The following is a 54135-nucleotide window of genomic DNA, read 5'->3' on the forward strand; positions in this document are numbered from 1 at the left end:
TCGACCGCCATGGTGGTCTCGAGAATCGTCATGTCGCCCTCGCCGCGCGCAATGAAGCCGGCGCGCCGCGCCACCTCGCACAGATCGCCGTGGGCGTCCTCGTCGCCGAGGAAGAAGAACAGCGTATGGCGCGGCGTCACGCCGCTGTCGCCCTGTTCGGCCAGCGCCGCACGCACCATGGCGTCGCGTTCGTCATGACTGATGTCCGAGGCGTGCACGGGGCGAGGGGATCCTTGGTTCTTTGCGCGCGCGTAGCCGCCGCAGGGCGTCGCCATGCGGAGCTTGCGTCGGGTTGTCGGTTAAGCGGCCCGTTTAGAGAGGGAGGGGCAGGGGGGCAAGAGCTTATGCGTCGCCTATCGCCGCAATCCAGTCGGGCAGTTCGCTGATGCGCGAGAGCGAGACATAGCGCGGCTCGTTCACCGGGGCGTCGGCCAGTTCGTGGGCCCAGGTGACGTGGTAGGGGATGTGGACGCCGAAGGCGCCGGCGGCGATGGCGGGCAGGACGTCGGACTTCATCGAATTGCCGGCCATGACGGCTTCGGCCGGGCCCGTGCCATGGCGGGCGAAGACGCGCTCGTACGTGGCCCGGTCCTTTTCCGAGACGATCTCGACCGCCGCGAACCGGTCGCCCAGGCCCGAGGCGGCCAGCTTGCGTTCCTGATCCAAGAGGTCGCCCTTGGTGATCAGGACCAGGCGGTAGCGTTCGGCCAGTTCGGCGACAACCTCGTCCACGCCGGGCAGGGTCTCGACCGGATGGGCCAGCATTTCGCGGCCGGCGGCCAGGATTTCGCGCACCACCTCGGGCGGGGCGCCGCCGTCGCACAGCTCCATGGCCGTCTCGATCATCGACAGGGTGAAGCCCTTCACGCCGTAGCCGTAGAGGCGCAGATTGCGCTGTTCGGTCTCGGCCAGGCGCGCCTCGATCGTGGCGGCGTCGCCGTGGTCGTCCAGCAGGTCGACGAAGCGGGCGTGGGTCAGACGAAAGATCGTCTCATTGTGCCAGAGGGTGTCGTCGGCATCGAGGCCGACCGTGGTGATGCTCATGACGCGCCCCTATCATGAGCCGCGTCGGCATGGGAGATGAAGATGAGCGGATCGGCGGTGGTGATCGGCGCCTCGGGCGGGATCGGGCGGGCCCTGACGCAGCGTCTGGTCGCCGAGGGCGGGTTCGAGGCCGTCTGGGCCGTGTCCCGTTCGGCGGCGGCGGTTCCCGGCGCCCAGGCCCTGGCGGCCGATCTGGAGGACGAGGACAGTCTGGCCCAGGCGGCGGCGCGGATCGCGCAAGGCGCCGCGCCGACCCTGGTGCTGGTCGCGACCGGCGTCCTGCACGACGGTTTCCAGCCCGAGCGGTCCCTGCGTCAGCTTGAGGCCGAGCATCTGCTCAGGGACTATCGGATCAATACGGTCGGGCCGGCGCTTGTGGCCAAACATTTCCTGCCCCTGCTGCCGCGCGACCGGCGGGCGGTGTTCACGGCCCTGTCGGCGCGGGTCGGTTCGATCGGGGACAATCGGCTGGGCGGCTGGTACGCCTATCGCGCGTCCAAGGCGGCGCTGAACATGATCCTGCGCAATCTGGCGATCGAGACGGCGCGGACCCACCCCCTGGCGGTGGTCGCCGGGCTTCATCCCGGCACGGTGGACACGGGGCTGAGCGCGCCGTTTCAGAAGGGGGTGGGGGAGGGACGGCTGTTCAGCCCGGATCATTCGGCCGAACGGCTGCTGGCGGTGGCGGCGGGGTTGACGCCGGGGGACAGCGGCGGGGTCTTCGCCTGGGACGGGGCGCGGATTCCGGAATGAGGACGGCCGAAGGCCGGGCCGTCAGCTCAGCAGCATTTGAAGCCGCCGGCGCCGCCGAAACGGCGCTGCTCGTGCAGGCGGAAGAAGGCGATCTTGTCCAGAGGCGGCTGGTCGGGGTGGGTCGCGGTCGCATGCCGGACATAGGCCTCATAGTCCGGCTGGCCGATCATGGCGCCGGCCGTGCGCCGGACGCCGCGACCCCACCGCAGGGCGGCGTCGCGGCACAGGCAGAGCAGATCGTCCTGAACGTCAGGCACGGGCGACGTCCGCCGCATCGTCGGCCGGGGTCAGATCGTGCGCCTCGGGATATTCGCGCACGGTCGGCCGGCTGTTCAGATAGGCCTTGCGGCAGGCCAGGACGCCATAGATCACCATGGTGACGACCACGAACAGGAAGCCCGCCGTCAGGGCGGAGTTGACGTAGTCGTTGACGATGATCCGGTGCATGTCGCCCGCCGCCTTGGCCGGGGCCAGCAGTTCGCCGGCGCCCAGGGCGTCCTGGTATTTGCGGGCGTGGGCCAAAAAGCCGATGCGGACGTCCGGGTGGAACAGCTTCTGGAAGCCGGCCGTCAGGGTGCAGATCAGCAGCCAGGTCGCCGGGACGACCATGACCCAGGCGAACTTCTCGCGCTTCATCTTGAACAGGACGACCGTGCCCAGGATCAGGGCGACGGCGGCCAGCATCTGATTGGCGATGCCGAACAGGGGCCACAGGCTGTTGATGCCCCCCAGCGGATCGACGACGCCGGTGTAGAGGAAATAGCCCCACAGGCCGACCGTAAGCGCCGTGGCGACGACGTTGGCGCCCCAGGACTTGGTCTCGCGCATCCTGGGCACGGCGACGCCCAGCAGGTCCTGGATCATGAAGCGGCAGACGCGGGTGCCGGCGTCGACCGTGGTCAGGATGAACAGGGCCTCGAACAGGATGGCGAAATGGTACCAGAAGGCCATCATGGCCTTGCCGCCGATCACGCCCGACAGGATGTGGGCCATGCCGACCGCCAGGGTGGGGGCGCCGCCCGCGCGCGACAGGATCGAATGCTCGCCCACGTCCCGGGCCAGTTGCTCCAACTCGCCGGGGGTGATGTGGAAGCCCCACTGGGCCACGGCGGCGGCGGCCGAGGCCGCGTCCTTGCCGATGACGGCGCCCGGGCTGTTCATGGCGAAATAGACCGCCGGGTCCAGAACCGTGGCGGCGATCAGGGCCATGACGGCGACGAAGCTTTCGCACAGCATGGCGCCGTAGCCGATCATCGGGATCTGGGCTTCGTTCTCCAGCAGCTTGGGCGTGGTGCCCGACGAGATCAGGGCGTGGAAGCCCGAAACCGCGCCGCAGGCGATGGTGATGAACAGGAAGGGGAAGAGGGCGCCGGCGAAGACCGGGCCGGTGCCGTCGATGAAGGGGGTGATCGCGGGCATCTGCAGGTGCGGACGCACGATCAGTATGCCGATGGCCAGGGCGACGATGGCTCCGATCTTCAGGAAGGTCGACAGATAGTCGCGCGGCGCCAGCAGCAGCCAGACCGGGATGACCGAGGCGATGAAGCCGTAGACCATCATCAGTATGGCCAGGGTCGGACCCGTCAGGGTGAAGGCCGGACCCCAGAACGGGTCAGCCGCCACATGGCCGCCGCCGATGATGGCCAGGATCAGCAGGACCACGCCGATGACCGACACCTCGCCCACGCGGCCCGGCCGCAGGAAGCGGGTGTAAAGGCCCATGAAGACGGCGATGGGGATGGTGGCGGCGACGGTGAAGGTTCCCCACGGGCTCTCGGCCAGGGCCTTGACCACCACCAGGGCCAGGACGGCCAGGATGATGACCATGATCATCAGCACGCCCACCTGGGCGATGATGCCGGGGATATTGCCCATTTCGGTGCGGATCATGTCGCCCAGGGACTTGCCGTCGCGCCGGGTGGACATGAACAGGACCATCATGTCCTGCACCGCTCCCGCCAGCACGGCGCCGACCAGGATCCACAGCACGCCCGGCAGATAGCCCATCTGGGCGGCCAGCACCGGCCCGACCAGAGGCCCCGCGCCGGCGATGGCGGCGAAGTGGTGGCCGAACAGGACGTTTCGGGGCGTCGGCACATAATCCAGGCCGTCGTCGCGCCGCACCGCCGGGGTCGGGCGCGAGGGCTGCAACTGCATGACCTTGTTGGCCAGGTAGCGACTGTAGAAGCGGTAGGCGATCGCATAGGTGCAGACGGCGGCGACCACCATCCAGACCGCGCTGACGCTTTCGCCCTGGTGCAGGGCGATGACGCCCAACGAGACGGCCCCCAGGATCGCGATGACCCCAAATATCAGAGGGGTTCCAAGTTTGCCCACGACCTACTCCTACTCGACCGGACGACTGACGATTTCGCGTCCTGTTTGCACGATAGGCCCGCCGAAGGCCAATCGACTAAAGTCGTAGACGGGGCCCGGCGTTCCGGCGCGCGATCCGTTCGCGCGGCTTCGAAACTTGGATACACGCCCCCCCGTGCAATCCGCCAAATCTATTGCTAAGCGCATCGGATGATCGCTCGCCTTCGCCCCGTCCCGTTCGACCTCGGTCCCGTCCATTTCGTCGGCATCGGCGGCATAGGCATGAGCGGCATCGCCGAGATCATGCTGAAGATTGGTTATTCGGTTCAGGGCTCTGACGCCAAGGCCAGCGCCAATACTGAACGGCTGGAGAAGCTGGGGGCCCGGATCTTCATCGGTCACGACGCGGCCCATGTCGGCGAGGGCGTCTCGGCCGTGGTCTATTCGACGGCGGTCAAGGCCGACAATCCCGAGATGAAGGCCGCGCGCGAGCGTCGCATCCCCCTGGTGCGCCGGGCCGAGATGCTGGCCGAGCTGATGCGGCTGCAGTTCTCCATCGCGGTCGGGGGCACCCACGGCAAGACCACGACGACCTCCATGGTCGCGGCCCTGCTGGACGCGGCCGGTCTGGACCCGACGGTGGTCAACGGCGGCATCATCAACGCCTACGGCACCAACGCCAAGGTCGGCGACGGCGACTGGATCGTGGTCGAGGCGGACGAGAGCGACGGCAGCTTCCTGCGCCTGAAATCGACGGTCGCCATCGTGACCAATATCGACCCGGAACACCTGGACCACTACGGCGACTTCGACGCGGTGCGGAAGGCCTTCGTCGATTTCGTCGAAAACATCCCCTTCTACGGTTTCGCCGCCGTCTGCCTGGATCATCCCGAGGTGCAGAAACTGGTCGCCTCGATCGATAACCGGCGGCTGGTGACCTATGGGACCAATCCCCAGGCCATGGTGCGGGCCGAGGGTTGCCAGATGGGGCCGGACGGCGCCCGGTTCGACGTGGTGATCCAGAACGGCGAAACGCACCGGATCGACAATCTGCATCTGCCGATGGCGGGCTGGCACAATGTCTCCAACGCCCTGGCCGCCATCGCCGTGGCGCGCGAGCTGGACGTATCCGACGAGGCGATCCGCGAGGGCCTGGCCGGGTTCGGCGGCGTCAAGCGTCGCTTCACCACGACGGGCGTGGTGAACGGGGTGCGGATCGTCGATGACTATGGCCACCACCCGGTCGAAATCGCCGCCGTGCTGAAGGCGGCGCGTCAGGTTAGCGAGGGCCGGGTCATCGCCGTGGTCCAGCCGCACCGCTACACCCGTCTGCGCGACCTGATGGACGACTTCTCGACCAGTTTCTCCGACGCCGACAGCGTGATCGTCGCCGACGTCTATCCGGCCGGCGAACAGCCGATCGAGGGGGTGGACAAACACGCCCTGACCGACGGAATCCGTCGCTACGGCCACCGCCATGTCCAGGCGCTGGAGAACGCCGCCGTCCTGCCGCGCCTGATCAAGGAAGAGGCCCGGTCGGGCGACGTGGTCGTGCTGCTGGGCGCCGGCGACATCACCAGCTGGGCCTATGGCCTGCCGGCGCAGCTGGAGGCGCTGGGCTGACGCCCGGCTTGTCCGGCGGGGCCTGGAAAGTATATACTTCGGCGTGACGGTATATCCCTGGAGGATGCCATGGCCCTTTATGTGAAGGATCCCGAAGTCGATCGGATGGCTGAACGCCTCAGCTGCATCGCAGGGATCAGCAAGACGGAGGCGGTGCGCCGCGCGCTGCGTCGCGAGTTGGAGCAGGTTGAGACGCCGTCGGACTTCGTGGAACGCGGCCTCGCCTTCGTCCGGGCGCTGGAGGCGCGAGCGCCAAGAGAGCGAGGAGAGCCGATCGACAAGGCCTGGATCGACAGCCTCTATGAGCGGGATTGATGTTCGTCGACGCCTCGGCGTTGACCGCCATCCTGACCGGCGAGTCCGACGCGCGAGATCTTTTTGAGCGTCTACAGCGCGGCTCGCCTCGCCTGACCTCTCCAATGGCGGTTTGGGAGACGGTCATAGCGGTGGCGCGTCGCAGGAATATGGAAGTCCATGACGCCGAGGGCGCCGTGGAAGCCTTCCTCACCGACTTCAATATCGAGGTGGTCGCCATCCCGGCCGAGGCGCGGCGCGAGGCGATCCGCGCTCACGCCCGGTACGGCAAGGGCCGTCACCCGGCGGCATTGAACTTCGGCGACTGTTTCGCCTATGCCTGCGCCCGCCACGCGCGATCGCCCCTGCTGTACAAGGGCGACGACTTTTCCCGGACCGACATCGAAGCCGCATGACCGAGATCCCCCTTCCCCCTGTTCGCGGCAAGCTGCTGCGGGATGAGCCGCTCGGCCCCTACACCTGGTTCCGCGTCGGCGGCGCGGCCGAGGCCCTGTTCATTCCGGCCGACGCCGAGGACCTGGCTGATTTTCTCAAGGCGCTGGATCCGGCCGTGCCGGTGACGGTTCTGGGCGTGGGGTCCAACGTCATCGTCCGCGACGGCGGGGTCGAGGGGGTGGTCATCCGCCTGGCCGGTCGCCCCTGGGCGCAGATCACGACGGACGGCGACACGATCACGGCCGGCGCCGGCGCCCTGGATTCCATGGTGGCCAAGGCCGGCGCCAAGGCGGGAATCGCCGGGCTGGAATTCTACGCCGGCATTCCGGGCACGGTCGGCGGCGCCCTGACCATGAACGCAGGCTGCTACGGGGCAGAGACCAAGGATGTGCTGGTCTCGGCCTGGGGGCTGAACCGCAAGGGCGAGCGGGTCGACTACGCCCTGGCCGACTTCGGCTACACCTATCGCCATTCGCAGGCGCCGGCCGAGATCCTCTGGGTCGAGGCCGTCTATCGTGGAACGCCGGACGCGCCCGAGGCGGTGCAGGCCCGGATCGACGAGATCACCAGCCGCCGCGAAACCACCCAGCCGATCCGCGAAAAGACCGGGGGATCGACCTTCAAGAACCCGCCCGGTCACTCGTCCTGGAAGCTGGTGGACGAGGCGGGCTGGCGCGGCAAGCTGCACGTGGAGACCGGGGGAGGGGCCATGTTCAGCGAGCTGCACTCCAACTTCATGATCAACCCCGGCGAGGCGACGGCGGCCGACATCGAGGGCCTGGGCGAGGCGGTGCGGGTCGATGTCCTGAAGAAGACCGGCGTTCAGCTGGAGTGGGAGATCAAGCGGATCGGGCGTCGCCTCTGATCACCGGCGTTTGACGCACAAATTTCACCTCGCGCGGGCGACAAGGTTGACGGCCTGTTAAACATCTCGGCCGCAATCGGAGAGCCCATGACCCGCGCATTCGAAGACCTTCATGTCGCCGTCCTGATGGGCGGTCTGTCCGCCGAGCGGGAGGTGTCCCTGACCTCCGGCGAACAGTGCGCCCAGGCGCTGGAGCGGCAGGGGGTGCGCGTCAGCCGCGTGGACGCCGGGCGCGACCTTGCCAATGTCCTGTCGGGCCTGATCAAGCCGGACGTGGTGCTGAACTGCCTGCACGGCGCCTGGGGCGAGGACGGCTGCGTCCAGGGCGTGCTGGAGACCCTGCGGATTCCCTATACCCATTCCGGCGTCCTGGCCTCGGCCCTGGCGATGGACAAGAACAAGTCCAAGGCCGTGCTGAGGGCGGCGGGGATCAAGGTTCCGGGCGGCGGCCTGTACGACCGGCATGAGGTGGCGGCGCGTCATGTGATCGAGCCCCCCTATGTGGTCAAGCCCAACGCCGAGGGCTCGTCCGTCGGCGTCTATCTGGTGCGCGAGGGCGCCAATCGGCCGGTCGCCGAGGTGGGCGAGCCCGGCTGGGCCTATGGCGAACAGGTGATGGTCGAGCCCTATATCGCCGGCAAGGAGCTGGCCGTCGCCGTGATCGGCTATGCGGACGGGCCGCGCGCCCTGACCGTGACCGACATCACCCCGACCAAGGGCTTCTATGACTATGAGGCCAAATATGCGCCGGGCGGTTCGGTTCACGTCCTGCCCGCCGTCCTGCCGCCCGCCGTTTTCGAGGCCGCGCTGCGCCAGGCCGAGGCGGCGCATGTCGCCATGGGTTGCAAAGGCGTGTCCAGAAGCGACTTCCGTTATGACGATGTTAAGGACGATCTGGTTCTGCTGGAGGTCAACACTCAGCCGGGCATGACGCCGACCTCGCTCGTCCCCGAGCAGGCCGCCGATGTCGGAATGAGCTACGAAGACCTGGTTCGGTGGATGGTGGAGGACGCCTCATGCCCGCGGTAGTTCGCGGCGGTCGGCGACAGAGTGCGGTTTCCTCGCGTGGCGCAGCCCCCAAGAAGGGAGGGCGTTCGCGCGGCGGGGCGCCCAAGCCTGCGTCCGCCATTCCCGGCAAGATGGCCGCCATCGGCCGGATCGACGTCTCTCCCCGCACCGTCATGATCGCGCTCAGCGCCGGCGCCCTGCTGGTGGTCGGGGTTCTGGCGACCGGCGCGCGCGCCGAGCGGATCGGCCAGTCCCTTTCCCGCGGGATCGACGGGGTGACGGCCGGCATGGGCCTGTCGCTGAAGCGGGTCCACATCACCGGCGCCTCGGCCGAGGCCGAGCCGGCCATTCAGCAGGCCCTGGGTCTTTATTCAGGCCAGCCGATCACCAGTCTGGATCTGGACGCCATTCGCGACCGGGTGCAGGGCGTGGGCTGGGTCAAGTCCGCGCGCGTCGTGCGCCTGTTGCCCGACACCCTGATCATCGAGGTCAAGGAGCACGACCGCCTCGCCGTCTGGCAGGAGGCCGGTCAGATCAAGGTCATCGACACACGGGGCCAGGTGATCAAGGGCGCCGACGCCCGTCGCTATCCCACCCTGCCGCTGGTCGTGGGCAAGGGCGCCGATCTGGCCGCCGCCGAAATCCTGCCTCTGCTGGCCCAGCGGCCGCGCCTGATGAGCCGGGTGGATGCGGTGGTGCGGGTGGACGAACGCCGCTGGGATCTGCGCCTGAAGGACGGCAGCCTGATCCAGCTGCCGGCCACGGAACAGGAGGCGGCCCTGATCCGCCTCGATGCGCTGGATCAGCGCGAACGCCTGCTCGACCTGGGCTTCGCCCGGGTCGATCTGAGAACGCCGGACGAAATTGCGGTGCGCCCCGCCGCCGACGCTTAACAGGGACCAGTGGAGAGTATGGCGGGAATGCAGCGTGGATCGGCGAACGACCAGGGCCGGGTGATGGACCCCCGCGCCGGCCGCGCGCCGGTGATCGCCGCCCTGGACATCGGTCAGTCCAAGGTCTCGTGCTTCATCATGAAGCCGGACGGCGTGCGCCACGCCGACCGCACCATCCGCGTCGCCGGCGCCAGCCACGTCCAGTCCAAGGGCGTCAGGGGCGGCGCCATCATCAATATGGACGAGGCGGCCCAGGCCATCGGCCATGCCGTCGAACGGGCCGAACGCGCGGCCCAGAGCCCGGTCTCCGGCGTCGTCGTGACGACCGCCATCGGCCAGATGGCCAGCCACCGCGTCCAGGCCCGGGTGTCCCTGGGCGCCAATCCCGTCGGCGACGCCGATCTGGCCCGCGCCATCGGCATGGCCCTGGCCCAGATCCGTCTGCCCAACCGTCGGCCCATCCACGTCCTGCCCATCGCCTGGTCAGTGGACGGGGCGCGCGGCGTCCACGATCCGCGCGCGATGCGCGGCGGGTCGCTGGGGCTGGATCTTCTGGTCGTCTCCATGGCCGAGAATGTGTTCACGACCCTGAGCCACTGTCTGGAGCTGGCCCATCTGGACCTTCAGGGCGTGGCCGCCGCGCCCGTCGTGTCGTCGCTGGCCGCCCTGGAAGAAGACGAGATGGACCTGGGGGCCGTCTGTATCGACATGGGCGGCGGCTCGACCAGCGCCGCCGTCTGGGGCGGACGGTCCCTGCTGCATGTGGAGAGCCTGAACGTCGGCGGGGACCATGTGACGTCCGACATCGCGCGGGGCCTGTCCACGTCCAAGGCGGGCGCCGAGCGGCTGAAGACCCTGCACGGTTCGGCCATGGCCAGCGCCAATGAGGACCGCGAAATGCTGGAGGCGCCGCCGCGCGGCGAAGACGCCTCGGCCGGCCCGGTCATTGTGCCGCGCGCCATGCTGAAGACGGTGATCGCCCCGCGCGTGGAAGAGACGCTGGAACTGCTGCGCGACCGGCTGAAGGCGGCAGGGGTCGGCCTTGAGCCCGGCGCCGGCCTGGTCCTGACCGGCGGCGCCAGCCAGCTGAACGGCGTGCGGGAACTGGCCGTGCGCGTCTTCGACCGCCCGGTCCGCCTTGGAAAACCCCAACGGGCGCCACATTTGGCCGACGCGGCGTCAGGACCGGCCTTCTGCGCCACCGCCGGGGTGCTGTTGCGGGCGGCCTATGGCCCCCGCGAAGCGGTGTCCGCCAGAAAGCTGATGGCGCGGCAAATCACGGCTGCGGATGCGCCCAAGGTGCATCGCGGCAATGTGGTGGGCCGTGTGGCGGGGTGGCTGCGGGATAATTTGTAGATCGTAGGTCTGCGGAATGAGGCCATATTGTCGCATTCTCGCTGCAATCCCGCCATGACGTATTGCCGCGCTGATACAATTCCGTAAACGTCCTCGAAACAGTGCCGCCCGTGGGGGGCGGACATGCTGCCTCGGGGCTATTTATGCGACACAAACCATACTTGTTGGGCACTTCGGTTTTGGCTGGAGTCCTAATCGTAGCCTCGGCTGCGGTGGCTCAAACGGCTCCGCAGACGCCCGCTGATGACGGCGCGACCAGCGAAGTCGAAGAGATTGTCGTCACCGGGAGCCGCATTCGCCGCCCCCAATACGAGGGAACCATCCCTGGCGCCCAAGTCGATCGTCAGGCGATCGAAGATCGCGGCTTCACCAACGCAATCCAGATTCTGAACGACATTCCGCTCGTCGGCCCGCCCGTTTCCGCGGTGTCGACCGGCACGGCTCAACCGGCCAACCTTGGCGCGCAGTATGTGGACCTTCTGGATATCGGGTCTTCGCGCACCCTGACGCTGGTCAACGGCCGTCGAATGGTTTCGAACAACGGCGGCACCATCTTCGTGGCGGGCAACGAACCTGGCAATCAGGTGGATGCGGGGACGATTCCTGCGGCCCTTATCGACCGCGTTGATGTTCTGACTGTGGGCGGCGCTGCCGCCTATGGCTCGGACGCCATCGCCGGCGTGGTCAACTATATCCTGCGTGACGACTTTGAAGGTCTGGACGTCCGCACTTCGATCCGTGGTTATGAAGGCGGGCAGGGTGAAACCTACTCCTTCGGCGTCACCACCGGCCGAAACTTCTTGGACAATAAGCTCAACGTCACCGTCGCGGCCGACATCTCCGAGACTGATGCGCTGTACTCAAAGGATTTCGACTTCCTGGGTAGAAACTCGGGCCTGTTCACCCAGCCCTATGGCGTGCGCAACCCCGCCTATACTCTGGGCGTGAGGCCATCGACGGCTCTAGGGGTCTTCCTTCCGGCCAATGCGGACGGGCTCTTCCCCAGCGTCTTCATTGACAGCTTCCGCTCGCACACGGCGCTGCCCGGCGGAACGATTTTCCGTGCGAACCCCGTGCGGACGCTGCAGCCCGGAGCGACGGCGCAAGTCTACGAAAATCCCTCCGCCGGCGGCGGCTTCAACAGCAACACGTCTCTGGGCTCGTTGGATGCGGCCGGATATTATTCCGGGAGCTATTTCCCTTCGGTCCCGAGCCTTTGTAATGCCGGCGCCTTCTCGGCGGCCCAAGCCCAGGCGGCGGCGGCCTCGAACGCCAGGATCTGTAACTTTGCTCCAGCCTCACTGCCGGGGACCACGGCGGCGCAACAGAATGCAAATGCGGCGCGGGTTTTCGCGGCGTATGGCGTGACGCCTCCCGCCGGCGCCACCCAGTCCGATTTGAACCGACTGGCGCTGGACATTTTGCAATCGCGGCTGCCGACGGCGCGGGAATACTTCCTTGCGAATCCCAACCTCAATCCGAATCTCTTCATCGGATCGTTCATTCAAGGTTATCCGGGCGTAGCCAGCGGCAACCCGCTGCTGCCGATCATCGCTCAGCCGCTGCGCTTCGACGCCAACGGCAATGTGGTGCAGTTCGCAGTTGGAGACCTGAGCTCGACCTCGCCGGGCAGCTTCGGCAGCGCCCCCGGCAGCAATCCTGATCTCTACAACGCATCCGACCGTAACGTTCAGCGCTTCAAGCAGCAGCGCTCGATCTTCAACGTCAACGCACGTTACGACATCACCGACAACATCACCTTCTTCACCGAAAACCTGTATTCGGAAATCACCAGCATCAACCCGGTGAACCAGCAGTCCGCCTTCAATTCTGTCGGCTCTGCGGGTATTGAGAACGGCGGTATCATTGTCAGTGTCAACAACCCCTTCCTGACGGCGCAAAATCGCGCTGATCTGGCCGCGCGTGGGATAACCTCTACTTTCGCTCTCTCCACCGATTTCTACGACATCTTCGGTGAAAACAACGAGGCGCGCGGCAAGTCGAAGACCTGGCGCTCGGTCAACGGCCTGCGGGGCGATTTCCGCGCCTTCAACCGCAACTTCAACTGGGACTTCGCCTATTCGACCGGCGGATCGGACTTCCGTTACGAAACCAAGTTCATCAAGGATGTGGAGTTCCTGCTCGCCATCGACGCCGTTGATGTCGGGGGCGTGACGCGGTGCCGCAGCCAAACGGCTCTCGGCGCCGGCATCGTCGGCACCAGCCCTCCCGGTCTGACCAACAACGTTGTGCGCGTCCCCTACGCCGTCAACGCCAATCCGACCGTGCCGGTCGTGGGCGATGTGCCCCAGGATCAGAACTATCAGCCGGTCGTGACCCAAGCCCAGGTCGATGCTTGCCAGCCGCTGAACCTCTTTGGCGTCGGCCGCTCCTCGCAAGCTGCGCGCGACTACATTCTGGCGGATACCTTCATCACCAATGAAGCCCGTCAGGATTACTTCCAAGGCACCTTCGGTGGTGAGATCATCCAACTGCCCGCCGGCGCCTTGGCGTTCGCAGTCTCGGGCGAGCATCGCAATGAAAGCCTCGTCTATAGCGGCGATACGCTCGGCCAGCTTGGGCGGTCACGTTCCGCGCCGACCGCATTGACGGACGCCGAGATCAAGACGACCGAATACGGCGTCGAGTTGAACGTGCCCTTCGTCAGCCCGGACATGAATATTCCCTTCATTCACCGACTGGATGTGAACCCCGCATGGCGCTGGGTGAAGCAGGAGGGGTCGGCCGCCGCGTTCCGTAACGCCAACGGCGTGTTGAATTCGCCGAAGTATGACGGTGACGTTCAGGACATCTATTCGATCGCCGTCAGCTATGCGCCCATTCAAGACATCACGTTCCGCGGCAACATTTCCCGCTCCGTGCGTCAGCCGGGCATTGTCGACCTGTTCCTCGGCAGCCAGCCGGCGTTCCTGAACAACTCGACCGACGTCTGCGGATCGACGAACATCGACTCGGGCCCGAACCCTGCAAAGCGCCGCGCGAACTGTGAAGCTCTGGTTCGGCAGCTCAACCCGGTTTCGAACGTCTATCAGAACGGCGTGATCGATCCGACCCTGTCGGACGCGGACAATACGGCGCGGGTCAAGAACTTCCTGTCTACCTTCGCGTCGGGCGTGCCGTCGTTCCAAACGATCGTCGCGGGCGAGCCGGGGCTGCAGCCGGAAATCGGCAACAGCTACACCTGGGGCTTCGTCGCTCAGCCACGCTTCATCCCGGGCCTGGTGTTCTCGGCTGACTATGTGAAGATAACCGTCAAGGGCCTGATCTCCAACCTGTTCGCCACGACCGCCAACCAGTTCTGCATGGACAGCAACACCTATCCGGACACGCGCCCTGACGTGAATGGTCTGGATCTGTGCCCCTATGTCGTTCGTGACTCGCAGTTCACGATCACGAACGGCTCCATCTCCGGCTTCTGGAACCAGGGTGGTATTCGCGTCCAATCTTTGAACCTTAACGCCGCCTACAACTTCGAGATCGGTGATCTGCTCGGCAACGGCCAGACCGATTTCGGCCGTATGGGTCTTCGTGCGTCGGCCTATCACCTGATCAAGTATCAGAGCTCGCCGAACGGTGAGTTCGACGGCACGACGACCTATTCTCAGGGCACTCTCGCTCGTCCGGATTGGGAGGTGCAACTGGGCGCCAACTACACCAAGGGCGATCTGCGCATGTCATGGACCGGCAACTGGCAAGATACGACCAAGGTGTATGCCGGTAACGGCACGCTGTTCCCGACGATCGACCAAGCGACCGTTCGGCAGTATCGTTCCTACTGGATCCATTCCGCCACGGTCGCCTATGACGTGACGAAGGAGGCGCGGGTCCAGCTGACGGTCGATAACCTGTTCGACACCGTCTATCCGGGCACCCAGTACGAGATCGGCGGGCAGCCGCAGAGCCTCGGCCGCACCTTCCTGGGGCAGTTGATCTATCGCTTCTGATCTAACGCCAGGAACCTCGACACGAGGGGTCAGCTTCGGCTGGCCCCTTTTGTTTTGAGCGTTGCCGCAATTGGGGCGTTGATCCAATCCCGACTCACATTATCGCCGTAACCATCTCTTAACCCTCGTGGGTGCAATCCTTAACGCGCTCATAACCAAGGTGATTCGGCGGGGTGTTCGCCTTGGGACGAGGGGCAGGGTCGGAAGGTCGGAAAACAGAATGTCGCTCTCATTGGTCAAGCCGCAACACACTGAACTGAAGCCCCGCATCGTCGTGTTCGGCGTCGGCGGAGCCGGCGGCAACGCCGTGAACAATATGATCGACGCCGGCCTGGAAGGGGTCGAGTTCGTCGTGGCCAACACCGACGCGCAGCACCTCAGCTTCGCCAAGACGGATCGCCGCATCCAGCTGGGCGAGACCATCACCCAAGGCCTGGGCGCCGGCGCCCACCCCGAGGTCGGCATGAATGCCGCCGAGGAATCCGCCGATGAAATTCATCAGCACCTCGAAGGCGCCCATATGGTGTTCATCACCTGCGGCATGGGCGGCGGCACCGGCACGGGCGCGGCGCCCGTCATCGCCAAATGCGCGCGCGATCGCGGCATTCTGACGGTCGGCGTGGTGACCAAGCCCTTCACCTTCGAGGGCCGCCACCGGATGCGCCTGGCCGATGCGGGCGTCGCCGAGCTGCAACGCTATGTCGACACCCTGATCGTCATTCCGAACCAGAACCTGTTCCGCGTCGCCAACGAGCGCACCACCTTCGCCGACGCCTTCGGCATGGCCGACCAGGTTCTGCACTCGGGCGTGCGCTCGATCACCGATCTGATGATCCTGCCGGGCCTGATCAATCTGGACTTCGCCGACGTGCGCGCCGTCATGTCCGAAATGGGCAAGGCGATGATGGGCACCGGCGAGGCGTCCGGCGACGATCGCGCCCTGATGGCCGCCCAGAACGCCATCGCCAATCCGCTGCTGGACGAGACCAGCCTGAAGGGCGCCAAGGCCGTGCTGGTGAACATCACCGGCGGTCTGGACATGACCCTGCTGGAAGTCGACGAGGCCGCCAACGCCATTTCCGCCGAGGTGGACGGCGACGCCAACATCATCTTCGGGGCCGCCTTCGATCCTGCCCTGGACGGCAAGATCCGCGTCTCGGTGGTGGCCACCGGCATGGACGAGGGCGTGGTGCAGCGCGCCGAGCCCTCGGCGCCGACGGCCCCCCTGGCCGATCACAGCGCCCGCCGCTCGGCCGGCGGCCTGTACGGCGCCCAAACGTCGCGCGCTGCGCCGGAGCCGGCCCGGGACGCCTATCGCGAGCCCGTTCGTGCGGAACGGGCGCCCGAGCCGCGCGTCGAGGCCCGGCCCGAACCCCGTATCGAAGCCGCCCCCGTCGTCCCCAGCTTTCAGGCCCCGGCTGCGGCCGAACCCCGTCCCGAACCGGTGATCCGCGTCGCTGAACCGGCGCCGCGCACCCTGGAGCCGATCGTCGATCCGTGGGTCGAGGAGTATGAGACGCGCGCCCCGGCGGCCTCCGCCCAGCCGAGCCGCGCCCCGGTCGAACCCCAGGGGGATCTCTACGCCGCGCGTTCGCCCGAGCCGACCGCCGACGACTATGACGACCGCGACCATCGCCGCAGCGGCTGGAGCCTGTTCGGTCGGGGCAAGCGCGCCCAGCCGCAGCCCGAGCCGGTCTACAGCCGCACCCAACCCCAGATGCGCCAGTCGGCCCAGCCGCAGTCGACGCCGGAGCCGGAAGCGGGCCAGGCCGACGACGATCTGGAGATTCCCTCTTTTCTCCGCCGTCTCGCCAACTGACCGCCGGAAAAACTGACGACGACGCCCCGAAGCCCGGCTTCGGGGCGTTTTTCGTTCCGTCCGTATCAGAACGAAACAATCCGAAACCCGACTTTCATTTTCCTGTTGCCGGCCAGCCGTTAGACCGGGCCTGTGCCGCAGTCCGTCCCCATGGGCTGTGGCGGTAACGAAGCGAGTTTGCCTTTGCCGGTCCGGAACGACCATCAGGAACGCACCCTCATCGCGCCGGCGATCATCGCCGGCGTGGGCGTGCACACGGGCCGCCGGGTGCGGCTGGCGGTGCGGCCTGCGCCTGCGGGGACGGGGATCGTCTTCGTGCGCACGGACGTCGCCGACCGCGACAACCGTATCCCCGTGTCGGGCGAGGCGGTCGTGGACGCCCGGCTGAACACCATGATCGAGAATGCGGCGGGCGTGCGCCTGTCGACCATCGAACATCTAATGGCGGCCTTCTGTGCGCTCGGCGTATCGAACGCCGTGGTCGAGGTGGACGGTCCGGAGTTGCCGATCCTGGACGGGTCGGCGCTGGAGTTCGTGCGGCTGCTGGACCGGGCCGGCTTCCGGCCCCAGGCGCTGCCGCAGCGCTATATCGAGATCCTGGAGACGGTTCATGTCGTCGAGGGCGACAAACACGCCGCCCTTCTGCCGTGCGACCGCTATGAGATGCGGTTCGAGATCGACTTCCCCTCGGCCGCCATCGGCAATCAGGTGATCGACTTCGTCGTGGACGAGGCGACCTTCCGCAAGGAGATCATGGCCTGCCGCACCTTCGGCTTCGCCCATGAGGTCGAGGCCCTGCGTCAGGCGGGTCTGGCCCGCGGCGGTTCGCTGGAGAACGCCGTGGTTATCGACGGCGACCAGATTCTGAACCCCGGCGGCCTGCGCATGGAACGCGAGTTCGTGCGGCACAAGGCGCTGGACGCCATCGGCGACCTTTACGTCCTGGGCGCGCCCCTGCTGGGCCGATACGAGGGCTACAAGGCCGGCCACGCGGTGAACAACAAGCTGGTCCGCGCCCTGCTGGCTGCGCCGCATGCGTGGCGGGAAGTGACGCGCGTGCCGGAATTGGCGCAGGCGGGGTGATACGCTTTCGCCCTCCCCGGACGGGGAGGGAGAGGGTGAGCGGATTATAAGTCAGACCCCGATCACGCTGATCAACCGCCCGAAATCCGGCTCTCCGCGTTGGAACGCCCTGCGGTTGGAATAGAAGCGCTCCGGGTCGGCGCAGGTGTCGTGGCCGGTCCAGACGGCCTGGCCGACCCTGGCCTGTTGCAGACGCCACAGAACGAAACCCGGCAGGTCGAACAGCCGCTTGTCGTCCGCCGCGCCGGGCTTGAAGAAGCGTTCGCTGCCGGGGTCGTGGTGGACGAACCGCTCCTGGAAATCGACGCCGACCTCATAGCTGGGCTGGGCGATGCAGGGGCCGACGACGGCCAGGATGCGGCGCGGCGAGGCGCCCAGGGCCTCCATGGCCGAGACGGCGGAATGAACCACCCCGCCCAGGGCGCCCTTCCAGCCGGCGTGGACGGCGGCGACGATCCGGGTCTCAGGGTCCGCCATCAGAACGGGCGCGCAGTCGGCGGTCAGGACCGAACACAGCAGGCCGGGCTCGGCCGACACGACCGCATCGCCCTCGGGTCGGTCGCCGCGCCACGGAGCATCGGCGACCCGGGCGACGGCCGAATGGATCTGATAGCAGCCGTTCAGATGATCGGCGTCAGCCCCGAAATGGGCCGCCACGCGGCGGCGGTTCTCGGCCACGGCGGCCGGGTCGTCCTTGGAGCCGACGCCGGTGTTCAGGCCCTTGTATATGCCGGTCGAAACGCCGCCCGCGCGGGTGAAGAAGCCGTGGTCGAAGCCGGCGGCGGTCAGCAGCGGATGGGTGATGGGGGCCAGGCTGGTCATCGGGTCGCTCATTGATCCCATCCCGGCACGATCAGCGAGCGGGGGGAGAAGATTGCGGCGGCCTTGAACAGGCGTCCCATCTGGTCCTCGGCGGTCAGGCGATTCAGTTGGCGGTCGATGACGGCGGCCGCATCGGGGCGCCCCGTTTTCAACCGTTCTGCGCGGGGTTCGATCCCGAGACGGCGCAGGAAGTCGCCCTGTCCCAGGCAGCCGGTGACGTCGGCGCCGGCGCGGACGGCGGCCTCCAGCACGCGCGGGAAGTCGGCCCACTGGGTCAGGTCGGCCTCGCCGGGACTGTCCAGCGGATCGACCTTCTGGTGGCGGCGCAGGGCTTGGAGGGTGTCGCCGGCCTCGGGCCGGGCGCGGCCGTAGTCGATCAGCAGGGCGGCGCCCGAGGCGGCCTTCATCAGCAGGGCCAGGTCGCGGCCGAAGATCGCCTGCTGTTCGGAAATCTCGAAAGTCTGACCCGGCGTCATGTCGAAGCCGGGCTTTTCGAAGCCGCCGGTGATCGCGGTCAGGCCGAAGATCAGGTCGTTGTCGTCGGTGACGCCGATCCGCCGCTCGGCCCAGCCGTCCTCGGTGCGGACGAACTGGCGGGCGGGCATACAGTCCAGCACCTCGTTGGCGATCAGGACGACCGGAGCGTCGGTCTCGATCTGGGTCAGGTCGCGCACCCAGCGCGGCGACAGGTCTGCGCCGGCCAGGGCCCTGGCCTGCAGATCACGCAAAGGTCCGCTGGGCTCGATCAGGATCAGGTCGCAGGCTTCCAGAAAGCCGGGAACCAGGCGGGCGGCCCTCAGGGCGTCGCTGATCAATGTCCCGTCGCCCGGCCCGACCTCGACCAGACGGAACCGCTCGGGCGCGCCCAGCCGGTTCCAGGTCTCGACCGCCCACAGGCCGATCAGTTCGCCGAACATCTGGCTGATTAGGGGGGCGGTGATGAAGTCGCCGCCCTCTCCGAGGGCCGGGCGCGAGGCGTAGTAGCCGCCCTTGGGATCATGCAGGCAGCGGGTTACATAGTCGGCGACCGTCATCGGCCCTGTCAGGGCGATCTCGCGCGCCAGACGGGTCTTCAGGCTCTCGGCTTCGCTCATGCGGCGACGGGCGGCCGGTTCCAGGCGCGCCAGACCAGCCAGGCGCCGACCAGGATCATCGGGATGGACAGCATCATCCCCATGGTCAGGCCCAGGGGGAAGTCGGGCATGCCGAAGTCGGGCTCGCGCACATTCTCCAGCGCGGCGCGGCAGACGCCGTAGCCGACCAGGAACAGGCCGGTGACATAGCCGGGCTTCTTCAGCAAATCGAACTTCCAGATGCCCAGCGACAGGATGGACAGCAGGACGATCCCCTCCAGGCCCGCCTCATAGAGCTGGCTGGGATGGCGCGGCGCGTCGCCGGCGGGGCAGAAGCCGTACATCTGCTGGATACGGGCGTTGCAGAAGCGGATGGCCCAGGGAACGGTCGTCTCGCGGCCCCACAGCTCGCCGTTGATGAAATTGGCCAGACGGCCGAACATCAGGCCGATCGGCACCACCGGCGCGACGACGTCGCCCAGACGCAGCATGTCGATCTTCTGGCCGCGCGAATAGAGGACGATGGCCAGGCAGACGCCCAGGAAGCCCCCGTGGAAGCTCATCCCGCCGGTCCAGAGCTGGAACAGCTCGAACCGTTCGCCCAGGGTCTGGCCCGTGAACAGTTGGGCGTACATGACCGGCTTGTAGAAGAGGGCGTAGCCCAGGCGGCCGCCCAGGATGATGCCCAGCACGATCCACAGCACCAGATCGTCCAACTGGGTCGTGCTGATCGGCGGCTTGCCCGGCGCCCACAGGCGTTCGGTCTTGATCAGTCGGGCGGCGTACCACCAGCCCAGGACGATGCCGGCCACATAGGCCAGGGCGTACCAGCGGATCGGAAGCGGCCCGAGATGGATCAGGACCGGATCGAATTCGGGAAAGGGCAAGGGGATTTCCTATGCTGGCCAGTCTCTCGACGGGCGGTTTAGCAAGCGTCGCCGCCTACGTCGCCTGTGAAGACGCATCACGACGCCTTGATGGCGCCGCCGAAGCAGCAGAAAGAAAGGTTTCGTTCACCATAGTCGGTGACCCTCCGTTAACGACGTTCGAGTCGGAGCCTTTCGATGCAGACCCGCAATCCCCTTCTGGATGAGTTCGCCAAGCTGACGACGGGCGCCATGGGCCTGGCCCAGGCCGCCGGCGAAGAGGCCAAGACCGCCTGGCGCGCCCAGACCGACCGGATCGTCGCCGAGATGGACCTGGTCCGTCGCGACGAGTTCGATGTGCTGAAGGATGAGATCGCCGCCCTGCGGGCCGAGATCGCCGAGCTGAAGGCCAGCAAGAAGCCCGCCGCCAAGACCTCGACCAAGCCCGCCGCGGGAACGTCCACAGATGGAACTCAACCCGGGGACGCAGCCGGTTGAGCCGAATCCGCGAACAGGCTTACCACTCTGTTAACGGCCGTGATTCTGGCGGCCGCAGCCCGAACTGAGAGACTTGATGGACATCGCCCGGCCCGAGGAAACGGACGTGCCCTTCGACCCGCTGGAGGTCGTGGAGCATGTTCTTACGGCCGAGAACCTGCCGTTCGATCGCACCGACGACGGTGATCTGGCCTTTGCGCTCGCGGGGGACTGGAAGGACTATGAGCTCTGGTTCGCCTGGCGGCCCGAGGGCGACTGTCTGCAGCTGTGCTGCGCCCTGGACCTGAAGGTGGCCAAGAGCCGCAAGACGGCCGCCCATGAACTGGTCGGCCTGATCAATCAGCGCACCTGGATGGGCCATTTCGAGGTCTGGGCCGAGGACGGCGAGATCGTCTTCCGTCATTCGCTGGCCCTGCCGATGGGCGAGCGGCCGACCCTGGCCCAGGCGGCCTCGATGATTGATGCGGCGATCGAGGCGGCGGACCGCTATTACCCCGCCTTCGACTTCATGGTGCGCGGAAACAAGAAGCCCCAGGAGGCCATAGAGGCCTGCCTGTTCGAGACGGTCGGCAACGCCTGATGGCTGATCCCCAGCCGGTGGAAGGCCCCGTCGTCCTGGTCGGTTGCGGCCGGCTGGGCTCGGCCATTCTGGAAGGCTGGCTGCTGACCCAGACGGTCGCGGCCTCCGATCTGATCATCCTGACGCCCTCGCAAAAGCCCGCCGCAGAAGCCGCGCGGGCGCAGGGCGCGCGGGTCAATCCGCCGCTCGAAGTATTGGCCGAGGCCAAGGTAATCGTTCTGGCGGTCAAGCCCGCCCTGTGGCGCGACGTCATGACGCCGCTTCTGCCCTTCCTGGGCGATCAGGCGGTGATCCTGTCGGTCATGGCGGGCGTCACGGCGCCGACCCTGGCCGAAGGGATCGGCGGCTGGCCCATCGTGCGGGTGATGCCGACCACCGGCGTCTCGCGCGGACGCGGGGTGGCCTCGGTCTGGTCGGCCGATGATCGGGCGCGCGCCCTGGGTCGCGCCCTGTTCCAGCCGATGGCCGAGACGGTCGATCTGGCGGACGAAGCCCTGATGGACGCCGCGACGGCCGTGGCCGGATCGGGCGCGGCCTATTTTTACGCCTTCACAGAGGCCCTGGCGCGCGCCGGGGAGGCGGCGGGACTGGACGCGGGCACGGCTGACGTTCTGGCCCGCGCCACCCTGCGATCCGCCGCAGAGTCGATGGGCGATGATCCCTTGGACGCCTTGATCGGCCGCATCGCCTCGCCCGGCGGCTCGACCCGCGCGGGGCTGGAGGCCATGGCGCGGGACGGCCGTCTGACGGCGATGCTGAACGACACGGTCGCGGCGGCGGTGCGCCGCAACCGCGAAATGGGCGCCTGAGACCCTTTAGAAGCGGCCGCGTTCGATCTGGTCGCCGAACCGCTCGAACGCTCGGTCGGCATCGCGCCAGACGCTGTAGCCCCAGACGTCGCGGATGTTCGGCGAGAAGTAGGAGAAGTCCACCGGCCGCGACTGGCCGTCGGCGGTGACGATTTCGCCCTTGATCGCGGCGCCGCCGATCGAGACGCTGCGGATGGGGTCCAGGCTCGGGTTCTGGCGGATCTGCTCCATGGTCGGCCGGTTCGGCTTCAGATCGTTCAGGACCAGATTGGCCTTGGCGCCGGGATAGCGTTGCTCCAGCGCCTTGCCCACCTCGGCCTGAAGGGCGGCGATCTGTTCATTGACTTCGCGATCGCCCAGTTTTTCGACCTGGCGCTGCAGGTCGGGGCCGATCGTGACGTTGACGTTCGGGTTCTGCGCCTGAGCCATGGCGGCGACGGCCAGGGTCGCGGCAAGCGGCGCAAGAAAGGCGAGTTTACGCATCGTGTTCATCTCCATGCCCTGTCCGAACTGAAGATGCGCCCTGGCCCCCCGTTTCGCTAGAGGGGGCGACGATGGAGGCCTGTCCGGGCAGGCGGATGATCGCCTTCAGTCCGCCCATGTCGCTGCGGTCCAGGGTGACGTCGCCGCCGTGTCCCCGCGCGACGTCCCTGGCGATGGCCAAGCCCAGGCCGACACCCTTGCGGTTCTGATTGCGGGATTCGTCCAGGCGCGAGAAGGGTCGGAAGGCTTCCTCATACATGTCTTCGGGAATGCCGGGCCCGTCGTCCTCCACCGCGATCTCCAGCCCGCCCGAGGCCAGGGCGCGGGCGGACAGCCGCACCCTTTCGCCGTGCGAAGCGGCGTTGCCCGCCAGATTGACCAGGGCCCGCTTGAAGGCCAGGGGGCGCAGCGAGGCCGTCAGCCCCTCCGGCGCCGCCAGCTCGACTTCGGCGCCGGCGCGTTTCGCGTCCTCGCCGGCCGTCTTCAGCAGATCGCGGATGGACACCGGCTTCGGCGGCTCGCCGGCTTCGCCGCGGGCGAAGTCCAGATATTCGTCGATCATATGCTCCATCTCGTCCAGGTCGCCGCGCATGGCGGACTGACGCTTGAACGGCGGGGCCAGGGCCAACTCTAGTCGAAGCCGGGTCAAGGGCGTGCGCAGATCGTGGCTGACCGAGGCGAGCAGGGCGGTGCGCTGGTCGATATGACGCTGGATGCGGTCGCGCATGGACAGGAAGGCGGTCGCGGCGGCCCGCACCTCGCGCGCGCCGTGCGGCTTGAACCGGGGCACGGTCTCGCCTCGACCGAAGGCTTCGGCCGCGTCGGCCAGACGTTCGATGGCGCGGACCTGGTTGCGGATGAACAGGATCGCCACCCCCATCAGCAGGATGGTGGCGACGGCCAGCCACAGGACGAAGATGTGGGCTTGGGTCGCCACCGCGCGCTCACGCGGGGCGATGATCCGCAGCACCCCTTGCGGCTCCTGCACCTGAATGTCGACATAGGCGGGGTAGCGGGTGGTGTCGAACCAGTAGGGACGGTCCAGGCGGGCGTCGAGGGCCCGGTCCAGCACCCGGTCCACCACCCCGATCGGCCCGCGTCGCGTTTCGGTCGGCAGGGTGCGCCCCTCCTGCAAGGCGATCGACAGGGACATGGAGCGTTCGGCCCGGCTGGCCAGCCGCTCCAGATTGCGGGGGCTGGGGTCGTCCTCATAGCTTTCGACGGCCCAGGCGATGTCGCCCGCCAGCCCCTCCGACAGGCGCGCCGTGACCGTCTGCCAGTGGGCGTCGAAGAAGATCCAGGTCACCACCACCTGCATCACCAGCACGGGCAGGACGATGATCAGCAGCGACCGGCCCCACAGCGAGGTCGGTATCCGCCGCTTCAGGAAACGCGGCCACAGATAGGCGGGCAGCAGCCGCATGGCGTCGGGTCCGCCCTCAGTCGGGCGCCAGCATATAGCCGACGCCGCGCACGGTCTGGAGATAGCGCGGGTTCTTGGGATCGACCTCCAGCTTGCGGCGCAGGCGGGTGACCTGGACGTCCACGGCGCGGCCGGTGATGTCGGCGGTGTCGGGCGACAGGCTCATCCGCTCGACCGGGGCATGGGCGTGAAGGGCCAGGGTCTTCAGAAGTTGGGCCTCGGCCTCGGTCAGGCGCTGGGGCGCGCCGTCGCGGATCAGCTCCAGCCGCTCCATGTCGAAGACCGCCGTCCCCAGCTTGATCTCGCGCGGGCCGATCGGCTTGCCGCCGGTGCGCCGCAGGATGGCGTCGATGCGCAGCGCCAGTTCGCGCGGCTCGAACGGCTTTGACATATAGTCGTCGGCGCCGCGCGACAGACCTTCGATCCGGTCCTCAGGGTCGCCCCGCGCCGTCAGCAGCAGGACCGGCGTCTTGGAGGTCTCGGCCTTGGCGCGGACCCAGGAGGTCAGGTCAAGGCCGCTTTCGCCGGGCATCATGACGTCCAGCACGACCAGGTCGAACTCGATCAGCTCCATCATCCGCTTGGCCGCCGCCGCGTGGGCGGCGCCGGTGACGCGGTAGCCTTCCCGCGCCAGGAATTCCTTCAGCAGTTCGCGGATGCGGTCGTCGTCATCGACGATCAGCAGATGACGGCCCACCCCCGGTCCCGCGATGGGTCCCGAGCGGCCGTAAGAGCGGGTTTCAGTCAGGCTCATGCGCGATTCTCCCGATCCCAGCCGTTGACCTGAGCGATTCGGGGGGCTCTAACAGGGAGACTTCTGCAGGAGACGTGTTTCAATGGCCTTCGTTCCTTTCGACGATCGCGATGGATGGATCTGGTTTGACGGCGAATTCGTGCCCTGGCGGGAAACGAAAACGCATATTTTGACCCATGCCCTCCACTATGGCTCGTCGGTATTCGAGGGTGAGCGTATGTACGGCGGCGAAATCTTCAAGCTGACGCTGCATTCGGAGCGCCTGAAGCGGTCCGCGAACCTGCTCGATTTCGAGATACCCTACAGCGTCGCTGAAATCGACGCCATCTGTAACGAAACCTGCGCCAAGAACGGTCTGACCGACTGTTACGTGCGTCCGGTCGCCTATCTGGGGCCTGAACAGACCAGCGTCTCGGCCCTGAACAACAAGGTCCATCTGGCGGTCGCCGTCTGGGATTGGCCCAGCTATTTCGATCCCGAGGTCAAGGCGCGCGGTCTGAAGCTGGAATGGGCCAAGTGGCGCCGCCCCGACCCGGCGACGGCCCCGACCACGGCCAAGGCCGCCGGCCTCTACATGATCTGCACCATGTCCAAGAACACGGCCGAGCGGAACGGTTTCGCCGACGCCCTGATGCTGGATTGGCGCGGCTATGTGGCCGAGGCGACCGGCGCCAACGTCTTCTTCGTCAAGGACGGCGTGCTGCACACCCCCAGCGTCGAGCACATTCTGGACGGCATCACCCGTCAGACGGTGATCGAGATCGCCAAGGCCAAGGGGATCGAGGTCGTGGTGCGCGACATCCGCCCCGAAGAGCTGTCGGACTTCTCCGAATGCTTCCTGACCGGCACCGCCGTCGAGGTGACGCCGGTGGCCGAGGTGGGCGACTACCGCTTCACCCCCGGCGCCCTGTCGCTGGACCTGATGGAGACCTACGGCAAGCTGGTGCGCCGCCAGCTCTGAGGGCGGCTCACCAACGCAGGGCGAAGCGGCCGACGGCGGCGCCGATCAGGCCGGCGGCCGCGATCCCCAGCGTGTACCAGGTGGCGACGAAGGCGGCGGTCGCCTCGCCGCAGTGAAGCAGGCCGTAGGCGGTGGCGGCGAGGCCGCCGGTCGCCAGGCCCAGCGCCAGACCCGCCGTCGCCGGCCGCGTCGGGGCCAGTTTCCGCGCCGAGAGAAAGACAAACGGCGCGGCGAAGGCCGAGACCAGCACGATGTTACGGCCGCAGATGGTCCAGGTTCCGCCCAGCCAGTCGTCCATGCGCTGCTCAGGCGAAGTCAGGCTCATCTCAATCAGGCCCCACAGTCCCGCCGCCGCCACAACGGCGAGCAGGGCGAAGACCGCCGGGCGCGGATCGACGCCGGGGCGCCCCAGCCGTATCGCCAGCCAGATCCCGGTCCCCGCAAGGGCGGCGGTGTAAATCCCTTTCAGCCAGGGGATCGGCCCCTGAAGCGCCTGGCCCAGATCAGGCCGGAAGCCCAAGAACAGGCCGACCGCCGCCACGGCCGCCACGGCGGCGGCGGCCAGCAGGAAAGGGCTGGGCATGGCGGGCTTGGCCGGCTCCAGCCCGGCGGCGAGGGCGTCGATCAGGTCGTCAGTCTTCATCGGGCGATACGCTGGCGACCAGCGTCTTCATGCTGCGGTGGACGCTGACCTTGGCCGCGCCCTCGGTAAAGCCGTTGCGCTTGGCCGCTTCGGCCAAGGAGAAGCCGCCGATCCGAACGTCCTCGATGAGGCGGCGCTGACGCGGCGGCAGAATGGACAGGACCTTCTTCAGATCGCGGCGCACGACGCCGTCCTCGACCGTGTGTTCGGCCAAAAGGACCGACGCCTCCTCCAGCGGCACGTCGGCGCGTCGTCCCAGGCGGCGGAAATGGTCGATCAGCTTGTAGCGCGCGATCGCATAGGCCCAGGCCGTGAAGGGCAGCGACCGGTCGTAGGTCGCCCGCTTGGCGTGGATGGCGATCAGACAGTCCTGCACGAGATCCTCCGCGTCGGCCTCGCAGCCGGTCAGGCGACGTTTGAAAAAGGGGGTCAGGGCGCCGCGCATTTCGGACAGCAGGGCGCGCCAGGCCACGGGGTCGCCGTCGAGACCCCGCAACATCAGACGTTTGAGCTCGGCTTCCTTGTCGACCACGCCCCAACCCATTCGCGTCGGACAGGGCGGAGGTTACACGGCGGACGACGATCGGCGAGAGTTCTTTTTCTGATGGCGCCGGTAACCTTCGCCGTGCGGGCGTCGAAACCCTTCCTGTCAAGCGGGTCCGCTCCGGGCCGCTGTCACACAGGAAATGATCCCATGACTATCTCCGCCAAGATCCTGGTCGGCGCCGGCGCCCTGCTGGCCCTGGGCGCCAACGCCGCCGCTGCACAGAACCGCCCGACCGCCCAGCAGGAAGCCGCCATGGAGAAGTGCTACGGCGTGGCCAAGGCGGGCAAGAACGACTGCGCCGCCGGCCCCGGCACCACCTGCGCCGGCACCTCGGTGCGCGACTATCAGGGCAATGCCTGGAAACTGGTCGCCAAGGGCACCTGCACCTCTATCGAGACGCCCAAGGGCAAGGGTTCGCTGAGCCCGATCCCGAACCGCTGATGTCCCCCGTTCCGACCGCTGGACTGGGCCTGAAGCCCCAGCACTACCCGGAGGCTGCGGCCTGTCCGGCGGCCGGAGCCCAGCGCGGCCTGTGGTTCGAGGTTCATCCCGAGAACTATATGGTTGCGGGCGGGCCGCGCCTGTCCTGGCTGGAGACGATCCGCGCCGCCCGACCGTTGTCGCTGCACGGGGTCGGCCTGTCCCTGGCCGGTGACGAGCGGCCGGATCGCGAACATCTGGCCCGTTTTCGCGCCCTGATCGATCGGTTCGAACCCTTTTTGGTGTCCGAACATCTGGCCTGGTCGCGACGCGGCGGGGTCTATCACCCCGATCTGTTGCCTGTCCCGCGCAGCCGCGAGATCCTGAACCTGGTGTGCGACCATGTCGACGAGGCGCAGCAGGCCCTGGGACGGCGGCTGCTGATCGAAAATCCGTCCGCCTATCTGGCCCTGGCCGGACATGACTGGGACGAGGTGGATTTCCTGGTCGAGATGGCCCGGCGGACCGGCTGCGGCCTGCTGATCGACGTCAACAACGTCCATGTCAGCGCCTCCAACATGGGGTTTTCGGCCGAGGCCTGGCTGGACGCGGTGCCGGGCGCGCTGGTGGGCGAGGTGCATCTGGCGGGCCATAGCCCCGATCCCGTTTGGGGCGAGGCCCTGCTGATCGACAGCCACGACACGCCGGTTTCCGAGAGCGTTTGGGCGCTCTACGACCGTCTGATCGCGCGCATCGGTTCCCGGCCGACCCTGGTCGAACGCGACGGCGATGTTCCGGAATTTTCGGTCCTGCTGGATGAGCAGGCGCGCGCCGCTGCGGCGCTGACCGCTGCGGAGGCGGTGGCGTGACCGGGTTTCACGCGGCTTTCGACAGGGCGCTGACCGGCGATCTGGAGTCTCTGCGGCCTCACCTGGAGCCGGGCGACCGGACGCTGGGTGCGCTGGCCGTCTATCGCAACACGACGATCAAGGGCCGTATCGACGCCCTGGAAGCCAACTATCCCACCGTGTTGCAGATGGTTGGCGAAGATTGGTTTCGCGCGGCCGCCGCCGCCTTTGTCGCCGACCAGCCGGGCGACACCCCGGTGCTGGTCGATTACGGCGAAGGCTTCCCCGATTGGCTGGCGGGTTTCCAGCCGGCGACGGACATGGCCTATCTGGCGCCCTGCGCCCGGCTGGATCGGGCCCGGACCCAAGCTCATCTGGCCAAGGACGCAGCGCCGTTCGAGCCGCGCGAGGCCGCCGCGCTCGGCCCCGCCTTGGCGGGCGTAACGGCCAATCTGCACCCGTCGGTTCAGTTGTTCTGGTTCGAGTGGACGGCGCCCTCGCTCTGGCTGGCGCATCGTTATCCGTCCCCGGACGCGTCTCTCGAGTGGCGGGCCGAGGCGGAAGGCTTGCTGGTGCACCGGCCGGGCGCCGAGGTGCAGGCGCGGCGGTTGAGCCGCGCGGAATGGGTCTTCCTGGACGCCTGTCGCCTTCATCGACCGTTCGGTGTCGCTGCGGCTGCGGTCCAGGCGGCGGCGCCCAGTCTGGATCTTTCCGCCCTGTTCGCCGGCCTGATCTCGCTCGGCGTCTTCCTCTCACCCTCGATCCCGAAGGACCAACCATGAACCGTATCGCGGACATTCATCGACGTATCACCGCCGCCGCGCCCGAGGCCGCCCTGGCCCTGCTGCTGCGCGTCGGGATCGCCACGCCCTTCTTCCTGTCGGGACGGACCAAGGTCGAGGGCCTGCTGACGATCAAGCCCTCGACCCGGTATCTGTTCGCCGAAGAGTACCGCGTTCCCCTGCTGCCGCCGGACCTGGCGGCGCATCTGGCGACCTATTTCGAGCACCTTTTTCCGATGCTGATCGTGCTGGGTCTGGCCACGCGGCCGGCGGCGGCGGGCCTGCTGTTCATGACCCTGGTGATCCAGGTTTTCGTCGAGCCGGGCGGCTGGCCCGTACACCTGCTGTGGGCCGGGCCGCTGGCCTATCTGATCGCTCGCGGACCGGGCGCCGTCAGTCTGGACCGTGTGCTGAAGATCGACTGATACGCGCACGCCTCTTGTCAGCCGCGTCACTTTGTCCTTGAAGCGGATGAAGCCGGCGCGGGCCGGGCAGGGATCGCCGTTTCATGTTCAGCCTTCTGAACCTCCAGAGCCTGTTCGGCCTGGTCGTCATCATCGCCGTCTGCTGGGCGATCTCGGAGAACCGGCGGGTCTTCCCCTGGAAGCTGGCGATCGGCGCCGTCGCCGTTCAGGCGGCGCTGGTGCTGGCCCTGTTCGCCATTCCGGGGTCGCGAACGGTGCTGGCCGCCGTCACGGGGGCGATCGACGGCCTGGCCGTGGCGACGGCGCAGGGCACGCGGTTCGTCTTCGGCTATCTGGGCGGGGGCGATCAGCCCTATGCGGTTCAGAACGAAGGCGCCCTGTTCACCTTCGCCTTCAACGTCCTGCCGCTGATCATGGTGATTTCCGCCCTGTCGGCCCTGTTGTGGCACTGGAAGATCCTGAAGTGGCTGATCCGGGGCTTCGGCTTTCTGTTTCAGCGCACCATGGGGCTGGGCGGCGCCTCGGCCCTGGCGGTGGCGGCCAACATCTTCCTGGGCACGATCGAAAGCCCGATCGTCATCAAGGCCTATCTGGACAAGCTGAGCCGGTCCGAAATCTTCCTGATGATGACCGTCGGTCTGGCGACGGTGGCGGGATCGACCATGGTGGCCTACGCCAGCATCCTGTCCCAGACCCTGCCGAACGCGGCCGGCCACGTGCTGGTCGCCTCCATCGTCTCGGCCCCGGCCGGGGTGCTGCTGGCGCGGATCATCGTGCCCGAGCCCGACAAACAGGCGGCCCAGGCCATCAGCTATGACTCGGCCCTGAAGTACGACAGCGCCATCGACGCCATTTCCAAGGGCACCTCGGACGGGCTGATGGTGGTGCTGAACATTTCGGCCGTGCTGATTGTGTTCGTCGCCCTGGTCGCCCTGGTCAACATCATGCTGGGCGGTTTGATCGTCTTCGGCGAGCCGCTGACGGTCGAGCGGATTCTGGGCGTCCTGTTCACCCCCCTGGCCTGGCTGATCGGGGTGGACGCGCGCGAGGCGGGGCAGGGCGGCTGGCTGCTGGGCGTCAAACTGGCCCTGACCGAGTTCGTGGCCTTCATCGACCTGGGCAAGATACCGGCCGAGGCGATGAGCGAGCGGACGCGGATGCTTATGACCTATGCGCTGTGCGGCTTCGCCAACATCGGTTCGGTCGGCATTACCGTGACCGGCCTGTCGGTCTTGATGCCCGAGCGTCGGCATGAGGTTCTGGGGCTGATCTGGAAGGCCCTGTTCGCCGGCTTCATGGCCACGCTGATGAGCGCCGCCATCGTCGGCGCCTTGCCAGCGGCGGTGTTCGGGCAGTAGCGTTTCTCAAAACAACGGAGGCGTTCCGATGAAGCTCTACACCTCGCACCGCGCGCCCAATCCGCGGCGGGTCCGCTGGGTCATGGCGGAGAAGGGGATCGACGACGTCGAACTGGTCGACGTCGATATACTGACGGGCGAGCACAAGAAGGCCGAATATCGCGCCAAGGTCGGCGTGCCTCATGTTCCGGCGCTGGAGTTGGACGACGGCGAGACCATTTCCGAATCCGTAGCGATCGGCCGCTATCTGGAGGCCCTGTACCCAGAGCCGAACCTGTTCGGCCGCGACGCCCGCGAACAGGCGGTGGTCGAGATGTGGACGCGCCGGTGCGAATTCTATCTGTCCAATCCGATCATGCTGAACGTGCGTCACTCGCACCCGGCCCTGGCCGCGCTGGAGGCGGTGCAGATCCCGCAGGTGGCTGAGTACAATCGGGTTTCGGCCGAGCGGTTCATGAAGACCCTGGACCGGCATCTGGCCGAGCGGGAATTCATCGCCCTGGATCGGTTCACCATCGCCGACATCGTCGCCGTGGTCGGTTTGGACTTCGCCCGGCTGGTCCGCTACCGCCCGCCCGCCGAGTTCGAGAACCTGCATCGCTGGTTCGACGCCTGTCGGGAGCGGCCGGCGGCCAAGGCGGGGGTCTGAGCCGCCTTGCGGTCGCTGACGCGATCGGATCGCTGGCTGGCCCTGCTGCTGGCGGGTCTGGCCGGCTATGTCGACGCCCTCGGCTTTCTGCACCTTGGCGGCGTGTTCGTCTCCTTCATGAGCGGCAATTCCACCCGGTTGGCCGCCAGCCTCGCCGAAGGGCAATGGCCGGCGGCCGCCCATCTGGCGGCCATATTGGCCCTGTTCGTCCTGGGCTCGTTTCTCGGCGCCCTGGTCGCCGGCGGCGAGGACGCCCCTTCGCGCAGCCGGGTCCTGATGTTCGAGGGGCTGCTGCTGGCCTTGGCCGCTGCTCTTGCGGGCGCGGGGCTGACGCCTGCGGCCGTCGGCCTGATGGTCATGGCCATGGGCGCCGAGAATTCGGTCTTCCTGAGGAACGGAGAGGTCGGGGTCAGCCTGACCTATATGACCGGAACCCTGGTCAAGCTGGGTCAGGCCCTGGCGGGCGCTGTAAAGGGCGGAGACCGGCACGCCTACAAGGCCTATCTGACCCTGTGGGCGGGGCTGAGCGTCGGGGCGGTGCTGGGCGCCCTGACCTTCGGCCGTCTGGGACTGGCGGCCCTCTGGCCCGCCGCCGGTTTCGCCCTCTTGATGGCTCTGATCGTGCGGTTCAGCCGCGCGGCGTGAACTTGCGGATCACGCCCGAGAAGGTCATCAGCAGCCGTTCGCCGGTGTTGATCTGGCCGCGCACGAAGATCAGACTCTTGCCCGCCTTGGTGACCTGACCGGTCGCTTCGATCAGTTCGCCGACATAGGCGCCGTCGATGAAGGTGGAATCGAGCTGGACCGTCACGCCCGAGGCGCCCTCCATCTCCTGATAGGCGATCTGGAACATGGCGATGTCGGCGAAGGTCATCAGACAGCCGCCGTGCATCCGGCCTCCCGCATTCATATGCTTTTGCTCGGCGCGGAAGGCGCAGCGCATGTGGCCGTCGGGATCGAGCTTGCCGTAAAAGGGGCCGACCACGACGTCGAAGGTGTCGTGCAGGTCATAGGTCTGCCAACCGGCGAACTCGCCCTCGGTGACGGTGATTTTCTTCGGCATGACGACTCGGCCTTACTTCTGGTCTCGCGGTGCAGCATATAGGCGCAATGAGCGATCCGATCGAAACCGCAATCTTGAATAAACTCGCCGGGCTTGAGCCGGGCAAGAGCATCGAGCCGGCCGAGGTGGCCAAGGCGCTGCAGCCGGAACAGTGGCAGCGGATGCTGCCCAAGGTGCGGGCTGCGGCCCTGGGCCTGATGCGCCAGGGCAGGCTGACCATCACCAAGAAGGGCAAGCCGGTCGATCCGGACAATTTTCGCGGCGTGACGCGCCTGCGTCTGCCGACCGAGGAGGAGGCGGCCCTGGCGCTGAGCCGCCGTCCGCCGGTCGCCGAGGACGACATCGAAGATTGACCACTCCGCTCATCCCCGCGAAGGCGGGGACCCAGTCCTTTTCTTGAGGCAAGGCTTTTGGGATCGGCATCGCTGAAAATCGGCGAGACGGAAGCCCCCAATGATCTGGGTCCCCGCCTTCGCGGGGATGAGCGGGGCGTGGGAAGTCTCGACGCCCTTCTGAGCGACATCCGCGCCTGCCGCGCCTGCGCGGGCGTGCTGCCGCACACGCCGCGCCCGGTGGTTCGGGTCTTTCCCGAGACGCGGCTCTTGATCTGCGGCCAGGCTCCGGGGCGGCGGGTGCATGAAAGCGGCCTGCCCTTCACCGATCCGTCCGGCGACCGGCTGCGCGACTGGATGGGGGTGGACTATGAGACCTTCTACGCCGACCGCCGCATCGGGGTGGCGGCCCAGGCCTTCTGCTATCCCGGCACGGCGCCGAAAGGGGGCGACTATCCGCCGCCCGCGCGCTGCGCCGAGCTGTGGCGGCCGTCGCTGATGCAGGCCCTGCCGCAGATGGAGCTGACGCTTCTGGTCGGCGGCTATGCCCAGGCCTGGGCCCTGGGCGGGCGAACGCAGCGCAATATGACCGAGACGGCGCGGGCCTGGCGGGACTACGCCCCCGACTATCTGGTGCTCCCGCACCCGTCCTGGCGCAATACCGCCTGGCTGAGACGGAATCCGTGGTTCGAGGAAGAGGTGATCCCCTATCTGCGGATGCGGGTCGCCTCGATCCTGGCGTCGATGAGGATGTGCACATGACCTCCAGAGGGCTGATCGCGGCCGCAGGACTGGCCTTGGGCCTGACCGGTTGCGCCGCGCCCCACATCCAGCCGCCGATGACGCCTCCGGCGGGCTTCGCCGGGCCTCATGTGGAGGATCGCGCCCTGGTCATGTCGGACGGGGCGCGGTTGCCTCTGATGCGCTGGGGGCCGACCGACCGTGAGCCCTGGGCGGTCATCGTCGCCCTGCACGGCATGAACGACCATGCCGCCAGCTTCCGCCTGGCCGGACCCTGGTGGGCCGAACAGGGGATCGAGACCTGGGCCTATGACCAGCGCGGCTTCGGCGCCGCGCCGGGGCGGGGCGTCTGGGCGGGGACCGCCAAGATGACCCAGGACCTGCGCGAGGCGACCGCCCTGGCCCGCGCGCGCCATCCCCATGCCGTCATCGCCGTGGTCGGCGAGAGCATGGGGGGATCGGTGGCCGCCGCCGCCTTCGGATCGGACGATCCGCCGGACGCCGACCGGGTGGTCCTGCTGGCGCCCGGCGTCTGGGGCTGGTCGACCCAGGGGCCGTTGAACAGCGCCGTCCTGAACATCGCCGCGCGTCTGGCGGGCGGCGTGGCCCTGGAGCCGCCCAGCTTCATCACGCGCGACATCCACGCCTCCAGCAACACGCTGGAGCTGGTCCGCAACGGCCGCGACCCGCAAAGCATCCTGGCCACCCGGTTCGACACCATCTACGGCCTGGTCGATCTGATGGAGACGGCGTCGCGCAGCCTGGGCCGCATCCGCGGCGACGCCCTTCTGATGTACGGCGCGCACGATGAGATCGTCAAAAGGGATCAGATGAAGAAGGCCCTGCAAAGGGCCGTGGCCGAGGGCGGCGCCCTGAAGACGGCCTGGTATCCCGACAGCTGGCACCTGCTGGACCGCGATCTGGACGCCGAGATCGTCTATCGCGACATCGCCGCCTGGCTGAAGGATCCCAGGGCCGCCCTGCCGTCCGGCGCGCCCCCGGTCCTGCCTGAGTTGGAAACGGCGGTTCGCCCGTAAAGGTCTCTTAACGGCCCATTTACCATCGACACGGCATTTTCTGCCTAGCGGGGCGTCGGTGTCTCCCGTGAGTTTGGGGCGTGGGCGCGTGGGCGGCTTTACGGCGGCGTTGCAGAAGTTCGGGATCGGTCGTCTGGCCGCCGTCCTCGGCGTCGCCGCGGGCGTGACCGCCGTCCTGGTCGCCGTCATGCTGCGCGTGGGCCAGGCGCCGGACGCCTTGCTCTATTCCAATCTCGATCTGCGCGAGGCCGGCGAAATCACCGCCGCCCTGCAACAGGCCGGCATCAAATACGCCTCCAAGGGCGACGGCTCGACCGTCATGGTCAATCGCGACGACGTGGGCACGGCGCGGATGCTGATCGCCGAAAAGGGGCTCGTGACCTCCGGCTCGGTCGGCTACGAAATCTTCGACAATCAGTCGGTCCTGGGCCAGACCGAGTTCCAGCAGCAGCTGAACGAACAGCGCGCCCTGCAAGGCGAACTGGCCCGCACCATCATGTCGATGCGCGGCATCACCGCCGCCCGCGTCCACATCACCATGCCGCGCCGCGAGATGTTCACCGCTGCTGCGGGCGAACCCACCGCCGCCGTGCTGGTCGGCCTGGGCGGGCGGGATCTGACGGCGGATCAGGTGCGGGCCATCCGCAATCTGGTGGCCTCGTCCGTGCCCAATCTGAAGCCGGACCGGGTCACGGTGGCCGATCAGAACAACCGCACCCTGGCGGCCGGCGACGACGGCGGCTTCACCTCGGCCTCTGCGGCCGAAACCAAGGGCAATACCGAGGCCCAGCTTCAGGCGCGCATCAAGGACATCGTCGAGGGCGTCGTCGGCGTCGGCTCGGCGCGGGTCCAGGTGACGGCCGACATCGACCAAAGCCGCTCCACCACCCAGGAACAGAAGTTCGATCCCGACGGCCAGGTCGTGCGTTCGACCACGGCCAACGGCTCGCAGTCCTCGGACACGACCGGCCAGAACGACGGCGGCGTGACGGCGGCGAACAACATCCCGGGCGGCGCCCCGCCCGCGACCACGCCGGCCGGCTCGACCACCGCCGAGAACGCCGAGACGACAAACTACGAAATCTCCAACACCACCACCACGACCACCAAGGAGCCGGGCGAGGTCAAGAAGCTGGCCGTCGCCGTCGCCGTGGACGGCAAATGGACCCCGGCCGCCGACGGCAAGGGAGAGCCGACCTATGCGCCGCGCTCGGCCGAGGAGATCGCTCAGATCAAGTCCCTGGTCGCGGCGGCGGCCGGCATAGACGAGGCCCGCGGCGACAAGATCGAGGTCATCAACGTCCGCTTCAACCGCGACACCGGCCTGCCCGGGGGGCTGGACGACAAGCCTTCGCTGCTGGACTTCTCCAAGACCGACGTCATGCGCCTGATTGAATTGGGCATTCTGGCGGTGGTGGCGCTGCTGCTGATCTTCTTCGTCCTGCGGCCCCTGCTGAAGACGGCCGGCTCGGGCGGGGCGGCCGGTCCTGGAGCGCCGGCTCTGACGGCCCCGGACGGCACGCCGGTCGCCACCTTGACCACGACCGTCATCGGCCCGGACGGCCAGCCCCAGCTGGTGCAACTGCCTGCGCCGAACGAAATGGACCAGAAGATCGACATCGCCCGTATCGAAGGGCAGGTGAAGGCGTCTTCGGTCAAGAAGGTCGCCGACTTCGTCCAGGCCCATCCTGACGAGGCCGCCAACATCCTGCGCAACTGGGTGGCGGAAGGCTGATGGCCAAGCTGGTTTCGAAAAAGCCGGTCATCGAGGACCCCAATCGGCTGACCGGCCCCGAGAAGGCGGCCGTCATCCTGCTGGCCCTGGGCGAAGACCACACCGCCCTGTGGGAGAGGCTGGACGACGAGGAGGTCAAGGAGATCTCCCAGGCCATGGCGACCCTGGGCAATGTGACGGCCGAGGCGGTCGAGGCCCTGATGCTGGAGTTCGTGTCCGGCCTGTCGGGCACGGGCGCCGTCATGGGCAGTTTCGAACAGACCCAGAAGCTGCTCAGCGCCTTCCTGCCCAAGGATCGCGTCGACGGCTTGATGGAGGAAATCCGCGGTCCGGCCGGCCGGACCATGTGGGACAAGCTGGGCAATGTGAACGAGGCGGTTCTCGCCAACTATCTGAAGAACGAATATCCCCAGACCGTCGCCGTCATCCTGTCCAAGGTGAAGTCCGACCACGCCGCCCGGGTGCTGACGGCCCTGCCGGAGGATTTTGCCCTGGAATGCGTCCAGCGGATGCTGCGGATGGAGCCTGTCCAGCGCGAAATCCTGGACAAGATCGAGGCGACCCTTCGCACCGAATTCATGTCGAACCTGGCGCGCACCTCCAAGCGCGACAGCCACGAAATGATGGCCGACATCTTCAACAGTTTCGACCGACAGACCGAGGCGCGCTTCATCGGCGCCCTGGAAGAGCGCAACCGCGAATCCGCCGAACGCATCCGCGCCCTGATGTTCGTCTTCGAAGACCTGTCCAAGCTGGATCCGGGCGGGGTTCAGACCCTTCTGCGGGCCGTGGACAAGGACTCGCTGGGCCTGGCGATGAAGGGGGCCTCCGAAGGGCTGCGGGAGATGTTCTTCTCCAACATGTCCGAACGCGCCGCCAAGATCCTGCGCGAAGACATGGAGTCCATGGGGCCGGTGCGGCTGAAGGACGTGGATGGGGCCCAGATGGCCATGGTCCAGGTCGCCAAGGATCTGGCCGCGCGCGGCGAGATCATGCTGGCCGGCCAAGGCTCCGACGACGAGTTGATCTACTGACATGAGCACCCCCTTCGCCTTTGACACCGAGTTCGACGCCGACGGCGCGGTGGTGCGCGCAAGCGCCTGGAAGCCGGTCAAACGCAGCTACATGCCCGCAGAGGTCGAGGCCCTGGTCGCCACCGCCCGGCTGGAGGCGCGCCAGGAGGCCCTCGCCGAGGTCGAAAACATCCGGGCCATGGCCCTGACCAACATCGCCCAGGCCGCCGCCGCCGCCCTGCCGTCGCTGCGAACCGTCGCCCAGACCCATCGCGAACAGTCCGCCGACCTGGCCCTGGCGGCGGCGCGGGCCATCGCCGACGCCGCCCTGCACCGCTTCCCCCAGGCGCCGTTGCGCGCCGCCCTGGAGTCCCTGGCTCAAGAGATCGACGCCTCGCCGCGCCTGGTGATCCGGGCCTCGGGCCTGGACGAGGTGGTGCGCGGCCAAATCGAACAGGCCTGCGCCGACAGCGGCTTCACCGGCGTCGTCGCCTTCCGCGACGAACCCGGCATGGCGGTCGCCGCCTTCCAGCTGGAGTGGGCCGACGGTCGCGCCGATCACGATCCCGAAGGTTCCGCCGCCCGCGTCGCGGAGGCCCTGAGCGCCGCCCTGGCGGCCGAGGCGGGACACGCCGAACCCCCAATCCACACCGACCGGAGTGAGTTCTGATGGCCTCCGACGATCTATCGCTCGAGGAATTTCCCGACTCCACCGCCCTGGCCGTCGCCGACGACGCGGGCGAAAAAACCGCCGCCGATCTGGCGACGGTGTTCGAGGTTCCGGTCAATATCTCGGCCGTGCTGGGCAAGTCGCACATGTCGGTCGCCCAGTTGCTGAAGCTGAACAAGGGTTCGGTGCTGGAGCTGGACCGCAAGGTCGGCGAGGCGATCGACATTTTCGTCAACAACCGTCTGATCGCACGCGGCGAGGTCGTCGTGGTCGAGGATCGGCTGGGCGTGACCATGACGGAAATCATCAAGACCGAGGACTCGGGCGGCTGACGCGCGCTGCGCGTCGGACCGGGTGAAGGATTAGAGGAGAAGAACGATGCGTCTTCTGGTGGTAGGCAGACTGAGCGGACAGCTCGCTTCGGCGGTGAAGATGGCCATGGCGCACGGCGCCAAGGTCAGTCACGTCGAGCGCGCGGATCAGGCGACAGAACAGCTTCGACGGGGGCAGGGCGCCGACCTGCTGATGGTCGATTATCAGCTCGACATCGCCGCCTTGATCGCCGCGAACGAGGCCGAGCGGATCACTGTGCCGGTGGTGGCCTTCGGGGTCGACGCCGACGCCCGCGAGGCGGCCGCCGCCATCAAGGCCGGGGCCAAGGAGTTCATCCCCCTGCCGCCCGATGCGGAGATGATAGCGGCGGTCCTGGCCGCCGTCGCCGACGACGAAAAGCCGATGATCTCGGCCGATCCGGCGATGAAGGCGGTGCTGCAACTGGCCGATCAGGTGGCGCGCTCCGAAGCCTCCATCCTGATCACCGGCGAAAGCGGCGTCGGCAAGGAGGTGATGGCGCGCTACATGCACGACCATTCGCGCCGGTCCGAAAAGCCCTTCATCAGCGTCAACTGCGCGGCCATTCCCGATAATCTGCTGGAATCGGAACTGTTCGGTCACGAGAAGGGCGCCTTCACGGGCGCCGTCGCCCGCCGGATCGGCAAGTTCGAAGAGGCCGACGGCGGCACCCTGCTGCTGGACGAAATCTCCGAGATGGACGCCCGGCTCCAGGCCAAGCTGCTGCGCGCCATCCAGGAGCGGGTGATCGACCGGGTCGGCGGCTCCAAGCCCGTGCCGGTCAATATCCGCATCATCGCCACCTCCAACCGCGACCTGGCCAAGGCCGTGGCGGAAGGCACGTTCCGCGAGGACCTGCTGTACCGGCTGAACGTCGTCAATCTGCGCCTGCCGGCCCTGCGCGAACGGCCGGGCGACATCGGGGTGCTGGCCGATCACTTCATCAAGAAATATGCGGCGGCCAACGGCGTGCCCGAGCGGCCGATGTCGGCGCGGGCGCGTCAGGCGATCAGCGCCCACCGCTGGCCCGGCAACGTCCGTGAGCTGGAAAACGCCATGCACCGGGCCGTGCTGCTGGCGACCGGACCCGAGATCGATGTGGACGCCATCCGCCTGCCGGACGGCCAGCCGCTGACGGCGGAAGGCGGCGGCATGATGGGAACGGCGGCCGTGGGGAACCCCTATGGCGGCGGCGTTGCGGCCCGGGCGGCCCAGGCGGCCGACGCCGTGACCCGCAGCTTCGTCGGCCAGACGGTGGCGGCGATGGAGAAGACCCTGATCCTGGATACCCTGACCCACTGTCTGGGCAATCGCACCCATGCGGCCAACATCCTGGGCATCTCCATCCGGACCCTGCGCAACAAGCTGAACGAGTACGCCGAGGAGGGGACGGTCATTCCCGCCCCGCAGTCCGGCGTCTCGGCCTCGGGCTACGCCGCCTGAGCATGGGGCGCGGTCTGGACAGGCGGAGGCTGATGGCCGGCGCGGGCGCGCTGGGCCTGGCCGCCTGCACGCCGCGCAGCCAGACCAAGGTCAAGGCCGAGGCGGCCCCGGACCTGTTCCTGAACGATCTGGAGACGCGCTGGGGCGGGCGGCTGGGCGTTGCGGCCCTGGACGTCGGCAGCGGCGTGCGGACCTTGTGGCGCAGCCAGGAGCGGTTTCCCTTCTGCTCGACCTTCAAACCCTTTCTGGCGGCGGCCACCCTGCAAAGGGTGCAGCGGGACGAGGAACGGCTGGACCGGCCGGTCCGCATCACCTCGGCCGACATCATCCCCCATGCGCCCGTGACCGAAAAGGCGGTGGGGCGGACGCTCACCATCCGCGAACTTATGCAGGCGGCGGTGGAGGTCAGCGACAACCCGGCCGCCAATATCCTGATCCGCGAGATGGGCGGAATCGGCGTATGGCGTTCGTGGTGGCCGACCTTCGGCGACACCACGACCGTCATCTCTCGGCTGGAGCCGGACTTGAACACCGCCCTGCCTGACGATCCGCGCGACACCTGCCTGCCGGAACAGACCGTCGCCAACATCCGCGAAATGGCCTTCAGCGATCGACTGACGCCGGCGCATGACGCCCTGCTGCAAGACTGGCTGACGGCGTCGACCACCGGACCCGGCCGGATCAAGGCCGGCGCGCCCGAGGGCTGGAGCGTCGCGCACAAGACCGGATCCGGCGCCAACGGCACGACGAACGACGTGGGCGTGCTGACGCCGCTCAGCGGGTCGCCGGTCATCATCGCCGCCTATTTCACCGGCGCCGCCTCGGCGACGGAGGATCAGCGCGACGCCGTGATCGCCGAGGCGACCCGCCGCGCCCTGAAGGCCCTGGGCCGTGACTGATGCGCCGATCATGATGAAGGACGGCATGGCGCGCCCCACGGGGCGCGACGTGCTGAGCTGGGTCAACCGCGGCGAGGTGCTGATGGCGGTCGGCGTGATCGGCGTGATCATGCTGCTGATCCTGCCGATCCCCAAGATGCTGCTGGACCTGCTGCTGGCGATTTCGCTGGTCTCGTCCGTGCTGATCCTGATGACCGCCGTGATGATGAAGAAGCCGCTGGACTTCGCCATCTTCCCGACGGTTCTGCTGGTTTCGACCCTGTTCCGCCTGGGCCTGAACCTGGCCTCGACGCGGCTGATCCTGACCCACGGTCAGGAAGGACACGACAGCGCCGGCCAGGTGATCAACGCCTTCGGCGAGCTGATGATGGGCGGCAATTTCATCATCGGGGTGATCATCTTCGCCATCATCCTGGTGGTGAACTTCGTCGTCATCACCAAGGGTTCGACCCGGATCGCCGAAGTCTCGGCCCGCTTCACCCTGGACTCCATGCCGGGCAAGCAGATGGCGATCGACGCCGATCTGTCTTCGGGACTGATCAACGAGGATCAGGCCAAGCAGCGCCGCAAGGAGCTGGAGCAGGAATCGACCTTCTTCGGGGCCATGGACGGCGCCTCCAAATTCGTGCGCGGCGACGCCGTCGCGGGCCTGATCATCACCTTCATCAACGCCATCGGCGGCATATTGATCGGCACCCTGCAGCACGGCATGCCGGCCATGGACGCCGCCAACACCTATGTGCAGCTGACCATCGGCGACGGTCTGGTCACCCAGGTGCCGGCCATCATCATCTCGATCGCCGCCGGCTTCCTGGTGTCCAAGGCCGGCGTCGAGGGCACGGCGGACAAGGCCCTGGTCACCCAGCTGGCCACCAATCCGGTGTCTCTGGGCGTGGTGTCGGGCGCGGCGGGTCTGATCGGCCTGATCCCCGGCATGCCGCTGATCCCCTTTGCCGCCCTGGCCATCGGTTCGGGCTTCATGGCCTGGCGCCTGGGCCGCCAAAGGCTCAAGCCCCAGCCGACGGAGGCCGAGGTCGCCGCTGCGGCCGCGCCCAAGGAGGAGGTCGAAGAGCCGATCTCGAACGTGCTGACGATCGACGAGGTCAAGATCGAGCTGGGCTATTCGCTGCTCAGCCTGATCAATGATCTGGAAGGGCGGCGTCTGACCGATCAGATCAAGGCGCTCCGTCGATCGCTGGCCCAGGAATACGGCTTCGTCATGCCGCAGGTCCGCATTCTGGACAATATGCGCCTGCCGACCCAGGGCTACGCCATCCGCATCAAGGAGATGGAGGCTGGGGCGGGCGAGGTGCGTCTGGGTCATCTGATGGCGATGGACCCGGCGGGGGGCCAGGTGGATCTGCCGGGCGAACATATGCGCGAGCCCGCCTTCGGCCTGCCCGCCACCTGGATCAGCGAAACCCTGCGCGAAGAAGCGACCTTCCACGGCTATACGCTGGTCGATCCCTCCACGGTCCTGACGACGCACCTGACCGAGATCCTGAAGGAGAATATGGCGGACCTGCTGTCCTACGGCGAGGTGCAGAAGCTGCTGAAGGAGCTGGGAACCGAAGAGAAGAAGCTGGTCGAGGAGCTGATCCCCAGCGTCGTCAGCGTCACCACCCTGCAAAGGGTGCTTCAGGCCCTGCTGCGCGAGAAGGTGTCGATCCGCGATCTGCCCGCCATTCTGGAAGGGCTGGCCGAGGCCGCGCCCCACAGCACCAGCGTCACCACCCTGGTCGAACACGTCCGCGCCCGCCTGGCCCGTCAGCTGTGCTGGCAGCACCAGGGCGGCGACGGCGCCCTGCCGATCGTCACCCTGTCGCCCGAATGGGAGAACGCCTTCGCCGAAAGCCTGATCGGCGGCGGCGAGGACAAGCAGCTGGCCATGGCGCCGTCGCGGCTGCAGGACTTCATCCGCGCCGTCCGCGACACCTTCGAACGGATCGCCATGTCCGGCGAGAATCCCGTCCTGCTGACCGGGCCCCAGACTCGCCCCTATGTCCGCTCGATCATCGAGCGGTTCCGGGGCCAGACGGTGGTCATGAGCCAGAACGAAATCCACCCCCGCGCCAAGCTTCGGACCCTGGGCCAGGTCTAGAGCAATCCAAACCATGGTCTGCGATCCGATCAAGGACCGATCAACCTGTATCGGATGTTGGACTGGACCTTGGGCAGGGCCCGTCTGCAGACCGCGATCGGCCGAGGTTCAGGCCCAAAAAAGGGTGCGCCGATCAGGCTGTGGGGGTGTTGCCGAGGCGGCTGACCGCCAAGGTGACGTGGCCTGTGAGAGCCTCAGACGACGGGTTTGCTTGCTGATCGCCTGGCCAGAGCCGCCAGAGCAGAATCGTTTCTGCCGGAACCGCGCAGCGGTTCCGGCAGAAGGATGGGTCCTGCTCTCGCCCAATCTGGAGCCTGATTAAGGCGTCAGCGGAACCGCGAAGCGATTCCTGGGCAACAGATCAGGCTCTAGAAGCGCCCGTTGATGCTGAACTGGAAGGTGCGGCCAACCGAGCTGTAGATGGCGCCGACCGCCTCCTGTTCCCACCGTTTGTTGGAGAGGTTGTTGACGTTGAAGCGCAGATCGACCTCATCGTTGAGCTCATAGCCGACATACAGGTTGTATATGGCGTAACCCTTGCGGTCGAGGTAGGCGTTCTGTTCGATCGTCGCCGGCGCCGAACCGTTGAAGCGGATGGTGTCGGACTGCGTGGAGAAGTTCAGGCTGGTGGAGATTCTCTTGCGCGAGTAGCCGATCGTGGTGTTGCTCTGCCACTTCGGCGTGCCGATGCTGCCGAGATACTGCTCGGTGTCGCCCGGCAGACCCGTGGGGCTGAAGCTCGACTCGTAGATGCGGTAGAGGTTGCTGTTCACCGACACGCTGCCCCAGTCGCTCGACGACCCGAACAGCTCCGCCAGCTTCTTGCGATAGACGACGACGATGTTGGCGGCGCGCAGGTTGGTCTGAGCCAGGTTCAGATATGTGGACTGCCAGCCGTCGTTGACGCTGAATGCGCGGCTGGGGTTTGGCTCCGTCCCCGACGTGTACCGCGGAACCGAGCCGCAGGTGTTCAGGCCGAACTGACCGCTATTGTCCGGATAGGACGCCGAGTCGTAGCAGTAGGTCAGAAGTTGTTCCGCCGAGACGCGGGTCAGCTGGTCCTTCAGTTGGATGTCGATGTAATCGAACGACATCCGCAGGTTCGGCACGTAGCGCGGTTCAAGCACCACGCCCGCCGTCCAGCTTTCGCCGCGCTCCGGTTTCAGTTCTTCGTTGCCGAAGCGGGCGCCCAGCACCGAAGGCGTGCCGGGATTGAAGGTGCTGAGGAAGGTTTCGGCCTCGGCGTTGGTCGATGCGTAGCCCGCCGCGCGAACAGCGGCGATACAGTTGGCCTTGCGCGTCGCCGGGTTCAGGCCCGAGTTGATATTGCCGACTGCGCAGGGGTCGCTCATCGACGTGAAGGAAGCCTGACCGCCCAAGAACAGCTCCACGCCGTCCGGCTGGCGGATCGAGCGGGTGACATTGCCGCGGAAGGTGATGTCGCGGATCGGCTGGAAGGTGGCGGCGAGCGACCAAATCTTCGACCAGTCGCCGTCGTAGGTCGGGCTGACCGTCGCACCTTGCTGGTTTACGAAGGTCGAGGCGTCGCCGGTCTGCTGGGACCAGCGAACCGCCGAGTTGATTTCCAGACGCTGAGCGAACGGCAAGTTGAAGCCATTGCCAAGGACGGGGATATTCACCTCGACGCCGTATTCCTGCGCCTCGGTCTCGTACTGAGTGGCCGAGATCGCCGCCGACCGCGTGCGACCGTAGCGCGAAACGTCATCGACCCAGTAGTCGTTCTTCGTGGTGCGGCGTTCGGCGGCGAGCGCCACGCCCAGCGGACCGCCCGGCAGTTCGAACAGGTCCCCGGTCACCGAGCCTTGCAGGAAGGTCTGGACGTTCTCGAAGGCGTAGAACTGCTGAGCGGTGACGTAGTCTTTCGCCGCCTGCGTCATCTGATTGTAGCCGAACGGATTCAGCGGCTGGCAGCTGTCGATCATGGCCTGGGTCACGACGGGCTGGAACGGCTGCTTCGCGACCAGGCCATTCGCCGCCGGAGTATCGGCCAGGTTGGTGACAATCACCGACGGGCTCTTGCCCAGATAGGCGGCGGGGTTGGTCTTGGCGCGGCAGGTGATGGCGCCGCTGCTGTCGCGAACGGTGTCGATCGCCAGCATGTACTCCAGGTCCCGGACACCGTTGAACTCGACCTTACCGTCAGCCTTGCCGTAGGTGTAGGACACGTCCCAGGTCCAGTTGCGGTGCAGGAAGTCGAAGTCGCCCTTCAGGCCTTGGGCGAAGTTGCCGATGTTGGTGACGCCGCGCTGAGGGTTGTCGCCCAGGATGTCCTGGTTGGTGCGCGACATGATGAAGTTGTTGGCGCTATTGACCGCGCCGCTGCTGCGCAGCAGCTGCTGCGACGTCGCACTCAGATACGGGTTGTTGATGCTGATCAGAATGCCCGAAGACTCGGTCCCGGCGGAGGTCACGGCGTTACCGGAAGCCCCGTTTCGCGGCAGCACCGTTTGAACCGTCGAATAGATGTTCTGGCTGTACGCCTTGATCCGGTCGTTGATGTCGAAGGTCGCGAAGACCGTGAAGTTCTTACGGGTCTGCTCGTTTTGAATCAGGCTGTAGCGGCTGGTGTTATTGCCTTCGATTCCGGGCGCGGAGCCCAAGGTGCCTTGATCCTGCGCCCCGATATTGGCGAACGACCAATTTTCGGCCTCGCCGTTGGCGTTGAAGCGCACCGGCTTGGCGATGAAGGGGAACAGCGTTCGAGTCGCCGGGTCTGTATTGGCGATCCGCGGAATGTTCGAATAGAGCGAGCCGACGATCAGGTTGATGTCGGTGTTCGGGTTCTGGGCCAGATACTCGCGCAGGGTCGGCAGCTTGCTCTGCAGCACGTTGATGGCGAGAGTGTTCTGCTGGGCGGCGGTCAGGCCGGTGGGCGGCGTCACGCCGTATTTGGCGAACACGGCCGCAGCCGTGACGCCGGTCGGCAGCGAGGTCGGCGCGAAGTTCGGGAAGGTGCCCGACGGCGCATTGGTGAAGTACAGGCCGTTGCCGGTGGGAATGCCGGGGACCAGCTGCGAAGTCGAGCTGACCGAACCCGTCGGCAACAGACACGCCGTCACCCCGACGATCGTCGTCGGACAGGCCGCAGTGGAACTCGTCGGGGTAAACGCGATACCCGACGGATACTGCAGCGAGTTGCGCGTGAAGTAGGCGTAGGCCGTGGACGGGATGCCGTCGTCGGTGTTGCGCAGGAACGCCCCGTTGTTCAGACCGGCGATGTCAATCGCTGCGTTGGCGGCGAAGTTCGGGTTCCGCTTGGACCCGTTGAACGCATTGGTCACGCCGGTCGCGGCGTCGAGCGTCCACGGCCGGGCGTCGGCGTACAGGGCGTCGGTCTTGGTTTCTTCGAAGGCCAGGGTCAGGTTGGCCCGGTCATCCATCAGGTTCTCACCGTGGATGACGCTGAAGCTGTAGCGGTTGGCGTCGCCCTGCTCGGAGGTCCGCGCAGAGACGCGCGCCTCGCTGCCGACGTACTTGTCCTTGATGATGTAGTTTATCACCCCCGCGATGGCGTCCGACCCATAGGCGGCCGCGCCGCCGACGGTCAGGGTGTCGACGCGGTCGATCAGCTGCGACGGAATGGCGCCGAGATCGACCTGGGAGCCGGCGTTGTTGCCCGTGACGAACAGCGTCGCGGCGTTGCCCGACACCTGACGGCGGCCGTTGACCAGCGTCAGGGTGCGCTGGCTGCCCAGACCCAGCAGGTCGGCGAAGGCAGTGCCCAGGCTCGAGGTCTGGCCGCCGTTGCTTCCATAAGGACTGGCGCCGGCATAGACCATCGGCTGGCTCAGCACGATGTCGTAAGCATTGTTGAAGCCGCGCTGAATGATTTCTTCCTTGGTGACCTGCACCCCGGGAATCGTCCCGTCGAACTGCGGCCGCTTAATGCGCGAACCGGTTACGACGACTTCGGTCACGGTCTGAGCCGGTGCGGCTTCCTGGGCATGGGCATGACCCCCCAGTACGGCGGCCACTGCGGCGCCGGTTAGCAAAGCAACTTTCATCTTGTATCCCCCAGATACGCCTGTCCGCTTCCGCGGTTGTTGAAGAGCTGACACAATCGACTTGTAAATTGGAGTAGACCGCCGCCTGCGGCGCGACAATATTATACCGTGTCGCATTCCTGCATCATAAACGCCTGGTTGCTGACGTAATCGTATTTGTACCGCCTCAGCGGTACGAGCGCTTAGGCTCCCCCTTGTCGAGACCTGTCATCGACAGCCGCCTTTGGGGCCGGCTTTGGGCATGACGGATCGGAGGGGCGCTCCCTCGCCTTCGCACTCTTGGACGCCATCGTGCCTTGGCGGCGCGGAATGTGGATTCGGCCTAGTCGGCGACCGTCCAGCCGCCGGCGGAGGCGGCGCGCGCGGCCTCATTGACCGGGCGGGCGATCAGGCCGGACTGGGTGATCCAGACCTCATAGCGCGCGCCCTCGGCCATCGGCATATAGGCGGCCGAGCCGTAGAGGGTATCGGCGGCGTCGATGTAGCGCCGGTAACGCCGGATCGCGTCCCAGGCCTCGACCTTATAGGGCAGGGCGCCGTTGCGGGCGTTTTCCTCGATGGCCGCCAGATCATAGGCGCTGCGTTCGGCGGTCAACTCCTGTTCGACCGTGCGATAGCGACCCGACAGGCGTTCCAGCCGATATTGGGAATCCAGACCCAGCACATTGGCCCAGGGTTTCCACTTCAGCACCTGGGCGTCGATCCGCCAGTCGTCGCCGTGGACAGGATAGAGGGTCGCTGCGGCCGGCCTGTCCTGCGACAGGGGCGTCAGCTCGATCTCATAATACTGCGGCCCGAGGCGCCTCAGTTCCAGGCTCGCAACCGGACGTTCATAGGTCAGCCGGTCGTAGGTCTGAAGGTTCAGGCCGAACAGGGTCGCCAGGGACGCCAGCCAGAGGACGCCGCCGCCGAGCGCCGCGCCCGCCACGCCCCGCACCGCCCTGCCGCCGAACAGGGCGCGCAAGCCGCGGACCAGCAGAACCAGGCCAATCAGGGCCGCCGCCGCCGGTAAAATCCACCACCACCAGATCATCGCTCTTCCCCCCGTTTTCCGCCCGCCGCAGACCGGCAAGCCAGACCATACTCATCAGAAGACGCGAAAGGCCCAAGAGTTTCGTGTGACTGCCGTTTGACGCAGCCTCGGTCGCCGCTAATGCTGCGCCGCATGAAACTTCCCTCGAGCCAAAGCTGGTCGCGGTTCAGCGATTTTGTGCGCACGCCCTCCCTGGCGCGATCCGTCACCGGCCTGCTGGTCCTGGCCTTCGTCCTGCTGCTGACGGTCAACATCTCGACCTTCGTCATGATACAGCGCACCGCCACGGTTAACGATGCGATCGAACACGCCCAGCAGATGCGCCGCCAGTCGCGCACGGTCCTGATCTCCATGCTGAATGCGGAGACCGCGCAACGCGGCTTTCTGCTGACCGGCCGCAGCGATTTCCTGACGCCCTTTGAGGAGGCGCGGGCCGCGCGCGAGCCCGCCCTGGCGTTTCTCGAAGAAGGCGCGGCGGCCGACCCGACGCTCCGGGCGCCGGTGGCCCAAATCCATAGGCTCTCCGACGCCAAGCTGAGGGAGATGGAGGCGACCCTGGCCTTGGCGCGTGAGGGCCGCATAGGCCAAGCGATCCAGACGGTGCGGTCCGGCGAAGGCAAACGCTATATGGACGAGCTGCGCCAGACCATCGACGATTTCGACGCCTTCAAGTCCGCGCGCATCGCCGAACGGACCCGCGTGTCCGAGCGCGCCGCCATGATGACCGTGGTGATGAACGCCATCACCGGCCTGCTGGTCCTGGTCCTTGCGCTGCTCTCGGCCTGGATGGTGCGGCGCTATGTCGGCGAGATTCAGCACGCGCGCGAGGAGGTGGCCGCCATCAACGCCGGCCTGGAGGACATGGTGCGAGACCGCACCGCCGCCCTGACCCGCGCCAATGAGGAAATCCAGCGCTTCGCCTATATCGTCAGCCACGATCTGCGCGCGCCCCTGGTCAATGTGATGGGCTACACCTCCGAACTGGAGCAGGCCGGAAAGATCATCGAGCGCGGGGTGGCCGAGGCCGAGGCGGAACGCGAGGTGTCGGCCGACATCGTCACCGCCGTGCGCGAAGACATGCCCGAGGCCCTGGGCTTCATCCGCGCCTCGACCGAAAAGATGGACCGGCTCATCAACGCCATCCTGCGCCTGTCGCGCGAGGGGCGTCGCAATCTCCTGCCGGAGACCCTGGACATGACCGCCATGGCTCGCAACATCGCCGACAGCGTTCACCATCAGACCGAGGCCGCCGGCGCCCAGATCCTGGTGGAGGCGCTGCCGTCGATCGAAAGCGACCGCCTGTCGATGGAACAGATTCTGGGCAATCTGATCGACAATGCGGTCAAATATCTGGACGCCGGCCGCCCTGGCGAAATTGTCATATCCGGCGAAGACCTGCCCGGCGGCTGGGTCGTCTACCGGGTCGCCGACAACGGTCGCGGCATCGCCGCGCGGGACCACGAACGCATCTTCGAACTGTTCCGGCGCTCCGGAAAACAGGACCGAAGAGGCGAGGGCCTGGGCCTGGCCTTCGTCCGCAACAGCGTTCGGCGCATCGGCGGCACGATCGATATCGAGTCCGAGCTTGGCAAGGGCTCGACTTTCCTCCTGAAATTCCCCAAACGACTGATCCTGTCGGAACCTGGAGGCGTACTGTGACGCAAGCCGTCAAAATCATCATGGTCGAGGATGACCACGGTCACGCCAAACTGATCGAAAAGAACATCCGTCGCGCCAACATCAGCAACGAGATCAAGCATTTCGATGAGGGCGGGGCCGCTCTGGACTATCTGTTCAGCGCGGAAATCCTGGCCAACGGCCCGCTGCTGATCCTGCTGGACCTGAACCTGCCCGACATGTCGGGCACGGACATTCTGGAAAAGGTGAAGGCCGACGACCGTTTGAAGCGGGCGCCCGTCGTGGTTCTGACCACCACCGACGACAAGGTCGAAATCCAGCGCTGCTACGACCTGGGCTGCAACGTCTACATCACCAAGCCTGTCGATTATGAGTCCTTCGCCGGCGCGATCCGTCAGCTGGGTCTCTTCCTGTCGGTCATGCAGGCGCCGGAGATTTAACGATCGGACTGTCCGGCCCCATCCGTCTGCTCTACATCGACGACGACCGCGGCCTGTCGCGGCTGGTCGAGAAGGAACTGACCCGCCACGGCTACGCCGTCACCTGCGCCCCGGACGGCGACGCGGGTTTGGAGCTGCTCGCCGCCAACGAATACGACATCTGCGCCCTGGACCACTATATGCCCAGCCGGGACGGTCTGGACGTCCTGCCGGACATCCTGGCCCTGCCGGCGCCGCCGCCCGTGGTCTATGTGACGGGGGCCCAGGACGGGCGGATCGCCGTCGCCGCCCTGCGCGCCGGGGCGGCGGACTATGTCATCAAGGACGTGTCCGAGGACTTCACCTCCCTGCTGCGGTCGGCCCTGGAGGACGCCCTGCTGCGCCGGCGGCTTCAGCGCGAGAACGAGATCGCTCAGGAAGAGATTCGTCTGGCCCGCGACCGCGCCGAGGCCATGCTGCGCGAGGTCAATCACCGCGTCGGCAATTCGCTGCAGCTGGTGTCCAGCTTCATGTCCCTGCAGATGCGCCACATCAGCGATGAAGGCGCCAGAGAGGCCCTGCGCGAATCCCAGGCCCGGATCGAGGCCGTGGCCCACGTCCATCGCCGCCTCTACACCTCCGGCGACATGAGCCGGGTGGCCATGGACGAATATCTGCAAGGCCTGATGGACGAGCTGTCCAAGTCGCTCGGGCCCGGTGAAGGTTCGCCGCGTCTGGTCATCGACGCCGCTCCTCTTTGGGTCACGACGGACCAGGCCGTGTCCCTGGGCGTCGTCGTCGCCGAACTGGTCACCAATGCGGTGAAATACGCCTATCAGCCTGGGCAGGGCGGGGAGATACGCATCAGTCTGAAGCCGGACGGCGAGCATCGCGCCCTGTTGACGGTCGAAGACGACGGGCCGGGTCTGGGCGACGGAACACCCAAGGGCACCGGCCTGGGCGGCAAGATCATTTCGGCCATGGCCTCGGGCCTGCGCTCAGCCGTCGAGTTCGACGCGGCGCACAAGGGCGTGCGCGCCAAATTGGCGTTCGACCTCTAAGGTCGGATCTGCATCATGCTCCAGTTCGGCCTTCGTAATCCCGCGCTCGACTATCGCCACCGCGCCACGGCCTTCGGCGTGGTGGAGCGCGACGGCCTGATCGCCTGCGTCCGGGTCGAACGAGCGGCCGGCGCCTATTTCGATCTTCCCGGCGGGGCGGTGGATGGCGAGGAGACCGAGGTCGAGGCCCTGGTGCGCGAGTTCGTCGAGGAAACCGGCCTGTCTGTGACGCCTCTGAACCGCATCGCCGAGGCGGGCCAGTATCATCTGAAAAGCACCGGCGAGCCCCTCTGCAACGTCGGCGGCTTCTGGACCGCGACGGTCACGGCCGAGAACCCCCAGGCCAAGTGCGAGGACGATCACACCCTGGTCTGGCTGGACCCGACCGTGGCTTTGTCGCGTCTGCGCCACGACTCCCACGCCTGGGCGGTCGCGGTGTGGCTGCGTCGGGCAAGCTGAGCCTTACGGAACGGCCCGGACCCGCTCCCGTTTCTCCTTCACCTTGCAGCGCCATCGCGGCGTCGCTCGAAACAGGAGAATTCCCATGCCAGATCAAGACCGTATTGAAGGCTCCGCCAAGAATGTCGGCGGCAAGATCAAGGAAGGCGTCGGCAAGATGACCGGCGATTCCAAGCTTCAGGCTGAGGGCAAGGCGGACCAGGTCGAAGGCAAGGTCCAAAACACCGTCGGCGGCGTGAAGGACAGTCTGCGCGACAATCGCAACTGACGCGACCGACTATTCAAAGACGTTCAACGCCGTCCGCGATCGCGGGCGGCGTTTTCGTTCGGGTCAGTCATTGCCCCATAGCTTCAGCGTCAGCCCCTTGTCCTCGGTCGTCCCCACCGGTCGGCATTCCGAACTGAAGCCGCCCCGTTCGGGACGGGGGCGGCAATCCACCTCCTTGGGCCGGGGAGAGTCGGTCGGCGCCCGCGACTGAGGGCCGCACTGCAGGCCGTAGGACGAGCCGCCCTGGGCCGCCTGGGCCATCTGGCAGTCGCCCGCCATCCCCTCAGGGCGCAGGGCGTCGGGCAGATCCGGCCCCAGAGCCAGGGCCAGCTGGGCGCGAACCTCGGCCTGACAGACTTCCAGCGATCTCGCGCCGCGCAGCTGCGGGCTGCACCGCGCCCGCTCATAGCCGAACGGATCGGCGAGACCCCATTCCGGAACATTGTGGGCGGGACGCGGCGGCGGGGCTTCGGCGGCGGGCGGCGCCTCCCACACCACGGTCGGAGCGGCCTGTGGGGCCAGAAGAAGCAGGGCGAAGGCGGCGAGCATGTCTCTGGCCTCTTTCACAATCCACGGGGCGGCTCGCCCCGCAGGCGAACCTACCTTGTCAGCGCCCGCATCGCCTTGTCGAGCCCTTCCAGCGTCAGGGGGAACATTCGGTCGTCCATCAGCTCCCGCAACAGGCCGACCGAGGCGGTGTAGCTCCAATACCGTTCCTGCACCGGGTTCAGCCAGACCGACTTGTCCCACTGCTGACGGGCCCGCTTCATCCACACCGCCCCGGCCTCCTCGTTCCAGTGTTCGACCGAACCACCGGGCATGGTGATCTCATAGGGGCTCATGGTCGCATCGCCGACGAAGATGGCGCGCCAGTCGCCGGGGTATTTGTGCAGCAGGTCCCAGGTGGCGATCCGCTCGGTGTGACGCCGCCGGTTGTCTTTCCAGACGCCTTCGTACAGGCAGTTGTGGAAATAGAAGAATTCCAGGTTCTTGAACTCGGTCCGGGCGGCCGAGAACAGCTCCTCCACCAGCTTGATGTGGCCGTCCATCGAACCGCCGATGTCCAGGAACAGCAGCACCTTGATCGTGTTGCGTCGCTCTGGCCGCATCTGGATGTCCAGCCAGCCCTGGCGCGCCGTGCCGTCGATGGTGCCGTCGATGTCCAGCTCTTCCGCCGCCCCCTCGCGCGCGAACCGGCGCAGGCGACGCAAGGCGACCTTGATGTTGCGCGTGCCCAGTTCGACCGTGTCGTCCAGGTTCCTGAACTCGCGCTTTTCCCAGACCTTGACCGCCCGACCCTGTCGTCCGGGGCCGCCGATCCGCACGCCCTCGGGATTATAGCCGCCGTGGCCGAAGGGACTGGTCCCGCCCGTGCCGATCCATTTTGAGCCGCCGGAATGGCGTTCCTTCTGCTCCTCCAGCCGCTGTTTCAGCGTCTCCATCAGCTTGTCGAACCCGCCGAGCGCCTCGATCTGGGCCTTTTCCTCGTCGGTCAGATATTTCTCGTTGAGCAGCCGCAGCCATTCCTCGGGGATGTCGGTGGTCAGGTCCTCGCCCGCCCCGACAGATTCCACGCCCTTGAATACGGTCCCGAACACCTGGTCGAACCGGTCATAGTGTTTCTCGTCCTTGACCAGGACGGCTCGCGACAGGTGATAGAAGGCCTCGACCTCGCGGCTCGCCAGATCGCGGTCCATGGCCTCCATCAGATGAAGCCATTCCTTCATCGACACCGGAACCTTGGCGTCGCGCAGGGCGGTGAAGAAGGGCAGGAGCATCAGGCTTCACCCAGGCTGCGGAGCGCCGCGTCCAGTTGTGGCAGACTGACGCTGGCGATCAGCCAGAGGACTTCCGGCTTCAACGTTTCGTAGCTGTGCGCCACTCGATTTCGGAGACTGACGATGTCGGGCCATGGAATGTCCGGCAGTCGCGTCTTTACGGCGTCGCTCAGGAAGCGGGCGCATTCGCCTGTCCGCAACAGGTTCATGCAGACGGCGTCATAGACCAAGGTTTGACACATGAAGCCTTCCCGGCCTTCAGGCGCAATGTAGGATTTTACACGGCTTGCGGCGTCCCGGATTTCGGCTATCAGGATCGCATCGGCTTCGTCAGACAAGGATCAGGTCTTTCTCGACCTTCGTCCTGACATAGGGCCGCATGACTTCCCACGAACAGAACTCGACCGGCGTTTCCAGTCTTTCCGAAAGCAGACGCTCCGTCGTTAGAAACTCGATGCCCATCGGTCTCGAGGTGTCCACCAGCAAATCCACGTCGCTGTCCGGTCCCGCCTCGTCGCGGGCGTAGCTGCCGAACAGGCGCAGGTTGACGATGCCCTGCTCTTCCAGCCAGGGCTTAAGCTCACGCAGCTTTTCCAGCAGTTCGGCGCGGGTCATGGCCGGATCATAGTCTATCCGCGCCGCAAGATGAACTC

57 protein-coding genes (2 of these 57 cut by a window edge) are annotated in these 54135 nt (G+C 66.9%); 37 read left to right on the forward strand and 20 right to left on the reverse strand.

What is annotated here, in order from left to right:
• Window positions 1-218: the 5' portion of a ribonuclease E inhibitor RraB gene (locus AC1RKE_RS06680; protein ID WP_224761038.1), read on the reverse strand. It extends 100 nt beyond the left edge of the window; the window shows 218 of its 318 coding nt (coding positions 1-218); its start codon is at window positions 216-218; its stop codon lies beyond the left edge, outside the window.
• 124 nt (window positions 219-342) lie between these two features.
• A complete protein-coding gene (locus AC1RKE_RS06685) occupies window positions 343-1044 on the reverse strand; it encodes an HAD family hydrolase (RefSeq protein WP_348683076.1) in 702 nt (233 codons plus the stop codon).
• A gap of 42 nt (window positions 1045-1086) precedes the next feature.
• On the opposite strand from AC1RKE_RS06685, the gene AC1RKE_RS06690 reads away from it, so the two are divergent.
• Complete coding sequence (locus AC1RKE_RS06690) at window positions 1087-1797, forward strand: SDR family NAD(P)-dependent oxidoreductase (RefSeq protein WP_348683078.1); 711 nt, start codon at window positions 1087-1089, stop codon at window positions 1795-1797.
• Between the two features lie 26 nt (window positions 1798-1823).
• Here the strand turns inward: AC1RKE_RS06690 and AC1RKE_RS06695 are convergent, their stop codons facing one another.
• Window positions 1824-2054, reverse strand: coding sequence for a YbdD/YjiX family protein (locus AC1RKE_RS06695; protein WP_348683079.1), 231 nt, complete (start codon window positions 2052-2054; stop codon window positions 1824-1826).
• Window positions 2047-4134: a carbon starvation CstA family protein gene (locus AC1RKE_RS06700; protein WP_348683080.1), complete on the reverse strand. Its 2088-nt coding sequence runs from the start codon at window positions 4132-4134 to the stop codon at window positions 2047-2049. Before AC1RKE_RS06700 ends, AC1RKE_RS06695 begins: the two co-directional genes overlap by 8 nt.
• Before the next feature lie 189 nt (window positions 4135-4323).
• On the opposite strand from AC1RKE_RS06700, the gene murC reads away from it, so the two are divergent.
• From murC to lpxC, 10 genes are all read left to right on the forward strand, one after another.
• Window positions 4324-5736 carry a UDP-N-acetylmuramate--L-alanine ligase gene (gene murC / locus AC1RKE_RS06705; protein WP_054766527.1) on the forward strand — a complete coding sequence of 471 codons (1413 nt, stop codon included), beginning with the start codon at window positions 4324-4326 and terminating at the stop codon, window positions 5734-5736.
• Between the two features lie 69 nt (window positions 5737-5805).
• Window positions 5806-6051 (forward strand): type II toxin-antitoxin system VapB family antitoxin, encoded by a 246-nt coding sequence (locus AC1RKE_RS06710; RefSeq protein ID WP_348683081.1) that lies wholly within the window; start codon window positions 5806-5808, stop codon window positions 6049-6051.
• A complete protein-coding gene (locus AC1RKE_RS06715; RefSeq protein ID WP_228185493.1) occupies window positions 6051-6446 on the forward strand; it encodes a type II toxin-antitoxin system VapC family toxin in 396 nt (131 codons plus the stop codon). Before AC1RKE_RS06710 ends, AC1RKE_RS06715 begins: the two co-directional genes overlap by 1 nt.
• The gene (gene murB, locus AC1RKE_RS06720) at window positions 6443-7351 is read left to right on the forward strand and encodes a UDP-N-acetylmuramate dehydrogenase (RefSeq protein ID WP_348683082.1); all 909 of its coding nucleotides are present in this window, start codon (window positions 6443-6445) and stop codon (window positions 7349-7351) included. The genes AC1RKE_RS06715 and murB overlap by 4 nt, the downstream gene beginning before the upstream one ends.
• Before the next feature lie 87 nt (window positions 7352-7438).
• Window positions 7439-8380 carry a D-alanine--D-alanine ligase gene (locus AC1RKE_RS06725; RefSeq protein WP_395941920.1) on the forward strand — a complete coding sequence of 314 codons (942 nt, stop codon included), beginning with the start codon at window positions 7439-7441 and terminating at the stop codon, window positions 8378-8380.
• On the forward strand, window positions 8368-9252 hold the full coding sequence (locus tag AC1RKE_RS06730) for a cell division protein FtsQ/DivIB (protein WP_348685218.1): 885 nt from the start codon (window positions 8368-8370) through the stop codon (window positions 9250-9252). The genes AC1RKE_RS06725 and AC1RKE_RS06730 overlap by 13 nt, the downstream gene beginning before the upstream one ends.
• Window positions 9253-9279: 27 nt before the next feature.
• Complete coding sequence (gene ftsA / locus AC1RKE_RS06735; RefSeq protein WP_054766521.1) at window positions 9280-10608, forward strand: cell division protein FtsA; 1329 nt, start codon at window positions 9280-9282, stop codon at window positions 10606-10608.
• A 212-nt stretch (window positions 10609-10820) separates the two neighbouring features.
• Window positions 10821-14573: a TonB-dependent receptor plug domain-containing protein gene (locus tag AC1RKE_RS06740; protein ID WP_492896655.1), complete on the forward strand. Its 3753-nt coding sequence runs from the start codon at window positions 10821-10823 to the stop codon at window positions 14571-14573.
• A gap of 220 nt (window positions 14574-14793) precedes the next feature.
• A complete protein-coding gene (gene ftsZ, locus AC1RKE_RS06745; RefSeq protein ID WP_348684281.1) occupies window positions 14794-16392 on the forward strand; it encodes a cell division protein FtsZ in 1599 nt (532 codons plus the stop codon).
• A 183-nt stretch (window positions 16393-16575) separates the two neighbouring features.
• Window positions 16576-17475 carry a UDP-3-O-acyl-N-acetylglucosamine deacetylase gene (lpxC, locus tag AC1RKE_RS06750; protein ID WP_191557937.1) on the forward strand — a complete coding sequence of 300 codons (900 nt, stop codon included), beginning with the start codon at window positions 16576-16578 and terminating at the stop codon, window positions 17473-17475.
• A 51-nt stretch (window positions 17476-17526) separates the two neighbouring features.
• Here the strand turns inward: lpxC and pgeF are convergent, their stop codons facing one another.
• The 3 genes from pgeF to lgt are packed head-to-tail and all read right to left on the reverse strand — an operon-like array spanning window position 17527 to window position 20257.
• Window positions 17527-18309 carry a peptidoglycan editing factor PgeF gene (pgeF, locus tag AC1RKE_RS06755; RefSeq protein ID WP_395941846.1) on the reverse strand — a complete coding sequence of 261 codons (783 nt, stop codon included), beginning with the start codon at window positions 18307-18309 and terminating at the stop codon, window positions 17527-17529.
• Window positions 18306-19391, reverse strand: coding sequence for a class I SAM-dependent methyltransferase (locus AC1RKE_RS06760; RefSeq protein WP_348684280.1), 1086 nt, complete (start codon window positions 19389-19391; stop codon window positions 18306-18308). The genes pgeF and AC1RKE_RS06760 overlap by 4 nt, the downstream gene beginning before the upstream one ends.
• A complete protein-coding gene (gene lgt, locus AC1RKE_RS06765) occupies window positions 19388-20257 on the reverse strand; it encodes a prolipoprotein diacylglyceryl transferase (RefSeq protein ID WP_182713261.1) in 870 nt (289 codons plus the stop codon). The genes AC1RKE_RS06760 and lgt overlap by 4 nt, the downstream gene beginning before the upstream one ends.
• Before the next feature lie 177 nt (window positions 20258-20434).
• On the opposite strand from lgt, the gene AC1RKE_RS06770 reads away from it, so the two are divergent.
• The 3 genes from AC1RKE_RS06770 (at window position 20435) to AC1RKE_RS06780 (ending at window position 22123) form a co-directional block, all read left to right on the forward strand.
• The gene (locus tag AC1RKE_RS06770) at window positions 20435-20734 is read left to right on the forward strand and encodes an accessory factor UbiK family protein (protein ID WP_348684917.1); all 300 of its coding nucleotides are present in this window, start codon (window positions 20435-20437) and stop codon (window positions 20732-20734) included.
• A 76-nt stretch (window positions 20735-20810) separates the two neighbouring features.
• Window positions 20811-21314 carry a type III secretion system chaperone family protein gene (locus AC1RKE_RS06775; protein WP_054766514.1) on the forward strand — a complete coding sequence of 168 codons (504 nt, stop codon included), beginning with the start codon at window positions 20811-20813 and terminating at the stop codon, window positions 21312-21314.
• Entirely contained in the window at window positions 21314-22123 is an 810-nt protein-coding gene (locus AC1RKE_RS06780) for a pyrroline-5-carboxylate reductase family protein (RefSeq protein ID WP_348684914.1), read from the forward strand. Before AC1RKE_RS06775 ends, AC1RKE_RS06780 begins: the two co-directional genes overlap by 1 nt.
• Before the next feature lie 6 nt (window positions 22124-22129).
• Here the strand turns inward: AC1RKE_RS06780 and AC1RKE_RS06785 are convergent, their stop codons facing one another.
• The 3 genes from AC1RKE_RS06785 to AC1RKE_RS06795 are packed head-to-tail and all read right to left on the reverse strand — an operon-like array spanning window position 22130 to window position 24783.
• Window positions 22130-22606 carry a hypothetical protein gene (locus AC1RKE_RS06785; RefSeq protein ID WP_054767037.1) on the reverse strand — a complete coding sequence of 159 codons (477 nt, stop codon included), beginning with the start codon at window positions 22604-22606 and terminating at the stop codon, window positions 22130-22132.
• Window positions 22599-24029 (reverse strand): ATP-binding protein, encoded by a 1431-nt coding sequence (locus AC1RKE_RS06790; RefSeq protein ID WP_233455820.1) that lies wholly within the window; start codon window positions 24027-24029, stop codon window positions 22599-22601. The genes AC1RKE_RS06785 and AC1RKE_RS06790 overlap by 8 nt, the downstream gene beginning before the upstream one ends.
• 16 nt (window positions 24030-24045) lie before the next feature.
• Complete coding sequence (locus AC1RKE_RS06795) at window positions 24046-24783, reverse strand: response regulator (RefSeq protein WP_183215000.1); 738 nt, start codon at window positions 24781-24783, stop codon at window positions 24046-24048.
• An 82-nt stretch (window positions 24784-24865) separates the two neighbouring features.
• Here AC1RKE_RS06795 and AC1RKE_RS06800 point away from each other — a divergent pair, with 82 nt between their 5' ends.
• Window positions 24866-25744, forward strand: a complete 879-nt coding sequence (locus tag AC1RKE_RS06800; protein WP_287394986.1) for a branched-chain amino acid aminotransferase — start codon at window positions 24866-24868, stop codon at window positions 25742-25744.
• 7 nt (window positions 25745-25751) lie between these two features.
• Here AC1RKE_RS06800 and AC1RKE_RS06805 read toward each other — a convergent pair whose 3' ends face one another.
• Together AC1RKE_RS06805 and AC1RKE_RS06810 are read right to left on the reverse strand one after the other, a co-directional pair.
• On the reverse strand, window positions 25752-26387 hold the full coding sequence (locus AC1RKE_RS06805) for an NrsF family protein (protein ID WP_348683555.1): 636 nt from the start codon (window positions 26385-26387) through the stop codon (window positions 25752-25754).
• Complete coding sequence (locus AC1RKE_RS06810) at window positions 26377-26919, reverse strand: sigma-70 family RNA polymerase sigma factor (RefSeq protein WP_152950857.1); 543 nt, start codon at window positions 26917-26919, stop codon at window positions 26377-26379. Before AC1RKE_RS06810 ends, AC1RKE_RS06805 begins: the two co-directional genes overlap by 11 nt.
• Before the next feature lie 162 nt (window positions 26920-27081).
• Between AC1RKE_RS06810 and AC1RKE_RS06815 the strand changes: the two genes are divergently transcribed.
• From AC1RKE_RS06815 to AC1RKE_RS06845, 7 genes are all read left to right on the forward strand, one after another.
• Window positions 27082-27375 carry a BufA1 family periplasmic bufferin-type metallophore gene (locus AC1RKE_RS06815; RefSeq protein WP_182713265.1) on the forward strand — a complete coding sequence of 98 codons (294 nt, stop codon included), beginning with the start codon at window positions 27082-27084 and terminating at the stop codon, window positions 27373-27375.
• Window positions 27375-28223: an MNIO family bufferin maturase gene (gene bufB, locus AC1RKE_RS06820; protein WP_348683556.1), complete on the forward strand. Its 849-nt coding sequence runs from the start codon at window positions 27375-27377 to the stop codon at window positions 28221-28223. Before AC1RKE_RS06815 ends, bufB begins: the two co-directional genes overlap by 1 nt.
• Window positions 28220-28984: an HvfC/BufC family peptide modification chaperone gene (locus AC1RKE_RS06825; protein WP_348683557.1), complete on the forward strand. Its 765-nt coding sequence runs from the start codon at window positions 28220-28222 to the stop codon at window positions 28982-28984. The genes bufB and AC1RKE_RS06825 overlap by 4 nt, the downstream gene beginning before the upstream one ends.
• The gene (locus AC1RKE_RS06830) at window positions 28981-29409 is read left to right on the forward strand and encodes a DoxX family protein (protein ID WP_348683559.1); all 429 of its coding nucleotides are present in this window, start codon (window positions 28981-28983) and stop codon (window positions 29407-29409) included. Before AC1RKE_RS06825 ends, AC1RKE_RS06830 begins: the two co-directional genes overlap by 4 nt.
• A gap of 83 nt (window positions 29410-29492) precedes the next feature.
• Window positions 29493-30767 carry a NupC/NupG family nucleoside CNT transporter gene (locus tag AC1RKE_RS06835; RefSeq protein WP_348683560.1) on the forward strand — a complete coding sequence of 425 codons (1275 nt, stop codon included), beginning with the start codon at window positions 29493-29495 and terminating at the stop codon, window positions 30765-30767.
• A 28-nt stretch (window positions 30768-30795) separates the two neighbouring features.
• Complete coding sequence (locus AC1RKE_RS06840) at window positions 30796-31416, forward strand: glutathione S-transferase family protein (protein WP_228185476.1); 621 nt, start codon at window positions 30796-30798, stop codon at window positions 31414-31416.
• Between the two features lie 6 nt (window positions 31417-31422).
• The gene (locus tag AC1RKE_RS06845) at window positions 31423-32061 is read left to right on the forward strand and encodes a YoaK family protein (protein ID WP_152950854.1); all 639 of its coding nucleotides are present in this window, start codon (window positions 31423-31425) and stop codon (window positions 32059-32061) included.
• Here the strand turns inward: AC1RKE_RS06845 and AC1RKE_RS06850 are convergent.
• A complete protein-coding gene (locus AC1RKE_RS06850) occupies window positions 32045-32479 on the reverse strand; it encodes a PaaI family thioesterase (protein ID WP_008262173.1) in 435 nt (144 codons plus the stop codon). The two genes, AC1RKE_RS06845 and AC1RKE_RS06850, sit on opposite strands and share 17 nt — an antisense overlap.
• 47 nt (window positions 32480-32526) lie before the next feature.
• Here AC1RKE_RS06850 and AC1RKE_RS06855 point away from each other — a divergent pair, with 47 nt between their 5' ends.
• The 10 genes from AC1RKE_RS06855 (at window position 32527) to flhA (ending at window position 42801) form a co-directional block, all read left to right on the forward strand.
• Entirely contained in the window at window positions 32527-32832 is a 306-nt protein-coding gene (locus tag AC1RKE_RS06855; protein WP_182713271.1) for a DUF3253 domain-containing protein, read from the forward strand.
• A gap of 138 nt (window positions 32833-32970) precedes the next feature.
• On the forward strand, window positions 32971-33573 hold the full coding sequence (locus AC1RKE_RS06860; RefSeq protein WP_348683562.1) for a uracil-DNA glycosylase family protein: 603 nt from the start codon (window positions 32971-32973) through the stop codon (window positions 33571-33573).
• Window positions 33570-34589 (forward strand): alpha/beta fold hydrolase, encoded by a 1020-nt coding sequence (locus AC1RKE_RS06865; protein WP_191557942.1) that lies wholly within the window; start codon window positions 33570-33572, stop codon window positions 34587-34589. Before AC1RKE_RS06860 ends, AC1RKE_RS06865 begins: the two co-directional genes overlap by 4 nt.
• A gap of 88 nt (window positions 34590-34677) precedes the next feature.
• The gene (gene fliF / locus AC1RKE_RS06870) at window positions 34678-36324 is read left to right on the forward strand and encodes a flagellar basal-body MS-ring/collar protein FliF (RefSeq protein WP_348683567.1); all 1647 of its coding nucleotides are present in this window, start codon (window positions 34678-34680) and stop codon (window positions 36322-36324) included.
• Entirely contained in the window at window positions 36324-37358 is a 1035-nt protein-coding gene (gene fliG / locus AC1RKE_RS06875; RefSeq protein WP_054766498.1) for a flagellar motor switch protein FliG, read from the forward strand. Before fliF ends, fliG begins: the two co-directional genes overlap by 1 nt.
• A 1-nt stretch (window position 37359) precedes the next feature.
• On the forward strand, window positions 37360-38007 hold the full coding sequence (locus AC1RKE_RS06880; RefSeq protein ID WP_054766497.1) for a FliH/SctL family protein: 648 nt from the start codon (window positions 37360-37362) through the stop codon (window positions 38005-38007).
• On the forward strand, window positions 38007-38339 hold the full coding sequence (gene fliN / locus AC1RKE_RS06885) for a flagellar motor switch protein FliN (protein ID WP_054766496.1): 333 nt from the start codon (window positions 38007-38009) through the stop codon (window positions 38337-38339). Before AC1RKE_RS06880 ends, fliN begins: the two co-directional genes overlap by 1 nt.
• 46 nt (window positions 38340-38385) lie before the next feature.
• Complete coding sequence (flbD, locus tag AC1RKE_RS06890) at window positions 38386-39801, forward strand: sigma-54-dependent transcriptional regulator FlbD (RefSeq protein ID WP_054766495.1); 1416 nt, start codon at window positions 38386-38388, stop codon at window positions 39799-39801.
• A gap of 32 nt (window positions 39802-39833) precedes the next feature.
• On the forward strand, window positions 39834-40700 hold the full coding sequence (bla, locus tag AC1RKE_RS06895) for a class A beta-lactamase (RefSeq protein WP_348684404.1): 867 nt from the start codon (window positions 39834-39836) through the stop codon (window positions 40698-40700).
• 10 nt (window positions 40701-40710) lie between these two features.
• Window positions 40711-42801: a flagellar biosynthesis protein FlhA gene (flhA, locus tag AC1RKE_RS06900; RefSeq protein ID WP_348684406.1), complete on the forward strand. Its 2091-nt coding sequence runs from the start codon at window positions 40711-40713 to the stop codon at window positions 42799-42801.
• A gap of 368 nt (window positions 42802-43169) precedes the next feature.
• Here the strand turns inward: flhA and AC1RKE_RS06905 are convergent, their stop codons facing one another.
• Together AC1RKE_RS06905 and AC1RKE_RS06910 are read right to left on the reverse strand one after the other, a co-directional pair.
• Complete coding sequence (locus AC1RKE_RS06905; RefSeq protein ID WP_492896668.1) at window positions 43170-46814, reverse strand: TonB-dependent receptor domain-containing protein; 3645 nt, start codon at window positions 46812-46814, stop codon at window positions 43170-43172.
• A 334-nt stretch (window positions 46815-47148) separates the two neighbouring features.
• Window positions 47149-47859, reverse strand: coding sequence for a hypothetical protein (locus AC1RKE_RS06910; RefSeq protein WP_054766493.1), 711 nt, complete (start codon window positions 47857-47859; stop codon window positions 47149-47151).
• A 132-nt stretch (window positions 47860-47991) separates the two neighbouring features.
• Between AC1RKE_RS06910 and AC1RKE_RS06915 the strand changes: the two genes are divergently transcribed.
• The 5 genes from AC1RKE_RS06915 to AC1RKE_RS06935 all read left to right on the forward strand — a co-directional run bounded on the left by AC1RKE_RS06915 (window position 47992) and on the right by AC1RKE_RS06935 (window position 51704).
• Window positions 47992-49518, forward strand: coding sequence for a sensor histidine kinase (locus AC1RKE_RS06915; protein ID WP_287395003.1), 1527 nt, complete (start codon window positions 47992-47994; stop codon window positions 49516-49518).
• Window positions 49515-49937 carry a response regulator gene (locus AC1RKE_RS06920; protein ID WP_224761032.1) on the forward strand — a complete coding sequence of 141 codons (423 nt, stop codon included), beginning with the start codon at window positions 49515-49517 and terminating at the stop codon, window positions 49935-49937. The genes AC1RKE_RS06915 and AC1RKE_RS06920 overlap by 4 nt, the downstream gene beginning before the upstream one ends.
• 35 nt (window positions 49938-49972) lie before the next feature.
• A complete protein-coding gene (locus tag AC1RKE_RS06925; RefSeq protein WP_333895854.1) occupies window positions 49973-50977 on the forward strand; it encodes a sensor histidine kinase in 1005 nt (334 codons plus the stop codon).
• 15 nt (window positions 50978-50992) lie between these two features.
• A complete protein-coding gene (locus tag AC1RKE_RS06930) occupies window positions 50993-51436 on the forward strand; it encodes an NUDIX domain-containing protein (protein WP_182713277.1) in 444 nt (147 codons plus the stop codon).
• Between the two features lie 85 nt (window positions 51437-51521).
• On the forward strand, window positions 51522-51704 hold the full coding sequence (locus tag AC1RKE_RS06935; protein ID WP_183214992.1) for a CsbD family protein: 183 nt from the start codon (window positions 51522-51524) through the stop codon (window positions 51702-51704).
• 63 nt (window positions 51705-51767) lie between these two features.
• Here the strand turns inward: AC1RKE_RS06935 and AC1RKE_RS06940 are convergent, their stop codons facing one another.
• The 5 genes in view from AC1RKE_RS06940 to AC1RKE_RS06960 are tightly spaced (at most 50 nt apart) and all read right to left on the reverse strand, a layout consistent with a single transcriptional unit that may run on beyond the window.
• Window positions 51768-52253 (reverse strand): hypothetical protein, encoded by a 486-nt coding sequence (locus AC1RKE_RS06940; protein ID WP_348684513.1) that lies wholly within the window; start codon window positions 52251-52253, stop codon window positions 51768-51770.
• A gap of 50 nt (window positions 52254-52303) precedes the next feature.
• A complete protein-coding gene (locus AC1RKE_RS06945) occupies window positions 52304-53482 on the reverse strand; it encodes a vWA domain-containing protein (protein WP_395941849.1) in 1179 nt (392 codons plus the stop codon).
• Window positions 53482-53820 carry a HepT-like ribonuclease domain-containing protein gene (locus AC1RKE_RS06950; protein ID WP_191554411.1) on the reverse strand — a complete coding sequence of 113 codons (339 nt, stop codon included), beginning with the start codon at window positions 53818-53820 and terminating at the stop codon, window positions 53482-53484. The genes AC1RKE_RS06945 and AC1RKE_RS06950 overlap by 1 nt, the downstream gene beginning before the upstream one ends.
• The gene (locus AC1RKE_RS06955) at window positions 53813-54097 is read right to left on the reverse strand and encodes a nucleotidyltransferase family protein (protein ID WP_007442198.1); all 285 of its coding nucleotides are present in this window, start codon (window positions 54095-54097) and stop codon (window positions 53813-53815) included. Before AC1RKE_RS06955 ends, AC1RKE_RS06950 begins: the two co-directional genes overlap by 8 nt.
• A 14-nt stretch (window positions 54098-54111) precedes the next feature.
• On the reverse strand, window positions 54112-54135 hold the final stretch of the coding sequence (locus tag AC1RKE_RS06960) for a GNAT family N-acetyltransferase (protein ID WP_348685483.1). Its footprint extends 504 nt past the window's final position; the window shows 24 of its 528 coding nt (coding positions 505-528); the start codon falls outside the window, past its right edge; it ends in the stop codon at window positions 54112-54114.

The organism is Brevundimonas sp. GW822-FHT03E11 (assembly GCF_058801445.1).

Excerpts from the sequence above, each read along its gene's own strand:
- AC1RKE_RS06710 (WP_348683081.1), top strand. The coding sequence starts at position 5,806 with ATGGCCCTTTATGTGAAGGATCCCGAAGTCGATCGGATGGCTGAACGC.
- flbD (WP_054766495.1), top strand. The coding sequence starts at position 38,386 with ATGCGTCTTCTGGTGGTAGGCAGACTGAGCGGACAGCTCGCTTCGGCG.
- AC1RKE_RS06690 (WP_348683078.1), top strand. The coding sequence starts at position 1,087 with ATGAGCGGATCGGCGGTGGTGATCGGCGCCTCGGGCGGGATCGGGCGG.
- AC1RKE_RS06915 (WP_287395003.1), top strand. The coding sequence starts at position 47,992 with ATGAAACTTCCCTCGAGCCAAAGCTGGTCGCGGTTCAGCGATTTTGTG.
- pgeF (WP_395941846.1), bottom strand. The coding sequence starts at position 18,309 with ATGAGCGACCCGATGACCAGCCTGGCCCCCATCACCCATCCGCTGCTG.
- AC1RKE_RS06880 (WP_054766497.1), top strand. The coding sequence starts at position 37,360 with ATGAGCACCCCCTTCGCCTTTGACACCGAGTTCGACGCCGACGGCGCG.
- ftsA (WP_054766521.1), top strand. The coding sequence starts at position 9,280 with ATGCAGCGTGGATCGGCGAACGACCAGGGCCGGGTGATGGACCCCCGC.
- AC1RKE_RS06935 (WP_183214992.1), top strand. The coding sequence starts at position 51,522 with ATGCCAGATCAAGACCGTATTGAAGGCTCCGCCAAGAATGTCGGCGGC.
- AC1RKE_RS06910 (WP_054766493.1), bottom strand. The coding sequence starts at position 47,859 with ATGATCTGGTGGTGGTGGATTTTACCGGCGGCGGCGGCCCTGATTGGC.
- AC1RKE_RS06850 (WP_008262173.1), bottom strand. The coding sequence starts at position 32,479 with ATGCCGAAGAAAATCACCGTCACCGAGGGCGAGTTCGCCGGTTGGCAG.
- AC1RKE_RS06865 (WP_191557942.1), top strand. The coding sequence starts at position 33,570 with ATGACCTCCAGAGGGCTGATCGCGGCCGCAGGACTGGCCTTGGGCCTG.
- AC1RKE_RS06760 (WP_348684280.1), bottom strand. The coding sequence starts at position 19,391 with ATGAGCGAAGCCGAGAGCCTGAAGACCCGTCTGGCGCGCGAGATCGCC.
- AC1RKE_RS06945 (WP_395941849.1), bottom strand. The coding sequence starts at position 53,482 with ATGCTCCTGCCCTTCTTCACCGCCCTGCGCGACGCCAAGGTTCCGGTG.
- murC (WP_054766527.1), top strand. The coding sequence starts at position 4,324 with ATGATCGCTCGCCTTCGCCCCGTCCCGTTCGACCTCGGTCCCGTCCAT.
- AC1RKE_RS06795 (WP_183215000.1), bottom strand. The coding sequence starts at position 24,783 with ATGAGCCTGACTGAAACCCGCTCTTACGGCCGCTCGGGACCCATCGCG.
- fliN (WP_054766496.1), top strand. The coding sequence starts at position 38,007 with ATGGCCTCCGACGATCTATCGCTCGAGGAATTTCCCGACTCCACCGCC.
- flhA (WP_348684406.1), top strand. The coding sequence starts at position 40,711 with ATGATGAAGGACGGCATGGCGCGCCCCACGGGGCGCGACGTGCTGAGC.
- AC1RKE_RS06835 (WP_348683560.1), top strand. The coding sequence starts at position 29,493 with ATGTTCAGCCTTCTGAACCTCCAGAGCCTGTTCGGCCTGGTCGTCATC.
- ftsZ (WP_348684281.1), top strand. The coding sequence starts at position 14,794 with ATGTCGCTCTCATTGGTCAAGCCGCAACACACTGAACTGAAGCCCCGC.
- AC1RKE_RS06785 (WP_054767037.1), bottom strand. The coding sequence starts at position 22,606 with ATGCGTAAACTCGCCTTTCTTGCGCCGCTTGCCGCGACCCTGGCCGTC.
- AC1RKE_RS06815 (WP_182713265.1), top strand. The coding sequence starts at position 27,082 with ATGACTATCTCCGCCAAGATCCTGGTCGGCGCCGGCGCCCTGCTGGCC.
- AC1RKE_RS06805 (WP_348683555.1), bottom strand. The coding sequence starts at position 26,387 with ATGAAGACTGACGACCTGATCGACGCCCTCGCCGCCGGGCTGGAGCCG.
- AC1RKE_RS06800 (WP_287394986.1), top strand. The coding sequence starts at position 24,866 with ATGGCCTTCGTTCCTTTCGACGATCGCGATGGATGGATCTGGTTTGAC.
- AC1RKE_RS06830 (WP_348683559.1), top strand. The coding sequence starts at position 28,981 with ATGAACCGTATCGCGGACATTCATCGACGTATCACCGCCGCCGCGCCC.
- AC1RKE_RS06730 (WP_348685218.1), top strand. The coding sequence starts at position 8,368 with ATGCCCGCGGTAGTTCGCGGCGGTCGGCGACAGAGTGCGGTTTCCTCG.
- murB (WP_348683082.1), top strand. The coding sequence starts at position 6,443 with ATGACCGAGATCCCCCTTCCCCCTGTTCGCGGCAAGCTGCTGCGGGAT.
- AC1RKE_RS06725 (WP_395941920.1), top strand. The coding sequence starts at position 7,439 with ATGACCCGCGCATTCGAAGACCTTCATGTCGCCGTCCTGATGGGCGGT.
- AC1RKE_RS06685 (WP_348683076.1), bottom strand. The coding sequence starts at position 1,044 with ATGAGCATCACCACGGTCGGCCTCGATGCCGACGACACCCTCTGGCAC.
- AC1RKE_RS06955 (WP_007442198.1), bottom strand. The coding sequence starts at position 54,097 with ATGACCCGCGCCGAACTGCTGGAAAAGCTGCGTGAGCTTAAGCCCTGG.
- AC1RKE_RS06930 (WP_182713277.1), top strand. The coding sequence starts at position 50,993 with ATGCTCCAGTTCGGCCTTCGTAATCCCGCGCTCGACTATCGCCACCGC.
- AC1RKE_RS06840 (WP_228185476.1), top strand. The coding sequence starts at position 30,796 with ATGAAGCTCTACACCTCGCACCGCGCGCCCAATCCGCGGCGGGTCCGC.
- AC1RKE_RS06790 (WP_233455820.1), bottom strand. The coding sequence starts at position 24,029 with ATGCGGCTGCTGCCCGCCTATCTGTGGCCGCGTTTCCTGAAGCGGCGG.
- bla (WP_348684404.1), top strand. The coding sequence starts at position 39,834 with ATGGCCGGCGCGGGCGCGCTGGGCCTGGCCGCCTGCACGCCGCGCAGC.
- AC1RKE_RS06770 (WP_348684917.1), top strand. The coding sequence starts at position 20,435 with ATGCAGACCCGCAATCCCCTTCTGGATGAGTTCGCCAAGCTGACGACG.
- AC1RKE_RS06715 (WP_228185493.1), top strand. The coding sequence starts at position 6,051 with ATGTTCGTCGACGCCTCGGCGTTGACCGCCATCCTGACCGGCGAGTCC.
- AC1RKE_RS06940 (WP_348684513.1), bottom strand. The coding sequence starts at position 52,253 with ATGCTCGCCGCCTTCGCCCTGCTTCTTCTGGCCCCACAGGCCGCTCCG.
- AC1RKE_RS06855 (WP_182713271.1), top strand. The coding sequence starts at position 32,527 with ATGAGCGATCCGATCGAAACCGCAATCTTGAATAAACTCGCCGGGCTT.
- AC1RKE_RS06775 (WP_054766514.1), top strand. The coding sequence starts at position 20,811 with ATGGACATCGCCCGGCCCGAGGAAACGGACGTGCCCTTCGACCCGCTG.
- AC1RKE_RS06780 (WP_348684914.1), top strand. The coding sequence starts at position 21,314 with ATGGCTGATCCCCAGCCGGTGGAAGGCCCCGTCGTCCTGGTCGGTTGC.
- fliG (WP_054766498.1), top strand. The coding sequence starts at position 36,324 with ATGGCCAAGCTGGTTTCGAAAAAGCCGGTCATCGAGGACCCCAATCGG.
- bufB (WP_348683556.1), top strand. The coding sequence starts at position 27,375 with ATGTCCCCCGTTCCGACCGCTGGACTGGGCCTGAAGCCCCAGCACTAC.